The organism is Paraburkholderia sp. RL18-085-BIA-A, from assembly GCF_046027075.1.
Taxonomy (GTDB): Bacteria; Pseudomonadota; Gammaproteobacteria; order Burkholderiales; family Burkholderiaceae; genus Paraburkholderia.
This window is the reverse complement of the sequence record NZ_JARESU010000019.1, coordinates 1-55390: the sequence shown is the minus strand read 5'-3', so window position 1 is coordinate 55390 and position 55390 is coordinate 1. Positions and strand designations below refer to the sequence as shown.

The window sequence follows — 55390 nt, the reverse complement described above, 5'->3', positions numbered from 1 at the left end:
GTCAGCCCATTCGCTGCCACGGGCGCGGTCCCGCGAGAATGTGCGCGTGCAGGTGATACACCTCCTGACCGCCGCCCGGACCGGTATTGATTACCGTGCGAAAGCCCGTTTCACCGCCCGCGTAGGCCACGCCCAACTGATCGGCCAGACGCGCCACCAAAACCAACATTCTACCAAGCAGCGGCGTATCGCTTTCGGTGCAGTTCGACAACGTGGCGATGTGTTGGCGCGGAATCACCAGCACATGCGTTTCGGCCGCCGGACGGATGTCGCGGAAGGCAACAAACTCTTCGTCTTCGTGGACTTTTGTCGACGGGATCTCGCCGGCGGCGATTTTGCAGAAAAGGCAATTCGGGTCGTGACTCATCGTATTCCTGACGCGGTATGACTGGAGCGAAAAGCGTGGCACGGCGACCTTCAAGCCGGACCCGATGAACGGGCCAGCATGACTCAGACCCAGCCACGCGGATTCGCAAGCGGCTTGTTATCGTACAGATACAGCCAGCCTTTGATAATACGGTACAACATCCAGATGCTGACGGCCCAAAGCACCGGAATGCCGATCACCACGAGCAGCAGCGCGGCGCCGATCGCATAGCCGAGCAAACACAGCCAGAAAGAACGGATCTGCCACTCGAAGTGGGCTTCATACGGCGTGCCCGCCACATCGGGCCGCTTCACATAGTTGATGATGATCGCGATCAGGATCGTCAGGCCGCCCGTCAGCCAGTGGACCGCGTATAGCGCGTAGAGCACGTGGGTAAGCGTGCGCAGGCTGCGCTCGCGCTCCGGCTCCATGGCGTTGCGATATACCGGCGGCGGATAGCTGTCGTGCGACTGTTCCATGCTTGCGTCCTCCGAAGATGCGCTCAGATGCGCTCAGTGCAATGTGGGCGCCCATGCTCGCGACTTCAAGCAGGGCCGCTCAATCGCCGTTCTGCTCGCGCTCGCGGCTCTTGCGCAGCGCTTTCTCCTCGATGCCCGACAGGCCTTCGCGGCGCTCGAGTTCGGCGAGCACGTCGGCCGGGCTCAGATCGAAGTGCGACAACATTACGAGGCAATGAAACCACAGGTCCGCGACCTCGCCGACCAGCGCCTTCGGCGCGCCGCCGTGGCGCGCATCTTTAGCAGCCAGCACGACTTCGGTGGCTTCTTCGCCGATCTTCTTCAGCACCGCGTCGTCGCCCTTGTGAAAGAGGCGCGACACGTAGGAGACGTCGGGATCGCCACCCTTGCGGCTGTCGATGATCGCCGCGAGGCGCAGCAGGGTGTCGGCAGTGGACGCGGGGTTGGACGACGTGGTTTGCGTGGATTGCGTCATTTGTAGATGTGTTCGGGGTCTTTCAGCACGGGATCGACGGCGAGCCAGTCGCCGTCGTCCACCGAGCCTTCGAATTTCTGGAAAAAGCACGAGTGACGGCCGGTGTGGCACGCGATGCCCGACACCTGCTCCACTTTCAGCAGCACGACGTCTTCGTCGCAATCGAGCCGCACTTCATGCACATGCTGCACGTGGCCGGACTCTTCGCCCTTGAACCACAGGCGCTGGCGCGAGCGCGAGAAATACACCGCGCGACCGGTTTCGATGGTCTTCGCCAATGCTTCGCGGTTCATCCACGCGAACATCAGCACGTCGTTGGTCGACGCTTCCTGCGCGATCACCGGCACGAGACCGTTCGCGTCCCACTTGACCTTGTCGAGCCAATTCACTGCCGAGGGATTCACCACGTCACAACCTCACCGAAATGCCTTGATCGGCCATGAAGCGCTTGGCCTCGCCCACCGTGTGCTCACCGTAGTGGAAGATGCTCGCGGCCAGCACCGCATCGGCGTGGCCGGTCTTGATGCCGTCGGCCAGATGCTGCAGGTTGCCCACGCCCCCCGACGCGATCACCGGAATCGGCACCGCGTCCGACACCGCGCGCGTGAGCGCGAGGTCGAAGCCGCTCTTGGTGCCGTCGCGGTCCATGCTGGTCAGCAGGATTTCGCCGGCGCCGAGTTCGGCCATCTTGCGCGCCCATTCGACCGCTTCCAGACCGGTGGCCTTGCGGCCGCCGTGCGTGAACACTTCCCAGCGCGGCGGCTCGCCGTCCGCGGACACGCGTTTGGCGTCGATCGCGACGACGATGCATTGCGAGCCGTATTTGTCGGTGGCGTCCTTCACGAGCTGCGGATTCGCGACCGCCGACGAGTTCATGCTGATCTTGTCCGCGCCCGCATTCAGCAGGCGCCGCACATCTTCGACGGCGCGCACGCCGCCGCCGACCGTCAGCGGAATGAACACTTGCGAGGCGACCGCTTCGATGATCGGCAGGATCAGATCGCGCTGATCGGAGGTGGCGGTGATGTCGAGAAAAGTGAGTTCGTCGGCGCCCTGGTCGTCGTAGCGGCGGGCGATTTCGACCGGGTCGCCCGCATCGCGCAGTTCGACGAAGTTGACGCCCTTGACCACGCGTCCAGCCGTGACGTCGAGACAGGGGATGATGCGTTTAGCTAGAGCCATGATCTTGCAATTCTGCCAATACCGCTGATGAGGCCGCTTGCGCGAGGCTTGCGGCACAGTGCCGGCGCGATGTCGCGTCGCGCCACGGGTGAGTCGCGGCCCTGCGGCTCGGCGCGCTGTCGGGGCGAAGCGTCCGCTTTGGACACCGGACGTTCCAGCCATCACGGCGCCCGAGGTGCGAGTCCGAAATAACTTAGGCGTCGTCCGATTCGCGCAACCGGTCCGCGAGCGTCTGCGCTGCCGCGAAGTCCAGATCGCCCGAGTAGATCGCCCGGCCGCAAATCACGCCTTCAATGCCTTCGTCTTCGACTTCGCACAGCGACTCGATGTCGGTGAGGTTCGACAGACCGCCGCTCGCGATCACCGGAATCTTCACCGCGCGCGCGAGGCGTACCGTCGCTTCGATGTTGATGCCTTGCAGCATGCCATCGCGGCCGATATCGGTGTAGATGATCGACTCGCAGCCGTAATCCTCGAACTTGCGTGCGAGATCGGCCACTTCGTGACCGGTCAGCTTGCTCCAGCCGTCGGTGGCGACCTTGCCGTCTTTCGCGTCCAGTCCGACGATGATGTGGCCGCCGAACGCCGTGCACGCATCCTGCAAAAAGCCCGGATTCTTCACCGCCGCCGTGCCGATGATCACGTAGGACAAGCCGTCGTCCAGATAGCGCTCGATCGTGTTCAGGTCGCGGATACCGCCGCCCAGTTGCACGGGAATCTCGCCGCCCACTTCCTCGATGATCGCCCGGATCGCGTCTTCGTTCTTCGGCTTGCCGGCAAACGCGCCATTCAGATCGACGAGGTGCAGGCGGCGGGCGCCACGGTCGACCCAATGTCGGGCCATCGTCGCCGGTTCCTCGGAGAATATCGTCGCCTGGTCCATATCGCCTTGTTTGAGGCGTACACACTGACCGTCTTTCAGGTCGATGGCGGGAATCAGCAGCATAGCAATCGGGTGTTGTCTGGGAAGGGGTTGAAGGTCGGCGGCAGCGGCTTGCGAGCCAGTCCACCGAAACGCCGTTTCGCTAGTTTAGTACAACTCTTTCGACGCCCTTGCGGAGCGCCCTGTGGGAGCGAAATCGTGGTGCTGCGTTTGCGGCGCGCGGCAATCGCTCCGCTCATGGCGGAATGGCGCGCGACAACGGGATGAAGAAAAGCGCTCACGGGTTCCAGTGCACGAAGTTGCGATACACGCGCAGCCCGGCTTCGGCGCTCTTTTCCGGGTGGAATTGGGTGGCAAAGATGTTATCCCGCGCCACCGCCGAGGTAAAGGGCACACCGTACACCGTTTCGCCCGAGGTGTGGGCGGCATTGTCCGGCTGCACGTAATAGCTGTGCACGAAGTAGAAGAACGCGTTGTCGGCAACACCGTCCCACACCGGATGCGGCTGCGCCTGGCGCACGCGGTTCCAGCCCATTTGCGGCACCTTGAAGCGCGAGCCGTCATCCTGCACCTGGCCTTCCAGGTTAAAGCGCAGCACCTTGCCGGGCAGCAGGCCCAAACCCGGCGTATCGCCCTCGGCGCTCCAGTCGAACAGCATCTGCTCGCCGACGCACACGCCCATCAACGGCTTGCTGCGCGACGCCTCGATCACCGCTTCCTGCAGGCCGGACTCGCCGAGACTGCGCATGCAGTCGGGCATCGCACCCTGGCCGGGCAGCACCACGCGGTCGGCCGCGCGGATCGCCTCCGGTCGGTCGACGATCGCCACGTCCGCTTCCGGCGCGGCCTTGCGCAATGCCTGGGCAACCGAGCGCAGGTTGCCCATTCCGTAATCCACAATCGCTATCGAAGTTTTCATTTCAAGTCTGGCGGCGACGCCGTCAATGCATCGACGGTGGTGTCCAGCGCCGAACGACGGTTGGCCGGCGCGCGGTCCTGGTCGATGAGTCGTCTAAAGGTGAACGGCTTGATTCGGCTTAAAGGCTACCCTTGGTCGACGGAATCTGCCCGGCCGCGCGTTCGTCCATTTCAGTGGCCATGCGCAACGCACGCCCGAACGCCTTGAACACGGTTTCCATCTGATGGTGAGCGTTCAGGCCGCGCAGGTTGTCGACGTGCAGCGTGACGCCGGCGTGATTGACGAAGCCGCGGAAAAACTCGATCGACAGATCGACGTCGAACGTGCCGATGCGCGCGCGCGTGAACGGCACGTGGAATTCAAGACCCGGACGGCCGGAAAAATCGATCACGACGCGCGACAGCGCTTCGTCGAGCGGCACGTAGGAATGGCCGTACCGGCGGATGCCCTTGCGGTCGCCGATCGCCTTCGCGACGGCCTGGCCGAGCGTGATGCCGGTGTCTTCGACCGTGTGGTGGTCGTCGATATGCAGGTCGCCATGCGCTTCGATTTCGAGGTCGAACAGGCCATGCCGTGCGATCTGATCGAGCATGTGGTCCAGAAACGGCACGCCGGTGGCCAGCTTCTGCTGACCCGTGCCGTCCAGATTGATCTTCACACGGATCTGCGTTTCGCTGGTGTTGCGAACGACTTCCGCAAGGCGCATGGTAATTCCTCGAATCTAGCTAGAAAGCGATAGTAGTGTAGGGATGGGAGACGGCAGGCCGCTCAGTGCAGCACGAGTTTCAGTCCGGCGAGCAACTGCGCGTTTTCTTCCGGCGAACCGACGGTCAAACGCACGCAATTGGCCAGCAATGGATGCATTTTACTCACGTTTTTGATCAGAACCCGCGCAGTCAGCAGGGTTTCGAACAGGACGGAGGCGTCGGGGACACGCACCAGCAGGAAGTTGCCGGCGCTCGGGAACACCTCTGTGCCCGGCAGCGCGGCCACCGCTTGCGCGAGTTTCGTGCGTTCCTCGCGCAGTTGCGCGGCTTGCGCGTCGAGCACGTCGACGTGGTCGAGCAGGAAATCGGCGGCGGCCTGCGTGAGCACATTGGTGTTATACGGCGGCCGCACTTTGTCGAACTGGGTCAGCCACGCCGGTTTGCCGACCAGATAACCGAGGCGGATGCCGGCCAGACCGAGCTTGGACACCGTGCGCATCACGACCACGTTGTCGAACGCATCGGCGCGCGGCAGCCAGCTTTGCTGCGCGAACGGTTGATACGCCTCGTCGATCACCACGAGGCTCTTGTTGGCCGCCGCGATGATGCGTTCCATGTCGGCGTTGTCGAACAGCGTGCCGGTCGGGTTGTTCGGATACGCGAGGTAAATGATCGCCGGTTCATGCTCGGCAATCGCGGCAAGCATCGCTTCGGTGTCGAGCGTGAAATCCGCGTTCAACGGCACGCCGACGAATTCGAGATTCGCCAGCTTCGCAGACATCTGATACATCACGAAACCCGGCACCGGCGCGAGCACCTTGGCGCCCGGCTTCGCGCACGCGATCGACACCAGGCTGATGATTTCATCCGAGCCGTTGCCGAGCAGCACCTCGCAGCCGGTCGGCACGCCCATCACGCGCTTGATCTTTTCGATCAGCGCGTCCGGGCGCGGCGCCGGATAGCGGTTCAGCGCGACACCGGCCAGATGCTCGCCGAGATGCGCGGCCAGCTCCAGCGGCAGCGGAAACGGGTTTTCCATCGCGTCGAGCTTGATGAAGCCCGTGGCGTCCGGAACCGGATAGCTCGTCATCGCGAGCACGTCGCGGCGGATGATGTCTTGAGGTGTCGTCATAGCTTTGTGGACCGGGCCGCGAGGAAGATGCCGGCCGGGCATCGGCGGCGCATGGGCCGCCCTGGTTGGTCTCTATTGTCTTTACGAACGCGAACGTGAACGCTTGCGCGTGCAATCCGTCGCGAGAAGTTTGCAGGCGACGGGTCGCTGCCCGCCTGCTTCCTTTCCGCGCCGGGTGCGTCGCGCCCCGCTGCTTCTAGCCGCGATCGTTGTTGTTTTGCCGCATCCGGTATTCCGCGCTGCGGGCATGCGCCTGCAGGCCTTCTCCATACGCGAGTTCGGCGGCGATCTCGCCGAGCGTCTGTGCACCTTCCGCGCTGACTTCGATCACGCTGGAGCGCTTGAAGAAATCGTAGACTCCGAGCGGTGACGAGAACCGTGCGGTACGAGACGTTGGCAGCACGTGATTCGGTCCCGCGCAGTAGTCGCCGAGACTCTCGCTGGTATAGCGACCGAGGAAGATCGCGCCGGCGTGGCGAATCAGCCGGCCCCACTGATGCGGCTCCAGCGCGGAGATTTCGAGGTGTTCTGGCGCGATGTCATTGGCGATCGCGCAGGCTTCCGCCATGTCGCGCACCTTGATGAGCGCGCCGCGGCCTTCGAGCGACGCGCGGATCACGTCCTGACGCGGCAAGGTCGGCAGCAATTCGTTGATCGCGTCGTGTACACGGGCGATGAACGCGTCGTCCGGACACAGCAGGATGGATTGCGCGAGTTCGTCGTGCTCGGCTTGCGAGAACAGGTCCATCGCGACCCAGCGCGGGTCGGTGGTGCCGTCGCACAGCACGAGGATTTCCGACGGCCCGGCGATCATGTCGATCCCTACCGTGCCGAACACACGGCGCTTGGCCGACGCGACATACGCGTTGCCGGGACCGCAGATCTTGTCGACCGCGGGCACGGTCTGCGTGCCGTAGGCCAGTGCGCCCACCGCCTGCGCGCCGCCGATCGTGAACACGCGATCCACTCCGCCCAGCAGCGCGGCCGCCAGCACCAGCGGATTCTTCACGCCGTCCGGCGTGGGCACGACCATGACGATTTCACGCACACCGGCGACGCGCGCCGGAATCGAGTTCATCAGCACCGACGACGGATACGCGGCCTTGCCGCCCGGCACGTAGATCCCCGCGCGATCGAGCGGCGTGACCTTCTGGCCGAGCACGGTGCCGTCGGCTTCCGTGTACTGCCAGCTATGGCTGCCGCACTCGATCTTCTGCTTTTCGTGGTAGCCGCGCACGCGCGCCGCCGCCGCCTCGAGCGAGGCCCGGCGCTTCGGCTCCAGGCTTTCGAGCGCCGCTTCCAGCTCGGTCATCGGCAGTTCGAGCGCCGCGACGCTCGTCGCGTCGAGACGGTCGAAGCGGTTGGTGTACTCGAGCACCGCCGCGTCGCCGCGCACCTTCACGTCGTTCAGAATCTGCGCGACCGAGCGCTCGATTGCTTCGTCTTCGCTCGCCTCGAACGCGAGCACCGCATGCAGCGACTTATGGAAGTCGGGAGCGGTGGAATCGAGTTTGCGAATCTTGATAGACATACAGTATCCGTTTCGGTAAGACGCGCTTTACAGCGTGGTCACACTAACACTATCAGGCCGCGGCGGAGTCTGCTTTCGACGCGCGTTCGAACGCGTCGAGAATCGGCCGCAACGCGGCGCGCTTGAGCTTGAGCGCCGCCTGGTTCACAACGAGGCGCGACGAAATCTGCATGATCTCCTCCACCTCGACAAGATTGTTGGCGAGCAAGGTATTGCCCGAACTCACCAGGTCGACGATCGCATCGGCCAGACCAACCAGCGGCGCCAGTTCCATCGAACCGTACAGTTTGATCAGGTCGACATGCACGCCCTTGGCGGCAAAATGCTCACGCGCGGTTTCAACGTACTTGGTCGCCACGCGCAAGCGGGCGCCCTGGCGCACCGCGTTCGCATAATCGAAACCTGCCGCGACCGCGACCGACATCCGGCAACGCGCAATATCCAGGTCGACTGGCTGATACAGCCCGCTACCGCCATGCTCCAGCAGCACGTCCTTGCCCGCCACGCCGAAGTCGGCCGCGCCGTATTCGACATAGGTCGGCACGTCGGTGGCGCGCACGATGATCACGCGCAGGTTCGCGTCGGTGGTCGGCAGGATAAGCTTGCGCGAAGTTTCCGGATCTTCCGCGACTTCGATGCCGGCTGCGGCGAGCAGCGGCAGCGTTTCTTCGAAGATACGCCCTTTCGACAAAGCCAGCGTGAGCGGCGCGCTCACCGCCGGCGACGCCGACGTTTGCGGCATCGAACTCATGCCTGGCTCCCGGACACGCGGCGCACCTTCGCGCCGATCGCGTTGAGCTTGGTCTCCATCCGGTCGTAGCCGCGATCCAGGTGATAGATGCGATCGATCAACGTCTCGCCTTCGGCGCGCAGCGCGGCGATCACGAGACTCGCGGACGCGCGCAGATCGGTGGCCATCACCATCGCGCCGGACAGCTTGTCGACGCCGTTCACGAGTGCGGTGTTGCCGTCGATCGTGATGCTCGCGCCCAGGCGGTTCAGTTCCTGCACGTGCATGAAGCGGTTCTCGAAGATCGTTTCGACGACCTGCGAAGTGCCGTCCGCGATCGTGTTCAGCGCCATGAACTGCGCCTGCATGTCGGTCGGGAACGCGGGGTATTCGGACGTGCGGAACGTGACGGCGCTCGGACGCTTGTCCATGCGCACGCGCATCCAGTCGTCGCCCTCTTCGATCGTGACGCCGGCTTCGCGCAGTTTTTCGGTCACGGCTTCGAGAATCAGCGGACGCACGCGGCGCAACGTGACGTCGCCGCCGGCGGCCGCCACCGCGCACAGGAACGTGCCGGCTTCGATGCGGTCCGGAATCACCGTGTGCTTCGCGCCATGCAGCTTGTCGACGCCCTGGATCACCAGGCGGTCCGTGCCGATGCCTTCGATCTGCGCGCCCATCGCGACCAGCAGATGCGCGAGGTCGCCGACTTCAGGCTCACGCGCCGCGTTCTCGATGACCGTTTCGCCTTCGGCCAGCACCGCCGCCATCAGCAGGTTTTCGGTGCCGGTCACGGTGATCATGTCGGTGACGATGCGCGCGCCCTTCAGTCGCTTCGCGCGCGCTTCGATGAAGCCGTGCTCGATCGTGATCTCGGCGCCCATCGCCTGCAGGCCCTTGATGTGCTGATCGACCGGACGCGCGCCGATCGCGCAGCCGCCCGGCAGCGACACCCGCGCATGACCGAAGCGCGCGACCAGCGGGCCGAGCACGAGGATCGACGCGCGCATGGTCTTGACCATTTCGTACGGCGCGACGACGTTGTCGACCTTCGACGCGTCCAGCGCCACGCGCCCTTCGCCGCTCTCGATACGCACGCCCATCTGACCGAGCAGCTTGAGCATCGTGCGCACGTCCTGCAGGTCGGGCACGTTCTCCAGATGCACCGGCTCCGCGCTGAGCAGACCCGCGCACAGGATCGGCAACGCCGCGTTCTTCGCACCCGAGACGACAACTTCACCCGACAGCGGGTAGCCACCTTCAATGATGAGTTTATCCATGCCTGTCAGTTCCTGATTGACCCGGACTTCGGCCGGGGCTGCATTGACCGTGCTCGACGCGCCGCTACCGGCGTCGCGTCCTTCTTGAGTAATTCGCACTAAATTTCCAGATTACGCGTTCTGCCATTCGGCGGGCGTCAGCGTCTTCATGCTGAGCGCGTGGATTTCTTCACGCATGCGGTCGCCGAGCGCCGCATACACGAGTTGATGGCGCTGGATCAGACGCTTGCCTTCGAAGCTCGGCGAAACGATGGTCGCAAAGAAATGCTGGCCGTCGCCTTCGACTTCGAGATGCTGGCAAGCGAGCCCAGCCGCAATGTATTGCTTGACCTGTTCGGGAGTCGGCAACATGAGAGAAGCTCCTGATCAGTGGCGCAGTTTGTAGCCGGAAGCGAGCATGCGCATCGCCACCACGGCCAGCACCACGAAGAAACCGGCGACGATCGCGAGGCTCACGAGCGGATTGATATCCGACATCCCGAAGAAGCCGTAGCGAAAGCCGTCGATCATGTAGAAAAAAGGATTCAGCCGCGACACTTCGCGCCACACCGGCGGCAGCGTGTGCGTCGAGTAGAACACGCCCGAGAGGAACGTGAGCGGCATGATCAGAAAGTTTTGAAACGCGGCCAGCTGGTCGAACTTTTCGGCCCAGATGCCGGCGATCAAGCCGAGTGTGCCGAGAATCGCCGCGCCGAAAATCGCGAAGAGAATGATGTAGAGCGGCGCGGTGAAGCTGACCGGCACGAACCAGATCGTCACGATGAATACGCCGAAGCCGACCGCCAACCCGCGCGCGACGGCAGCGAGTACATAAGCGCCGAACATCTCGTAGTGCGACAGCGGCGGCAGCAGCACGAACACCAGGTTGCCGGTAATCTTCGACTGGATCAGCGACGACGAGCTGTTCGCGAACGCGTTCTGCAACACGCTCATCATCACGAGACCCGGAATCAGGAAGCTCGTGTATTCGACACCCGGATAGACCTGCACGTGACCGCGCAACGCGTGGCCGAAGATGGTCAGATAAAGCAGCGCGGTGATGACCGGCGCGAGCACGGTCTGGAACGACACCTTCCAGAAACGCAGCAGTTCCTTGTAAAACAGCGTAGTAAACCCACCGTAACCGCTCATGCAAGCCCCTCGATCACTTCCGGACCGTTCATCACCTGAACGAACACATCTTCGAGGTCAGCCTTGCGAACCTCGATTTCTTCGAATGTACAGCCCGCCGCACGGCACTGCGCGAGAATCCGCTCGACTTCGTCGTAGCTCGACAGGCGCAGCAGATGCTGGCGGCCGTTACCGTTGCCGGCGCCGCTCTCCGCTTCGAGCGGGCGCAACTCGACGGGCAGCACGCCCTGCGCGAACCGCACGAACAGTTGCATGCCGGCAAAGCGTTGCAACAGCGTGCTGGTGCGATCCAGCGCGACTACTTCGCCACGCCGCAGCATCGCGATGCGGTCGCACAGCGACTCGGCTTCTTCCAGGTAGTGCGTGGTCAGCACGATGGTGTGCCCTTCGCGGTTCAGGCGCGAGATGAACTTCCACAGTGTTTGACGCAGCTCGACGTCGACGCCCGCGGTCGGCTCGTCGAGCACGATCACCGGCGGCCGGTGCACCAGCGCCTGCGCAACCAGCACGCGGCGCTTCATGCCGCCCGACAGCGCGCGCATGTTGGCGTCGGCTTTGTCGGTGAGGTCGAGATTGGCCATGATCTCGTCGATCCACGCGTCGTTGTTGCGCAGCCCGTAGTAGCCGGACTGGATGCGCAAGGTTTCGCGCACGGTGAAGAACGGATCGAATACGAGTTCCTGCGGCACCACGCCGAGCGCCCGGCGCGCATCGCGGAAATGGTCCACGACGTCATGGCCGCGCACCGCGATGCTGCCTTCATCGGCGCGAGCGAGGCCCGCGAGAATGCTGATAAGCGTCGTCTTGCCCGCGCCGTTCGGACCGAGCAGTCCGAAGAACTCGCCTTCTTCGACCGTGAGGCTGACGCCCTTGAGCGCCTGCAAGTCCTTGTAGCGCTTCTTGACGTTACGAATTTCTATGGCTGACATGACTATGGGCCGCGTGCGTCGCGGCGCCTAAAGGAGCCCTGAGAGGGCGCGCAATTGCTGGAAAGAAACGGAATTGGGGCCGGTTATCCGCCCCAAAAAACGTTTGATTATAGGGCAAAAACCAGTGGCCCCTGCCTGACCGGGGATTGGACGTGACGCGCTTAGCAGGTCAACGCAGCGTCAATGTCGCGCCGACGCAGCCATGTTGCGTGGGACCGGAGTAAGACCTGAAGCGCTAACTCCGGTCGACCGCTGTTGCATGGGACCGGAGTAAGCGCTAAAGCGCTAACTCCGGTCGACCGCCGTTGCATGGGACCGGAGTAAGCGCTAAAGCGCTAACTCCGGTCGACACAAGAGGGTGTCGACGCCGTAGGCTTGCGCGAGGCTGGCGAGACCAGCCGGCAGATTGACAATCACGAACTCGACGCCGCGAGTCTGGGCGGCACGCTTCCACGCGAGCAACACAGCCAGCGCGGACGAGTCGAATTGCACGAGCGACGCGCAGTCCACGCTGCTCGCGCCCGCCTCGATGCGTTGCAAACCCGCCGCGAGCGCGGCTTTCGCGCTCGCGTGGGTCAGTGTCGCACCGCTTTCGAAGCGGTTGGCGACGGGAGCCAGCACTTCGCTCACGACTGCTTGCCCGCGGCGAGTTGCTGGTTGCGCTGCGTGAGGAACTGGATCAGTCCGTCCACGCCCTTCTGCTGGATCTGCTCGCTGAACTGCTGCTGATACGCCTGGATCAGCCATGCGCCGAGCACGTTGATGTCATACACACGCCAGCCTTGCGGCGTCTTGTACAAACGGTAGTCGAGCTCGATCGGCGAGCCGTTGTTCATTACGACCGAGCGCACGACCGTATCGGTGTCGTCGGGGTTCATGCGAAACGGCTTGTACTGGATCTCCTGATCGCGCACCTGCGCCAGCGCGCCCGAGTACGTGCGGATCAGCAGCATCTTGAACTGCTCGACCACCTGGTTCTGCTGCTCGGGCGTGGCCGTGCGCCAGTTGCGGCCCATCGCCAGTTGCGTGGTGCGGCGGAAATCCGTGTAGGGCAGGATCTTCTCGTTGACCAGACGCGTGATGTGCGAGATGTCGCCTTGCTGAATCGACTTGTCGGCGCGGATCGAGTCGATCACCTGCTGGGTGACGGTCTTGACCATGCCGTCCGGCGAATTGGTGTCGACGGTTTGCGCCGATGCACCGGCGCTGGCGAACGAGAACAACGCGGCAAACAGCGGAATCAGGAAGAATTTTTTCATATCGAACCTAGCCTCAAAAATAGTGCAAGCGTTTGAGCGGACCTTAACACGCGAGTTCGACGGCAATCCATGCGCAAACTGCGAGAGTCGTATCGATCTGTTACGGCTTCACGCTCAATGTAATTTGAAGGACGGAAAATTGAAGCGCGTGGGCGGCACCAGTTGGCCGGCCGGAATCTGCGTCGTTTCGGGACCGCCATTCAGGTCAAGAGGCGGCGTTTCGGTAGTGCCCGACGCGGCTTCCGGCGCGGTGGCCGACTCACCCTGCGGCGGCGTCGCCACAGCGGTGCCGGAGGCGGCGGCCGGCTTCGCGCCAGCACTCTGCGAGCCCGCGGCGCCTGCACCACCGGTGACGGCGCCGGCCGGCGCGGCAGCCGCGCCGGAGTCGACGTCGTCGTACTTCGGCAGCGGCGCTTCCTCGCCATAATTCGGCAGCGCCGCCGAACGCCGGCCGTCCGACAGCAGATACTGGCGGCGTTGCAGATACGCGTTACGCACGAACGAGTATTTGTCGAGCGCGGCGCCTTCCAGCACGTCGCTCGCGCCCAGCAGATTGGCGCGCACGTTGACGATGTTCAGGCCATACAGTGCCCAGCTCAGGCCCGGTGGATCGATGTAGCTCAGCGGGTTCACATAGTAGTTGCCGACCGAGCCGACTGCGTCGCGCACGGTGCTCGGCCCGAACAGCGGCAGCACCAGATACGGCCCCGACGGCACGCCGTAGTGGCCGAGCGTCAGGCCGAGGTCGTTCTCGTGCTTGGGCAGCTTCGCGAGCGTCGCGACGTCGAACAGCCCGCCGACGCCGAACACCGTGTTGATCACGATCCGCATGATGTCTTGCACGCCGTCGGTGATCTTCAATTGCAGCAAGTTGTTCGCCGCGATGTAGACGTCGCCGATGTTCGAGAAGAAGTTCGTCACGCTGTCGCGCACCGGCTGCGGGGTGGCCCACACGTAGCCTTTGGCGACCGGCTTCAGCGCATATTGGTCGATCTTGTCGTTGACCGTGAAGATCGTGCGGTTGAAGCCTTCGAACGGGTCGCCTTTGGTTGGCGTCTGCACGGTCGTGCAGCCGGCCAGCAGCGCGGCCGCCACCGTCACCTTGCCTAGCTGGAAGGCGCGTGCGCCCCCGATGCGTGAGGTGTGCATCCTTGTTCTCCTTATTGGCCCGTGGCGCCCGAGGCGGGCAAACCCGGTGCCGGAGCCGCCGGCGCGGGCGCTGCCGCAGCGGGCTTCGACGCCCCGGAATCCGCGGCCTTGCTATAGAGGAACTGACCGATGAGGTTTTCCAGCACGATCGCCGATTGCGTCATCGCAATCGTGTCGCCGGCCTTCAGCATTTCGGTGTCGCCACCGGGTTCGAGTCCAATGTACTGTTCGCCGAGCAGACCCGAGGTCAGGATCTTCGCCGAGGTGTCCTTCGGAAACTGGTACTGCTTGTCCAGATCGATCGTGACGACCGCTTGATACGCGTTGCTGTCGAAGCCGATCGACGCGACCCGGCCGACCGTCACGCCCGCGCTCTTCACCGGCGCGCGCGCCTTGAGCCCGCCGATATTGTCGAACTTGAGCTTGACCGGGTAAGTTGCCTGGAAAGACAACGAGCTCATGTTGCCGGCCTTCAGCGCGAGAAACAGCAGCGCCACGAAACCCAACACCACGAACAGGCCGACCCAGAAGTCGAGAACAGTCTTTTTCATCGTCATCCCAAAGTGAATCCGCCACGCCGTCGACATTCGCCGCCGCGCGTCCAGTGTCACGCCGCCGGCGGCAAAGGTGCGGCGCAGTCTTAGCTGAACATCAATGCGGTCAGCAGAAAATCGAGCCCAAGCACCGCCAGCGACGCGTACACGACGGTCTTTGTCGTCGCGCGCGACACGCCTTCCGGTGTCGGCTTGGCTTCGTAGCCTTGAAACAGCGCGACGAAGGTCACCGCGAGGCCGAACACCACACTCTTGACGACCCCGGCGCCGACATCGCGCCACACATCCACCCCGCCTTGCATCTGCGACCAGAACGCGCCGGCGTCGACGCCGATCAGCAGCACGCCCACCACGTAGCCGCCCAGCACGCCGACCGCGCTGAAGATCGCAGCGAGCACCGGCATCGCGATAATGCCGGCCCACAGGCGCGGCGCGACCACGACCTTGACCGGGTCGACGGCCATCATTTCCATGGCGGTCAATTGCTCGCCCGCCTTCATCAGGCCGATCTCGGCCGTCAACGACGTGCCGGCCCGGCCAGCGAACAGCAGCGCCGTGACCACCGGCCCGAGTTCGCGCACGAGCGACAACGCGACCAGGAGCCCCAGCGCCTGTTCGGAGCCGTAGCGGTTCAGCGTGTAATAGCCCTGCAAACCGAGCACGAAGCCGACGAACAGCCCCGACACGGCGATGATCACCAGCGAATAATTACCCACGAAGTGGATCTGCTTCGTGACAAGGCGCGGACGGCGCAGCAATGGGAAAAACTCGAGCAGCAGCCGGAAGAAAAAGCGCGTGGCGTAGCCGGCCGTACCCAGCCCGCCGATCACCGAGCGACCGATCGCACTGATCATGCTTGGCCTCCGCCGATGCCGAAGTCCGCCGCCAGCGGCGCGTTGCTCGGATAGTGGAATTTGAACGGGCCGTCCGGCGCGCCGTCGATAAACTGCCGCACGGTCGGATCGGTCGATGCGCGCAGCTCGGCCGGCGTGCCCTCGGCGTGCAGTCCGCCGTTGGCGAGAAAGTAGACGTAGTCTGCGATAGCGAACGATTCCGGCACGTCGTGCGTGACGAGAATCGAGGTGGCGCCGAGTGCCTGATTCAACGTGCGAATCAGGTTCGCGGTAATGCCGAGCGAAATGGGATCGAGACCGGCGAACGGCTCGTCGTACATCATCAGCCCGGGGTCGAGGGCGATCGCGCGCGCCAACGCCACACGCCGCGCCATGCCGCCCGAGATCTCCGACGGCATCAGGTCGCGCGCACCGCGCAAACCGACCGCGTTGAGCTTCATCAACACGAGATTGCGCAGCAATTCTTCGGGAAGGTCGGTGTGCTCGCGCAGCGTGAAGGCGACGTTTTCGAACACCGACATGTCGGTGAACAGCGCGCCGAACTGGAACAGCATGCCCATCTTACGGCGCAGCGCGTAAAGTCCGTCACGCGTCTGCTGGCCGACATCCTGGCCCTCGAAAAGGATCTGGCCGCGCTGCGCGCGCACCAGGCCGCCGATCAGACGCAGCACCGTGGTCTTGCCGCAACCCGAGCCGCCCATGACCGCGACGACCTGGCCGCGCTTGAAGCGCAGATTCAGGTTCGACAGGACGAGCCGGTCGCCGTAACCGAAGTCGACGTCGCGCAGCTCGAGTAAGGTCTCGGGGGAGGAAGACACGAAACTGACAGTCCTTTTACACGGAAGGCCGAATTATAGGGCCATCATGCAAAAGTTGCCGTGAAGCGCCCAGTCCCTTAACGATGCCTGACCATTATGGCGTAAACCCTTGTTGCAGCGCAGAAACGGCGGCCGCCGGATCAGCCGCTTCCGTGACGGCACGCACCACCGCCGCGCAGCCGACGCCGGTCGCCAGCACGTCAGGCAGCACCTGCAGGTCGATCCCGCCGATCGCCACCAGCGGCACGACGCCGTCGAGCAATCGCACGTAGCGGGCCAGACGCTTGAGGCCCTGCGGCGCGGTCGGCATGATCTTGGTCGTGGTCGGGAACACTGCGCCCAATGCAATGTAGCTCGGCCGGAAATGCAGCGCCTTCAGAATCTCGTAGAAACCGTGCGTTGACAGGCCGAGCCGGACGCCGGCTGCGGCCAGCGCGGACAGGTCGGCGGTATGCACGTCTTCCTGGCCGAGGTGCACGCCGTACGCGCCCGCTTCGAGGGCGGCCTGCCAGTGGTCGTTGATGAACACCTGGGCCTCGTGCGCGCGGCCGGCGGCCACGCAGCGGGCGATTTCGCGCTTCAGTTCGTCGGCGGGTTCAGCCGATTTGCGGCGCAGTTGCACCGTCTTCACGCCGAAGCCCACTACCCGTTCGACCCATTCCGCGGTCGGCAGCACCGGATACAGGCCAAGCCGCTCCGGGCAGCGCGCGAACGCCTGCGCCGGCGCGGCCGGCAAACCGGCGAGATGCGGAAAACGGGCGAGATCGGCCGGAAAGGCGTCGTCGGCGCGGGTTTCGTCGCCGTCGCGCCACGCGAGCGCCAGCACCAGCGCGTCATGCGGATCGAACCCGCAGTCGAGGAAAGCGGCCAGCGCGGCGATCCAGTCTTCCGCCAGATGGCCTTCGAGTCGGTACTTCTCGCCGCCCAGATGCAACGTGGCCTTGTTCTCCGCCGCCTCGATCACGCCAGCGCCCCGCACCAGCCAGCGGGCGACCTGCTCGCCATGCTGCTGCGCCTCCGCGATCACGATCAGGTCGCCGCCGTTGGGCTCGTCCGGCGCGGTCAGGCAGAGGCGCCACGGCGCATGCGTCGGGGGCCAGTCGCCGAGGCGCGCGCGGATCCGCTCGGTGGCTTCGGTGAGTTCGTCGGCGGGCGGCCAGAACAGGTCGCGATCCTTCAATGCCAGTGTTTGCGTCATGCGGCGCTCCCGTCTTGATGCCAGAACGGCATGCCGACCACCGGCGTGCTCGCGTGCGCGCTTTCGCGCTCGGCCATCGGCCCCGCCAGATAGGCCTCGCGCCCCGCCTCGACGCCCAGCGCGAAGGCGCGCGCCATCGCGTCGGGGTGCGTCGCCTGCGACACCGCGGTGTTCAGCAACACGCCGTCGAAGCCCCACTCCATGACCTGCGCCGCATGCGACGGCACGCCGAGCCCGGCGTCGACGATCAAGGGCACGTCCGGCAGCCGCTCGCGCAGCACGCGCAGCCCGTACGGATTGATCACGCCCTTGCCCGTGCCGATCGGCGCGCCCCACGGCATCAGCGCTTCACAGCCCGCGTCCAGCAGACGGCGGCCGATCACCAGATCCTCGGTGCAATACGGCAGCACCTTGAAGCCGTCCTGGACGAGCCGCGCGGCCGCTTCGATCAGCCCGACCGGATCGGGCTGCAGCGTGTAGTCGTCGCCGATCAGTTCCAGCTTGATCCAGTCGGTTTCGAAGATCTCGCGTGCCATGTGCGCGGTGTTCACCGCCTCGCCGACGGTCAGGCAACCCGCCGTGTTCGGCAGCAGCGGCACGCCATGGCGCTTGAGCAGATCGAAGAAGCCGGCTTCGGCGCCGCCTTCGTTCATCTGCCGGCGCAGTGCCACCGTCACCATGCCGGGCCGCGCCGCGTCGATCGAGTCCGACAGCGACTGCAGGGATGGATAGCGCGAGGTGCCGAGCAGCACGCGGCTCGCGAAGGTCTGGCCGTACAGCGTGAGCGCGTCGGCGGTCTGGGGGGAAGTCATTTGCATCATCTGGTCTCCGGCAATGCGTGGCGGGGCGGCGCTTAGCCGCCGGCCACGGGTTGCACGACATCGAGCCGGTCGCCCGGCTGCAGCGCGCGCGCGGCATGCTGGGTGCGCGCGACGAAATCGCCGTTCAGCGCGACCGCGAACGGCGGCCGCGCGCCGTACGCGGCGAGCGCATCGGCGACGGTCGCGCCTTCGGGCAGCGACAACGGCTTCTGATTGATATGAATGTCCATGGCGTTCGAATACGGTTCAATCGACGGCGAAAGTGGCATGGCGCGCAACGCTCATGCCGGCTCCCGCGTGCAATCCAGTTGGAAAAGCTCGCTCCAGCGCGCGTCGTGGCGCCAGTCGGCGAACGCGTCGGCATCGGCGATGCGGCCGTCGAGCAGCGCCGACGCGAAGCGCACGGCTTCGTCGGCGACCTCGGGCACGATCATGTAGCCGTGTCGATACAAGCCGTTCACGCGCAGCGTCTGCGCGCCGTCCCACATGAGCGCCGGACGGTGGTCCGGCAAGGTTGGGCGGCACTGCGAATTCAGTTCGAGGATGCGCGCCTCGCCGAAGCCGGGATGCACGGAAAACGCCGCGCTCAGCAGTTCGAGCGCCGAGCGCACGCTGACCGGTGACATGTCCTCGCCTTCGACTTCGGTTGCGCCGATCACGTAGAGGTCGTTCTGCTTCGGCGCGATATAGAGCGGATAGCGCGGATGCAGCAGCCGCACCGGGCGCGTCAGGTTGATACCGGGCGCATGCACGCGCGCGACTTCGCCGCGAATGCCGCGCAGCGTGGGCAGCACGGGTTTCGCGCCGAGGCCCCGGCAGTCGATCGTGACGCGCGCGGACGGCAGCGCGTGATCGTCGACAGGCGTGTTCCAGTGGGTTTCGACGCCGCGCTGCGCAAGGCCCGCGGCGAGCGCGGCCAGCACCTGGCGGTTGTCCAGCTGGCCCTCACGCGGCAGCAGCCAGCCATGATTGAAGCGGCCTGCCAACGCAGGCTCAGCTGCGCCGATCTGCGCGCCCGCCAGCGTCACGAAACCGCCGTCGAGCAATTCGGCCGGCGCGTTCGAGCGCACCCGGCGCTCGAACAGCGGCGCTTCGGTGCGGTCGGCGTGATGCCAGACGACCAGCGTGCCATTGCGTTGGAAGAACACCGGCTCGGGCAGCTCGGCCAGCACTTGCGGCCAGCTATCGAGCGAACTCGCGCCGAGCCGTGTAATCAGCAACTCGGCGCTGGCGGCTTCGGCCAGCGGCGCCAGCATCGCCGCGGCCACCCACGCGGCGGCCTGCGAACCGGCGGCGTCGCCGCGCTCGTAAAGCGCCACGCGATGCCCTTGCCCCGCCAGCCGCCACGCGACCAGCCGGCCGCAGAGTCCGCCACCGAGGACGGCGAAATCAGGTTGTGCGGGACGGTTCATCGCGCGCGCTCCCATTCCGATTCGGGGCGGCAAGCAAGGCTAAAGCACGACGCGCCGACGGCGCCGTGGCGAAGAGCAAAACACATATCTGAAGAATAGGCGGTCATCGAGTCCTTTCCGTACGGCCAAAAAAAGGCACGTACCCAGGACGAAACCGGCGGGTAAAGCCGGCCGGACAATACGCACGTACCGATGTACGGACGCCGCCCGGCGGGGAATGGAAGACTGACTGCTTCCGGAAACTTCCCGCGCCGGTATTACCCGGATCGGGTGCAAAGGGTCTCTCTCAGCCTCGCCGCCGCGGCGTGAAAATCATGCCGCCTGTGGGCGAAGCACCCCTGTTTCGTCGCAGGTCATTAGACCATAAAAGGCGCGGCGCCCGCAAACCAGGCACTTCCCCGCCGGGCCGGAGTTTGATCCGGCACCTTGTTTCTGCGCACCGATGCGAGTCGACTCGGCGCTCTGGCACAATGCCAACACCGGATGCCGCAACAAGCGTGACGTGGACGGCTCGCAAGGCCGCACTCGCGAGGAGCGGCATCGACGCGGGGGCCGGCGGCGAAAATTAATTTTCGCTTAAGGGCCTCACGCCAGAATCGGGCGCTCGCCCGGACGCACATTCGCCGAATACGACGTCCGGCAAGTACCGCACCCCCGTCGCAGGGCGGCCCGAGGATGGGCCAGTTCTCGGCGGGACAGCCCGACATGGGCCGGCCCGCATGGGCGGCCCGAGATGGGCCAACGCTTCGGATCAGCACTTCGGGCCAGCACTTCATCAGGACGCTCATGACACCAAACACCTCTGCCAGCCCCGCGCTGCCGGCCGACGAAAAAGTCTCCGCCTGGAGCCTCATCAAACCTTATTGGGTCTCCGAAGAACGCAAGACGGCGTGGGGTCTGCTCATCGCGATCATCGTGATGAACCTGCTCGTCGTGTGGATCAACGTGCGGCTGAACCGCTGGAGCGCCGACTTCTACAACGCGCTGCAAACCAAGAACGTGCGCGATTTCCCGCACCTGCTGATGGTGTTCTCGGGGCTTGCGTTCGGCTTCATCATCCTCGCGGTGTATGGGCGGTATTTACGCCAGATGCTCGGCTTCCGCTGGCGCCAGTGGCTGACCACGCGCTATCTGAACGAGTGGCTGCACGACAGCGCCTTCTACCGCATCGAACGCGACCGCCTCGCCGATAACCCCGACCAGCGGATCAGCGACGACCTGCAATCGTTCGCTACCACCACACTGTCGCTGACGCTGGACCTGCTGTCGACGGTCGTCACGCTGGTGTCGTTCATCACCATCCTGTGGTCGCTGGCCGGCGCGCTGTCCATCTCGCTCGGCGGCATGCCGCTGCAGATTCCCGGCTACATGGTGTGGGCCGCGGCGCTGTACGCCGTGGTCGGATCGCTCGTGATCCAGAAGGTCGGCCATCCGCTCGTTTCGATCAACTATCAGGCGCAGAAAGTCGAGGCGGATTTCCGTTTCGGTCTGATCCGTCTGCGTGAGAACGCCGAGCAGATCGCGTTCTACAACGGCATGGACACCGAGAAGACGAACGCCCACTCGCTGTTCGGCCGCATCCGCGACAACTGGTGGCAGGTCATGAAGTACACCAAGCGGCTCACCTTCGTGCTGAGCTTCTACGGCCAGATCGCGATCATCTTTCCGCTGGTGGTCGCCGCGCCGCGATACTTTGCCGGCGCGTTCACGTTCGGTGTGCTGATGCAGATCTCGAGTGCGTTCGGCACCGTCAGCGATTCGTTCTCGTGGTTCATCAATAGTTACGCGAGCCTCGTCGAATGGCGTGCCACCGTGAACCGGTTGCGCGAATTCCGGCGCGTCGTCCATGCGCCGCGCCTGAAGGAATCGGTCTCGCCGGCCACCGAGCATGGCGGCATCAATCTGCATTTTGTCGACTCCGATCAGTTGTCCACCGACAGCCTCAAACTCGCGTTGCCGAACGGCAACCCGCTGTCCCGGATCCGCGATATCGCGATTCAGCCGGGCTCGCGCTGGCTGGTGCGCGGTCCGTCCGGCTCGGGCAAGAGCACGTTGATGCGCGCGCTCGCCGGGCTGTGGCCGTTCGGCGACGGCTCGATCGACGCGCCGGTCAACGCGCGCATGATGTTCATCCCGCAGGTCAGCTACATGCCGATCGGCACGCTCAAGGCGGCGCTCGCCTATCCGTCCGCGGCCAACGCGTACACCGACGACGAGTGCCGCGAAGCGCTCATTACCTGCCACCTGTCGGAGTACGCCGACCGTCTGCAGGAATCGGGACACTGGACACGCATTCTGTCGCCGGGCGAACAGCAGCGCCTCGCTGCCGCGCGCGTGCTGCTGCACAAGCCCGACTATCTGTTCCTCGATGAGGCCACCAGCGCGCTCGATGCGGAAAACGAAGCGCGTCTTTATCGCATGTTCACGGAGCGGCTGCCGAAGGCGGCGATTGTCAGCGTCGCGCATCGTGAATCGCTGGCTGCGTTCCACGACGAAACGCTCGAGGTCGAACGCTCGGGCGAAGCGGTCGCGGCCTGAGCGCCCTGAGGATGAGCGTGGGCGATTCAAGTAACGCAAGCGGCGCCGGCTCCGAGCGCGTCGTGCTGATCACCGGCGCGGGCTCCGGGATCGGCGCGGCGCTCGCCCGGCGCGTCGCCGCGCCGGACACAGCACTGATGCTGCACGCACGTGGCGCCGACGACGCCGCTCGCCAACGTCTCTCCCAGGTCGCCGCCGAGTGCGATGCAAAAGGCGCAAGCTGCGCGACGGTATTCGGCGATCTCGCCGAACGCGGCGCCGCCGAACATGTTGTTCACCAGACCCTCGCGAGCTTCGGCGCGCTCGATCAACTGGTCGCCAACGCCGGGCATGCGCAGCGTCAGACGTTCGCCGCGCTCGACCCCGACACGCTCGGCGCAGCGTTCGCCGCGATGCCGGCCGCGTTCGCCGCGCTCGTCAAACGCGCCACACCTGCATTGGAAACGTCGAAACGCGGCCGCGTGATCGCACTGAGTTCGTTCGTCGCGCACCGCTATCGCGCGGACGCGCCGTTTGCCGCAACGGCGGCGGCGAAAGCCGCGCTCGAATCGCTGGCGAAAGCCGCCGCCGCCGAACTCGCGCCGCACGGCGTGACCGTCAATTGCGTGGCGCCTGGCTACACCCGTAAAGATCGCGGCCCGAGTGCCGACAACGCGTTGGTGTGGACACGCGCCGCCGAAGCGACGCCGCTCGGCCACGTCGCCGAGCCTGCGGATGTTGCCGCGCTGATCGCATTCCTGCTTTCCGACGAAGCGCGCCACATCACCGGCCAGGTGATTCACGTCGACGGCGGGCTGACGCTCGGCTGAGCGGAGCCCGGGCTCGCAGCGAGCCATCCCGCGCGACGTCGCGGCGAGCCTCACGCGCGCCGATACAATGCGCGAAACGCCGAAACGACAATCGTCGCAAGGCGCCCCGACGCGCGACACACCCGCGCACTCATCACCCGCCACACGACAACACAACGCAAGCTCCTGAAACACGCGAGAAGAATTCGCAAGCATTTGCGAAGCGGCCAAGCTGTTCCGCCCTTTGAAAATGCCTGCCGGCAGCGACGATAGTCGTGCGGGCCGTACCACGTGTTGGCCCCAATGTCATTCACCGCTACTGGACTCTCCGCCCATGTCATTCGATCGCCGCTCCCATCCTTTGACCCAGCGCGCTGCGCTCACTCTCGGCGCAGTCTTGCTGCTCGCGAGCGCCGCGCACGCAGCGCAAGCCACCTCGCCGGCCGAACCTGCGGACGTTTGCCCCGCGCTCACGCACATCGTCGGCGCCGCCGATTTCAAGCAGTTGCGCACGCAACCCGCCGCGCAATTGCCGGGCCTCTCGAACGCCGACGACTGCCGCGCCAACACGCACGCATACGATTGCCACTGGCGCGCGCACTGGCAAGCCGACGGCGTGGTCAACGATCCGCTCGAAGAGTTCGGCGCCGACATCGCGGCGTGCTTCCCGAACATCGTGCACGACGTCAACACGCCGACGCGTCAGCATTTCATCGTGACCACCGCCGACCGGCGCATCAGCGTCACGGCAAGCGTGCAAGGGCAAAACGAATTGCGCCTGCGCATCACGCGCTGAGCGTGGGATTCACCGCCGCTGCCCGTTACGAGCCGCCGCATCCCCTGACCGCCACCAGGCACCGTCTCATGACCTTCACGCCGAGCATGCACGGTTACGCTTTCACGCGAGCCCCTCGGGCCGCGTGGGTCAGATTGCGGCGGCCCTGCGCGTGGCTGGCCGTCGCCGCATCACTGGCGTTCGGCCTGAGCGGCTGTGCGTGGACGCTGATTCAGGCGGCCGACGCCACCGGTTCGGTGATTCAGGCCGGCTACGCGATCGCGGCGAACTATTCGTCGCCGACCTTCGTCAACGGCCGGCCAGTTGACCTGCACCACGTCTGCATCGAAGTGAACCAGATGGTGTCGGTCGGCGATTTCGTGCCCGCGCTGCAACTCGCGCTCGACCGGCGCGGCATTCGTTCGGACGTCTACAATCCGGGCACCTCGCCCGCCGGCTGCGAGGCGCGGCTCGTGTACAACGCCGCGATCGACTACGGCCGCCGTTCGTTCAGCGACGAATCGATCCAGTACCTGTCGATCATCGATCTGACGCTGATCCAAAACGGCCGGATTCTCGTCACGGCCCGCTATCAGACCGGCGGCCTCAACACCGACCGCTTCTCTTCCGCGTCGACCAAGCTCAGCGGTCTGATCGACCGGATGGTGGTCGATCAGACCGACTTCGGGCGGCAGCCGATGCAGACGATTCAAACGTCGCAGGCGAATTGAGCGCGCGCTACTTGCGCCGTTGCTTGCGCCGTCTTACACGGGAAAGAATTCGAAAGCCTCCCGCGCTTTTCGGCGCCCGCGCGGATCACTAAGATGACCTGAATGAACCAAACCATTCTTGTCGTCGACGACGACCCCGTCGTCCGTGAGCTCGTCAGCGAATATCTGCAGGGGCGTGGCTTCAAAGTCGCCACGCTCGAACACGGCATGGCGCTGCAGCGCAAATTGCAGGAAGAGCGTCCCGCGCTGATCGTGCTCGACATCATGATGCCGGAGCTCGACGGCATCAGCGCGCTGCGCGCGTTGCGCGTCGCCGGCGACGATATTCCCGTGATCCTGCTGACCGCGCGCGCCGATCCGATCGACCGTGTGATTGGCCTCGAACTCGGCGCCGACGATTATCTCGGCAAGCCGTTCGAACCGAGCGAGCTGGTCGCGCGGATTCGCACGGTTCTGCGCCGGCGCGGCGCGATTGCGCCGGGCGCGCCGGAGCAGCGCGCGCCGTACCACTTCGGGCGTTTCGAAGTGAATTTCCCGGCGCGCGAATTGCGCCGCGACGGCGAGCGCATCCCGCTGCGTTCGAGCGAATTCGCCATGCTCAAGGTGTTCGTCACCCACGCGATGACCGTGCTCACGCGCGCGCAGTTGCTGGAGAAATTGCACGGCAATAGCGAGGCGCATCGCAATCGCAGTCTGGACGTGTCGATCTGGCGCCTGCGCCGGCTGATTGAAGTAGACCCGTCCGAGCCGCGCTATGTGCAAACGGTATGGGGACGCGGCTATGTGTTCGTGCCTGACGGCGAGATCGGCGCGGCCGAGCGCAGCGCGTCGCTGAGCTAACGCGGCGTGTGCGACGAGCGACGAGCGATGCAGGCGGTACGTTGCATCGCGCGCCGCCCGGCCTCAGAACGTCAGCACGCTGAGGAACATTCTCTGCAGCCAGCCCATGGTGGTGGAGTCGGACACCATGCCCACGCCGGCCTGCTCGATGCGCGCGTTCGCGACCTTGCTCGACGCCACGAAGTTGCCCGCTTCGATATCCTTAGGATTGACGATACCCGACAACCGCAAGCGGTCGCGGTTGCCGCTCATCGCGATCACCTTCTCGCCCGACACCACCAGGTTGCCAGTCGACATCGTGCCGATCACGGTTACGGCCAGCGTGCCGCTCATGCCGCTGACGTCGGTGAGACTGCCCTGCCCTTTGTATTCCGTGCTCGCCGAGCCGATGTTGAACAGCCTCGCGAGGCGCGCGGCGGCGTTGCTCGAGTGATCGGCGGCGTCGGCGGTGATGCTGCTCGCGCGGCTCGCCGCGGCGGTCGAGCTGTTGTTGCCGCTATACGACTCCGCGAGGCGAATCGTCAGCACATCGCCGATATGCTGGGCGCGCGGCGTTTCGTAAAGCAGCAGCGGCGTGCCCGCCTGATAGATCGCGCCTTGCGTGTTGACGTTCAGCGGCGCCGAGGCGAGCGGCGGCGCCATCGGCGTATCGACGATCGAATTCTGCTGATAGCTCGCGCAAGCCGCGAGGCAAACCGTGGCGACTAGCGCGACAGTCGGACGTAGCGCGCTCATGCGTGCTCCTTGGCGGGATAGACCTGATCGGCCGGGTTCGAAATGGGCTTTGCGGGCGTCGTGCGCCAATCATCAGGTTTGCTCATCACCCCGCCTCCGCGCCGCTCGCCTGCCATTGCCGCACGACCGACTTCACCCACGCGTCCGAGCCCTTCAGCAGATAGGTGAGCGTGCCGTTGCGGCTGCCCGGCAGAAAACACAACGTGATCGAACTGACCGCGTTTTCCCACACATACATCGGCAACGCGCCCGGCGACGACACGTTCCGCGTCGCGAGGCGCGGCGGTCCGTACCGGTCCGCGAGCGCGTCGCGCAAGTCCTCGGCGGTGATCTCGTCGATCACGAACGAAATCTCGTACAGATGCAGCGCGCTCTGCGCGTCGGTGCGCGCGAAACGCAGCACGTGCTCCAGCGCGGGCGCGCCGTCGACCACCGCTTGCGAGATCGCCCAGCGGTCGTCCTCGCGATGCGCCCAGCGGCAGGCGACTGTCAGGCTGTCGCGCGATTTCAGCCGCATGCCGAGCGCGCCCGCCTGCACGTCGGTCTCGCAAACCGGCACGCTGCCGAGCGGCGTCGCGCGCACGGTCGAGCCGGCGCGGAATTCGTCGAGCGTGATGCCGAGTGTGATACCGCGGAAAGCGAACGGCGCGTCCGGCGAGCGCCGGTGCGCGTCGCCGGACGCGTTGTTCGACACGGCGCTGGACGCCTTCGCGTCGCGCGCGACGGGCTGCGCGTGAGCGGCCACCGGAACGACGCCGCCCAGCAGCGCCAACACGCAGACAATCCGTATGAGAGTCATGATTCAGTCGATGGCGGAGGCACACATATCGAATGGCATGGACGCGGCATGGCCGACGACCGGGATGATTTTCAGCGTCGCCGAGGTCAGCCGGCACGGCAGCGCGGCGACGGCACAGCCGCCGAGCGGCAGCAGCGCCGCGCCGAGCGTCAACCACGCAGCGACACGGATGAAGCGGTCAGGATTTCTCGAGGTTGACACACGGGCCTCGCCGGATCAGGCGGTCGTATTGACGTGATGGCCGACGAGCCCGGTCGGCAGCGACGGCCGCTCTGCAGTGGCGCCCTCCTGCGGCTGAGCGATGCCGCCCGGCTTGCTGGCGGTCGCGGGTCTTTCCGCTGCCGGTGTGGACGCGAGCGAAGAGAATGGAGTGGAGCTGAGGTTGCCTGAAATGGTCATGATGAGCCTCGTGTGGCGGTGGGTTTCGGTTTCACGCCGCCGGCCGTGGCCCGACGCATCGAGGCGGTCTCCGGCATGCGGCGCAACGTACTGCACGACGAATCATCCCGCCGCACCCGGGCCAGTAATGCACGAAGCAAAGCGCGCTTTCCGGCGGTGCTTACGACCCGTTCCGAGCGGTTGCCACCGCTTTCCATTGCGCGCCAAATATTTTTCCGAAAAGCACTCCGGCGATGCGGCACGAATTCCGCGCGGTGGAGCGCGTGGCCCAAGGTGGCCGTGCTGAAATATGCCGTGAGCCTTCAATGGCGGGCCTGAGCCGGGAGTCGGCCGAAGCGGCTCGGCGCATCGTAAGCATTGGTAAGAAAAGACTCGGCCGCGCGTCACGCGTGCCAGTCTAGAATTTCGCCATGAATCCACAGGTCCTTATCGTCGACGACGATCCGGTCGTACGCGATCTGCTATGCAAGTTTCTGCAATCGAACGGCTTCGACGCGTCCGTGCTGCACGACGGCACCCATCTCCAGCGTCGGCTAGAGCGTGAACGGCCGTCGGTCGTCGTGCTCGACATCATGATGCCGAACACCGATGGCCTGCGCGCGCTCACCGCGCTGCGCGCCGCTGGCGACGACATCCCCGTGATTTTCGTGACCGCGCGCGGCACGGTGGCCGATCGCATCGTCGGCCTGTCGCTCGGCGCGGACGACTATCTGACCAAGCCGTTCGACCCGCGCGAACTGCTCGCGCGCATCCACACCGTGTTGCGCCGTCGCGGCCCGTGCACCACCAGTGCGCCGGAAGCCCGCAAGCGTTATCGGTTCGGCCCGTTCGAGCTCGACTTCGCGACCCGTTCGTTGTCGCGCGACGACGCGAAGCTGCCGTTGCGCGACAGTGAATTCGCGCTCCTGAAGATATTCGTCAACAACCCGTACAAGGTGTTGTCGCGCGTGCTGATTCACGACCTCGTGCATCGCGACAATCTCGCCTTCCGTGACCGCAGTCTCGACGTGCCGATCTGGCGCCTGCGCCGCGTGATCGAAGACGATCCGTCCAATCCCTGCTACGTGCAGACGGTGCGCGGCAAGGGCTACGTGTTCGTGCCCGACGCCGACGGCACCCCCTTCTCCGGCGAGGCCACGCCAGGAGCATGAAAAATCCGCTGAACACGCTGTTCGGCAGAATGGCGTTGCTGTCGGCGGCGGTGCTGTTCGCGATTCAGGCCAGCTGGTTCGTGCTGGTGGTGATGCAGCCGCCGCGCCATGAGATCGACGGCTTCGCACGCGGCCTGCTGCTGGTGCTGCAAGCCATCAACGGCGAGCCGATGAAGGGCGCCGCGCTCGCGCCCGCGATGCGCGTGCATCTCGTCCCCACCTGGAACATGCCGGCGAGCGTGCATCTGCGCACGCCCACGGCGCGGCCGCTGGTCGAACTGAGCCGGCATTTGCGCGAGAACCTGCCGCCCGGCACGCAGATCGCCGTCGACGACCTGCACCCGCCACAGCTTTGGGTGCTGTTCCCCGGCAAGTCGAATTGGGTGGTCGTGCCGGTCGACGTGCCGCCGCGTCCGCGTTTTGTCGTCGAAGGCGCATCGATGCTGCTCGCCGCGCTGATCCTGTCGCTGTTCGCGGTGTGGCAGATGCAGCGCCCGCTGTCGCGCGTCGCCGACGCCGCGCGCGCGTTCGGCTCGGGCGGGCGGCCGGACCCGGTGACCGTGCAGGGCCCGCGCGAACTGCGCGATCTGATCGGTTCGTTCAACGACATGATGCGGCGCCTGAACGAAGCCGGCGATGACCAGGCGGTGATGCTGGCCGGCGTCGCGCACGATCTGAAAGCGCCGCTCACGCGCCTGAAGTTGCGCGCGAGCGTCCTGGTGGCGGAGAACGAGCGCGCGGGTCTGATCCGCGATGTCGATTCGCTGACCAACATCGTCCAGCAGTTCCTCGAATTTGCTGGACAGTCCGCCGATGCCGGGTCGCCGGTCGAAGTCGACGCGTTTTTGCAGGAGCAGTTTTCCTCGGGCGACAGCGCCGAAACGCCGCTGTTCACGCTCGATCTGCGCGCTGGGCCAACGTTCGCGCTGCCGCGCACGCTGCTCGACCGGCTCGTGACGAACCTCGTCGACAACGCGCTCGAACACGGCACGCCGCCGGTGGACATCGGCACCGCGCGCACCGACCGGCATTGGATCATCAGCGTGCGCGATCACGGCAACGGCATTCCCGACGACCGCATTGCGGCCGCGATGAAGCCGTTCGTGCGGCTCGACGCCGCGCGCGGCGGCGAAGGCCATTGCGGCCTCGGCCTCGCGATCGTCGCGCGACTCGCACACGATCGCGGCGGACGTTGTCAGGTGCGCAATCACGCGCAAGGTGGACTGGAAGTGCGGATCGAATTGCCAGTCGACGCGACGCCGGCGTAGTGGAAAGCGGATCGGCCAACGAGGGGCGCTTACCTGCCCTTACGGGATGGACTAGCGCAATGTCTGCGGACTTATAGTCACGCCCGGCAACCTCGATGCCACCCTTCTCCGTCCGCCCGGTTACTTGGGGCGGACTTTTTTTTGCCTTGGGCTTGGGCTTGGGCTTGGGCTTGGGCTTGGGCTTGGGCTTGGGCTTGGGCTTGGGCTTGGGCTGCGGCGCGCTTCAGCTCACGAGCCGGCTGCGCAACGTGTCGATCGTCGTTTGAGACATGCCGAGGCCGCGCGTCAGATAGTTCGCCATCGTGCCGTAGCTCGACTGCACCTGGTCGAAGCCGGCTTGCAGATAAGTCTCCTGAACTTCCAGCAAAGGCATCTGGATCGTCGCGGCGGCTTCGCCGTCCTGCGTACGCAGCGTCTCGGCTTGCGCGTTGATCGACGCCACCAGATAAGTGTTGCTGAGCAGATAGTCCTGCGTGATCACGTCGAGCGGCACGTTGGCGATGCTGAGCAGCAACGCCGCGACCCAGCCCGCGCGATCCTTGCCCGCGTTCGAATGAAACAGCTGTGCGCCGGCGCCCTCGGCCAGATGCGTGAGCAGCGTGCCGTACGCGGCGCGCTGCGCGGCGCCGGTCACGTACGCGCGCGCCTGCGATTCCATGAACGCGACGGCGGCGTCGGCCGTGTCCAGCATGGGCGTCACGAAGTCGCTGGTGCCGAGCACGTTGAGCGTCTGCGCGGTCGCGCCGCCCGGCAGCACGTCGTCGGTTCGCGCGATTTCGCCCGGCGTGCGCAAATCGTAGACCGATGCGATGCCGAGTTTGTCGATCGACGCTTCGTCGGCGCTGCTCAGTGTCAGCACATTCGCGCGATAGAAGGCGCCACGGCGCACCCGTTTGCCGTCGACAGTCAGGTAGCCTGGGCCGACGCCCGCCAGATCGCGGAAGTTGCTGACCGACACGAGGTGCGGCGTTTCAGGCAGATCGGCGTCGAGGTCACCGCCGCCGCATGCGGAAAGCACCGCGCCACCGAGACCGGACGCCAGCACCACGCTGGCGGAGCCCTTGAGGAAGCCCCGGCGCGACGCGCAAACCCCGTCGAGCGTGTGGTGGCTTGCCCTCACGATCGGGCTCGCAAAGCGGCGGAATAGCGAGCTGGTTTTCGCGGTTGCGGACATGAGGCGTGGCTGGCGCGGACGTGTGAAGGTTGTTCGCAGCATCGACGCTGCGGTCGCAGTTTAACCGTGGCCAGTATGTTTTGCGTTACGTAGTAGTAGTTGGTAAGGAAACGCGCGCGCCGCGCTGGCCCGCAGGCGACGGGACGAGCGGCCGACCGGTCGTGCAGGCATCTTTCCAGCCCGGTTTCCACACGCTTTCGTCTCTTATCGGCGCTTATCGCCTCTTATCGGCTCTTACCGCCGTTCGCCATTTTTGACCACACCTGGCCGCACGACGCCGCATCCCCGTAGAATACGGACACCCTTCCAACAAGCCCCGCAGGCAGAAAGACCTGGAGACCACAACACAACATGGCTTCTGTCCAATGGTTCGCCGAACTGTCCACGCGCGAGCGCCGCACGCTTTACGCCGGCTTCGGCGGCTACGCAGTCGATGCCTTCGACTTCATGATCTACTCGTTCCTCATTCCAACGCTGATCGCGACGTGGGGGATGACCAAAAGCGAAGCGGGCCTGATCGCCACCAGTTCGCTAATCTCGTCGGCACTAGGCGGTTGGCTTGCAGGCATTCTCGCCGACCGCCACGGCCGCATCCGTGTGCTGCAATGGACCATCGCCACCTTCGCGATCTTCACTTTCCTGTCGGGCTTCACGCAGTCGTTCTGGCAACTGCTCGCTACGCGGACGCTGCAAGGCATCGGCTTCGGCGGTGAATGGTCGGTCGTGACGATCATGATGGCCGAGACCATCCGCTCGCCGCAGCATCGCGCCAAAGCCGTTGGCACCGTGCAGAGCAGCTGGTCGTTCGGCTGGGCGGCGGCGGCCATCGTCTACTGGGCGGCCTTCGCGTTGTTGCCGGAACAATACGCATGGCGTGCGTGCTTCTGGGTCGGCCTGCTGCCCGCGGCGTGGATCATCTATATCCGCCGCAACGTGAGCGATCCTGAGATCTACCTCGAAACGCGCCGCGCGCGGGAAGGCGGCTTCGACACCTCGCACTTCATGCAGATCTTCTCGGCCGCGCACGTGAAGACCACGCTGCTCGGCAGCGTGCTGTGCAGCGGCATGCTCGGCGGCTATTACGCGATCACCACGTGGCTGCCGACCTATCTGAAGACCGTGCGCCATCTGTCGGTGTTCAACACCAGCGGCTATCTGATCGTGCTGATTGTGGGGTCGTTCACTGGCTATATCGTCGGCGCGATTCTGTGCGACAGAATCGGCCGGCGCGCGTCGTTCGTGCTGTTCGCGATCGGCTCCTTCGTGCTGGGCATCGTCTACACGATGCTGCCGGTCACCGACATGATGATGCTCGCGCTCGGCTTTCCGCTCGGGATCGTCGTGCAAGGGATTTTTGCCGGCGTGGGCGCATATCTGTCGGAGCTTTATCCGAACGAGATACGCGGATCAGGCCAAGGCTTCTGCTACAACCTGGGGCGCGGGGTCGGTTCGTTCTTTCCGATTCTGGTCGGCACACTGTCGCAGTCCATGACGCTCGTGAAGGCGATGGGCATCGTGGCCGGCTCCGGTTATCTGCTCGTGATCGTCGCCGCGCTGTGTCTGCCGGAGACCAAGGGCAAGGTGCTCGGCACGACCCGCTCCGCAGCCTGAATTCGCCGTACATACACATGAAAACAATCGTTCTCGGCGGCGGCGTGATCGGCGTCGCCAGCGCTTTTTACCTGTGCCAGCACGGCTGCGATGTCACGGTGATCGAGCGCGAACCCGACGTCGCGCTCTCCACCAGTTTCGGCAACGCCGGAGTGATCGCGCCGGGCTACGTGACGCCGTGGGCCGCGCCGGGCATGCCGGCAAAAATTATCAAATACCTGTTCAAACCGGCCTCGCCGCTGATCTTCCGCCTCACGTTCGATCCCGCTCAATGGCGCTGGATCGTGCTCTGGCTGCGCGAATGCGAGCTCGAACGCTTTCGCGTCAACAAGCAGCGGATGCAGCGCATCGCTTACTACAGCCGCGAATGCCTGCACGAGTTTCGCGGCCATCATCCGTTCGACTACGGCCGCAGCCAGGGTTATCTGCAACTGTTCCGCAGCGAGTACGACGTCGAACTCGCGCAACCGGCGCTCGCGGTGCTGCGCGATGCGGGCATCGTGCATCGGGAAGTCAGCGCCGCGCAGTGTGTCGATATCGAACCGGGCTTGCGCTGGGCGCGTCAGGCGCCACTTTCCGGCCTCTATCTGCCGAACGACGAAGCCGGCGATTGCGCCCGCTTCACTCGCGAACTGCGGGCGATCTGCGAGCGCAACGGCGTGCGTTTTCGCTTCGATACCCGCGTCGCGTCGCTCGATGTGCAAGGTGGTGCGGTGCGCGGCGTGCGTATCGAAAGTGAGCGCGGTCACGAGACTCTGCCGGCCGATGCGGTGGTGGTGGCGCTGGGCGTCGATAGCGCGCCGCTGCTTGCAGCGCTCGGCGTCAAAGTGCCGCTCTATCCGGTAAAGGGCTATTCGGCAACGCTGCCCATCACTGATGAAGAGAAAGCGCCGCGCGCCGCGCTGATGGACGAGTCGCTGAAGACGGCGATCACCCGCTTCGGCAACAACTTGCGGGTCGCCGGCACGGCGGAACTGGGTAATCGCCAGACCACTTTGCGCGAGCAGGCGCTGCAAACGTTGATGAAAGTACTTGGCGACTGGTTCCCACACGCGGCCAATCCCACGTCCGCGCATTTCTGGGTCGGCCGCCGTCCGATGACACCCGACGGCGCGCCGCTGCTCGGTCCGTCGGGCGTCGACAAGCTGTGGCTGAACCTTGGGCACGGCTCGACGGGTTGGGCGATGTCGATGGGCTCGGGGCGAGTGGTCGCGGATCTGATCGCGCAGCGCGAGCCGGAGATTGATCTCGACGGGCTGACCTTGGCGCGGTATCGGAGGTAACGGCGCGCTTGCGGCACGCACGCAACCCGCCGGACGTTAAAAAGCCGGGTCCACCTTCTCGGTGGCCCGGCTTTGTTTTTCACCGCTTTGATGTACCGCTTATGTGCCGATGTTCAGCACATTGTCGTCTCCACCTCTTCCTGCAAGCAGTGGCCGGTTTCCGTGCGTCACGCCAAGCCACAGCGCAAACTAACGGGGGCAACCGGCCGGAGACGTTTTAGCGCGGCAGTTCCGAATGACCCATCAGGAACGAATCGACCGAACGTGCGCACTGACGGCCTTCACGGATTGCCCACACCACCAGCGACTGGCCGCGACGCATGTCGCCCGCGGTGAACACCTTGTCCACCGACGTGTAATACGCCTTGTCGCCTTCGGTCGACGAGCGCACATTGCCGCGCGCATCCTTGTCGACGCCGAATGCTTCGAGCACCGGCGAGACCGGCTGCGTGAAGCCCATGGCGAGCAGCACCAGATCGGCCTTCATTTCGAATTCCGAGTTCGGCACTTCCTGCATCTTGCCGTCCTTCCATTCGACGCGCGCGGCGATCAGCTTCTCGACCTTGCCGTTCTTGCCTTCGAGGCGCTTGGTCGCAACCGACCAGTCGCGCTCGCAACCTTCGTCATGCGACGACGACGTGCGCAGCTTGATCGGCCAGTACGGCCACACGAGCGGCTTGTTCTCTTCTTCCGGCGGTTGCGGCAGCAGCTCGAATTGCGTTACGCTCTTCGCGCCGTGACGATTCGACGTGCCCACGCAGTCCGAACCCGTATCGCCGCCACCGATCACGACCACGTGCTTGCCCTTCGCGAGCAACTGGTTCGCGACCTTGTCGCCAGCATTGACCTTGTTCTGCTGCGGCAGAAATTCCATCGCGTAGTAGATGCCTTCCAGCTCGCGGCCCGGCACCGGCAGATCGCGCGGCATTTCCGAACCGCCGGCGATCACGACCGCGTCGAACTGTTCCTTCAGCTCGGCCGGCGTGATGGTTTCCTTCGCCGTGTTGCCGATGTGCTCCGGCAGCGAACCTTCCTTACCGATGAACACGTTGGCACGGAACGTCACGCCTTCGGCTTCCATCTGGCGCATGCGGCGGTCGATCAGCCACTTTTCCAGCTTGAAGTCGGGAATGCCGTAACGCAGCAGGCCGCCGATACGGTCGTTCTTCTCGAACACCGTGACATCGTGCCCCGCGCGCGCGAGTTGCTGCGCGGCGGCCAGACCAGCGGGGCCGGAACCGACCACGGCGACCTTCTTGCCAGTCTTGTGCTTCGGCGGTTGCGGCGCCACCCAGCCTTCGGTCCAGGCTTTGTCGATGATCGCGTGCTCGATCGACTTGATGCCGACCGGGTCGTCGTTGATGCCAAGCGTGCATGCCGCTTCGCACGGAGCCGGGCAGATGCGGCCCGTGAACTCCGGGAAGTTGTTTGTGGAGTGCAGCACTTCGATCGCGTTCTTCCAGTCCTGATGGAACACCAGGTCGTTGAAGTCCGGGATGATGTTGTTGACCGGGCAGCCGCTGTTGCAGAACGGAATGCCACAGTCCATGCAACGCGCGCCTTGAATCTTCGCTTCGTCGTCGGTCAATGCCGCGACGAATTCCTTGTAGTGCTTCACACGCGTGAGCGGAGCTTCGTACGCCTCGTGGCGGCGTTCGAACTCGAGAAAACCGGTTGCCTTGCCCATGTGGTTCTCTTCTCTATCTGTATCAGGTGGGGTGATCTACACCCACCGCGCGTCGAATCGTCGAGCGGCGGCGGGTACGGCTAAATGTGACGTCTGCGGTTCGCGCAGCAGTCTGGCCCGCGTCGGGTCCGTTAAGCGGCGAGTACTTCCTTGTTCGCCTTCTTCGCGGCCAGCTCGCCCAGCGCGCGCCTGTATTCGGTCGGGAACACCTTCACGAATTGACGGCGCGACGCATCCCAGTTTTCGAGCAGCGCCTTGGCACGCGGCGAACCGGTGAACTGGAAGTGACGCTCGATGAGGCCCTTGAGCAGCGCTTCGTCGGTTGTCGCGCGGTGCCACAGGCCCTTGTCGACCGTGCGTTCCTGTTCGGCCTGTTGCAAGACCGGATCGAGCGCGACCATCGACTTGTTGCACTTGCTCGCGAACGTGCCGTCTGGATCGAACAGATACGCGACGCCGCCCGACATGCCGGCCGCGAAGTTACGGCCCGTTTCGCCGAGCACGACCACCGTGCCGCCCGTCATGTATTCGCAACCGTGGTCGCCCGTGCCTTCGACAACCGCCGTCGCGCCCGAGTTACGCACGCAGAAACGCTCGCCCGCGACGCCGCGGAAGAATGCTTCGCCTTCGATCGCGCCATACATCACCGTGTTGCCGCAGATGATGTTCTCTTCCGACTTGCCGCGGAAATCGTTGGTCGGACGGATGATGATGCGGCCGCCCGACAGGCCCTTGCCCACGTAGTCGTTGCCGTCGCCAACCAGATCCAGCGTGACGCCCTTCGCGAGGAACGCGCCGAAGCTCTGACCCGCGGTGCCCTTCAACTGGATGTGAATCGAGTCGTCGGCCAGGCCGTCGTGGCCATACTTCTTCGCGATCGCGCCGGACAGCATCGCGCCGACCGTGCGGTTCACGTTGCGCACCGGCTGGATGAACGAGACGTGCTCGCCCTTCTCGATCGCCGCCTTCGCCTTCTCGATCAGCGTGTGGTCGAGTGCCTTGTCGAGGCCATGGTCCTGCACCTCGACATGCTTGCGCGCCACTTCAGCCGGCACTTGCGGCAGATAGAACACGCGCGAGAAGTCGAGACCCTTCGCCTTCCAGTGCTCGATGCCCTTCTTCGTATCCAGCAGTTCGGCGCGGCCGATCAGGTCGTCGAACTTGCGAATACCGAGTTGCGCCATGATTTCGCGCGCTTCTTCAGCAACGAAGAAGAAGAAGTTCACGACGTGCTCCGGCTGGCCCTGGAACTTCGCACGCAGCACCGGATCTTGCGTCGCGACGCCGACCGGGCAGGTGTTCAGATGGCACTTGCGCATCATGATGCAGCCTTCGACGACGAGCGGCGCCGTCGCGAAGCCGAACTCGTCCGCGCCGAGCAGCGCGCCGATCACGACATCGCGGCCGGTCTTCATCTGACCGTCGGCCTGCACGCGGATACGGCCGCGCAACTGGTTCAGCACCAGCGTCTGCTGCGTTTCGGCGAGACCCAGTTCCCACGGCGTGCCGGCGTGCTTGACCGACGACAGCGGCGAAGCGCCGGTGCCGCCGTCATGGCCGGCGATCACGACGTGATCGGCCTTAGCCTTCGCGACACCCGCGGCAACCGTGCCGACGCCCGATTCCGACACCAGCTTCACCGACACGCTGGAAACCGGGTTGACGTTCTTGAGGTCGTGAATCAGCTGCGCCAGATCTTCGATCGAGTAGATGTCATGGTGCGGCGGCGGCGAAATCAGGCCGACGCCCGGCACCGAGTAACGCAGCTTGCCGATGTACTCCGACACCTTGTGGCCCGGCAGCTGACCGCCTTCGCCCGGCTTCGCGCCCTGCGCCATCTTGATCTGGATCTGATCCGACGACGCGAGGTATTCCGCCGTCACGCCGAAACGGCCCGACGCCACCTGCTTGATCCGCGAGCGCAGCGAATCGCCGTCCTTCAACGGAATGTCGACGATCACTTCGTCGCCGATCACGGACTTCATCGTGTCGCCGTTCTTGATTGGAATGCCGCGCAGTTCGTTGCGATAACGGTTCGGATCCTCGCCGCCTTCGCCGGTGTTCGACTTGCCGCCGATGCGGTTCATTGCGACCGCCAGCGTGGCGTGCGCTTCGGTGCTGATCGAGCCCATCGACATCGCGCCGGTCGCGAAGCGCTTGACGATTTCCTTCGCCGATTCGACTTCGTCGAGCGGGATCGCCTTGGTCGGGTCGAACTTGAATTCGAACAGACCGCGGAACGTCATGTGACGCTTGGTCTGATCGTTGATCAGATGCGCGTATTCCTTGTACGTCTGGTACGAGTTGCTGCGCGCCGAGTGTTGCAGCTTGGCGATCGCATCTGGCGTCCACATGTGTTCTTCGCCGCGCACGCGGTATGCGTACTCGCCGCCCGCGTCGAGCATGTTCGCGAGGATCGGATTGTCGCCGAACGCTTCGCGGTGCAGACGGATCGCTTCTTCCGCGACGTCGAACAGACCAATGCCGCCGACCTTCGACGACGTGCCCTTGAAGTACTTCTGCACGAGGTCTTCAGCCAGGCCAACCGCTTCGAAAATCTGCGCGCCGGTGTAGGACATGTAGGTCGAAATGCCCATCTTCGACATGACCTTCTGCAGGCCCTTGCCGACTGCCTTGGTGAAGTTGTAGACCGCCTTCTCCGCCGACAGGTCGCCCTTCAGGCCGGCCGCGAGCTGGCCGAGCGTTTCCATCGCGAGGTACGGGTGCACGGCTTCGGCGCCGTAGCCCGCGAGCAGCGCGAAGTGGTGCGTTTCACGCGCCGAGCCGGTTTCGACGACCAGACCCGTACTCGTGCGCAGACCTTGCTGCACGAGGTGCGTATGGATTGCGGCGGTGGCCAGCAGCGCCGGAATCGCGACATTGTCGCGGTCCGTCTTGCGGTCCGACACGATCAACATGTTGTAGCCGGACTTGACCGCATCGACGGCTTCGGCGCACAGCGACGCAAGACGCGCTTCGATGCCTTCCTTGCCCCAAGCCACCGGATAGCAGATGTTCAGTTCATACGAGCTGAACTTGCCGCCCGTGTACTGATCGATCGCGCGGATCTTCGCGATGTCCTTGAAGTCGAGCACCGGCTGCGACACTTCGAGACGCATCGGCGGGTTGATGTTGTTCGTGTCCAGCAGGTTCGGCTTCGGACCGACGAACGACACCAGCGACATCACCATGTTTTCGCGGATCGGGTCGATCGGCGGGTTCGTCACCTGCGCGAACAGCTGCTTGAAGTAATGGTAGAGCGTCTTGTTCTTGTTGGACATGACGGCCAGCGGCGAGTCGTTGCCCATCGAGCCGACGGCTTCCTCGCCGGCTTGCGCCATCGGCGCCATCAGGAACTTGAGGTCTTCCTGGGTGTAGCCGAACGCCTGCTGGCGATCCAGCAAAGCAGCAGCTTCGCGGCGTTCCGTCGCGACGTCTTCGGCCTTCGGCTCGATTTCGTCGAGCTTGATCCGGACCGCGTCGATCCAGCTCTTGTACGGCTTGGCGTTCGCGAGGTTGTCCTTGAGTTCCTTGTCGTCGATGATGCGACCGTGCTCCATGTCGATCAGGAACATCTTGCCCGGCTGCAGACGCCACTTCTTGACGATCTTCGACTCGGGAATAGGCAGCGTGCCCGCTTCCGACGCCATGATGACCAGGTCGTCGTCCGTGACGATGTAGCGCGCCGGACGTAGACCGTTGCGGTCGAGCGTCGCGCCGATCTGGCGGCCGTCGGTGAAGGCGATCGCGGCGGGGCCGTCCCACGGCTCCATCATCGCGGCGTGGTATTCGTAGAACGCGCGGCGGTTGTCGTCCATCAGCGTGTGCTGCTCCCAGGCTTCCGGGATCATCATCATCATTGCGTGGACGAGCGGGTAGCCGGCCATCACGAGCAGTTCGAGACAGTTGTCGAACGACGCGGTGTCCGATTGGCCCGGATAGATCAGCGGCCACAGCTTCGGCAGGTCGTCGCCGAGCACGTGGCTCGCGATCGCGCCGGTGCGGGCGTTCAGCCAGTTGACATTGCCCTTCACCGTGTTGATTTCGCCGTTGTGGGCGATCATCCGGTACGGGTGAGCCAGTTCCCACGCCGGGAACGTGTTGGTCGAGAAGCGCTGGTGCACCAGCGCCAGCGCCGAGACAGTGCGCTCGTCCTGCAGGTCGCGGTAGTACACGCCGACCTGGCCCGCCAGCAGCAGGCCCTTGTAGACCACCGTGCGCGCCGACATCGACGGCACGAAGTATTCCTTGCCGTGCTTGAGCTTGAGCGCCTGGATGCGGTGGCTCGCGGTCTTGCGGATCACGTACAGCTTCCGTTCGAGCGCGTCGGTCACCATGATGTCCTTGCCGCGGCCGATGAAGATCTGGCGGATCAGCGGCTCGCTCGCCTTCACGGTCGGCGAAATCGGCATAGTGTGGTCGACCGGCACGTCGCGCCAGCCCAGCACCACCTGGCCTTCTGCCTTCACCGTGCGCTCCAGTTCCTGCTCGCAGGCGAGGCGCGACGCGTGTTCCTTCGGCAGAAACACCATGCCGACGCCATATTCGCCGTTCGGCGGCAGCGTCACGCCCTGCTTGGCCATTTCATCGCGATAGAAGCCGTCCGGGATCTGAATCAGGATGCCCGCGCCGTCGCCCATCAGCGGATCGGCGCCGACAGCGCCCCGGTGGTCGAGGTTCTCGAGAATCTTCAGACCTTGCTGGACGATCTCGTGGCTTTTCTTGCCCTTGATGTGAGCGACAAAGCCGACGCCGCAGGCGTCATGTTCGTTTTGCGGGTCGTACAGACCTTGCGCGGCGGGAACCGGGTGAATCGGTTGCTGGTGGTCGTTCATGGGGACACCGTCTGTGAGGGGGCCGGACAGGCCGTTAAACCGTTTTTCTATTGCCGCAGTTTGCGTTGCAACCGCGACGGCGTTTCCGAACGGCGCGCTGCGCGTATCAAAAATGCCGGAATTCGGAATATACGCGACGAATCAATGGAATAGCAAATAAAACGTAATGATAAGACCCCGATTATCAAATTGGTGCATTGCGGCTTGTTTTTATTGGTGCCATATCAAAATGGGGCAAAAGAAAACGGCATCTGACGTGCCGTTTCCATATAGCCCTTTGATGTGAAACGCTTTATGACGTGTGCGGCGTCTCGCGCACCTTGCGCGGCCGGCCGCGCGGCAGCGGCGAAACGCGCCGGTTTGCGGCCCGCGCCGCCCATTCCCGATAAGTGTCGCTGCCCAGAACCCAGCCTTTCAGCGTGGCCTGCTGGAGCTGACTGGCTTCGCGCTCGTCGAGCGGCTGCTCGCACAACTCGCGATACGCGCGCTGCCGCTCGAACGGCGTGTTGCCCAGCGACCAGTACAACGGATGGTCGGTGATCAGGCTGTCGAGCGTGAGGCCGATGTGGTGCCGGTAGCTCGACCAGCGATAGTCCTCCGGCGCGCTGACGAGTTGGGCGCGCACCGGACACATCTCGACGACACGGCTCGCCAGCAGGAAGTAGCGCTCGCCCTCGATCACCGTGGCCCGGTAGCGCCCCTCCCACAGCGTGCCGCGCCGCGCGTAGCGTCGATTGAAGTGCGCGACGTAGCGACGCCCGACGGCCTGCATCGCTTTCGGCAGGCTCGACTCCTCGGTGGGCGTGACGAGCAACTGCACGGCGCCCGGCATCAATGCATACGCGTGGATCGATAAGTGATGGTCGCGCGAAGCCGCTTTCAGACAGTCAATGAAGAGTTCGTAGTCCTGGTCGTCGACGAATGCGGGCTGCTGATCGAGCCCGCGGAGGATGACGTGCTGCGGCTGGTCAGGGACATAAAGACGTGCAAGCCGTGCCATGCTGGAGTATCCGATAGTCGCGTTGGTACATACCCGAAGGTCCGAAGAACCGCATGCGCCCGAGGTTCGGCGCACAGCGGCGAAGCCAGAAACCGCGCGCCGCTTAGGGAGAAAGCTCTAACCGCCGCGTATGGTTTGTTTCAAACGTTCTCGTCATAATGAGCGGGCCTTTTTTGGAGGAGCACATATGAAATTAAAACAGGCCGCAACGGGGATGGCAGTGCTAGCCTGCATGACAACGGCGGCACACGCACAATCGGCCGGTAGCTTTTACGTCACGACGGGCTGGCTCCATCTGGCGCCTCAATCGAGCAGCGACCCGTTGAAAGTAACAAGCATTGGCGGCAGCCCGACCAACATCACAGAAGCCAACACTGGTGCCTCACTCAGTTCAGCCGACACCATCGGCCTGGCTGCTGGTTACTTCATCACCGATCACATCGCAACCGAATTCGTGATCGGTTACCCGCCTACTTTCGACCTGGAAGGCACGGGCAGCCTCGAACAATTCGGCAAGCTGGGCCAGGCCAAACAGTGGAGCCCGACTCTGCTGTTCAAGTACTACTTCAATGCCCCGACTGCCGCGTTCCGCCCGTATCTTGGTGTTGGCGTGAGCCACATCTGGTTCACCGACGAAAAGATCACCAACAGCGCATTCGAAGCTAACGTTCTGCATGGTCCGACCAGCGTCTCGACGGATAGTTCGTGGGAGCCGGTGTTTAATGCCGGCTTCACGTACGCGTTCAATCAACACTGGTTCGCGGGCCTGTCGATCTCCTACCTGCCGCTCAGCACGACCGCCAAGCTGAACACCGCGGCCGCCACGCCGGTCGGTACGTTGACCGTGCAATCGCAAACCAAGATCAAGCTGAACCCGATCGTTAGCTACGTCAATATCGGTTACCGTTTCTAACGCTTCCAGAAAATGGGGGCCGTAGAGTTAGGGTAGTCGAATTTTCGTCGCTTGGACAACGCCGTTATCTATCCGATGACGGCGCTTTCGTTCGAGCGCGCGTAGTGAAGTCGGGCGCGGCGGACAGACGTGAGCATTTGTAAATTTGACCCGGACCGGCGTCGGCTCGTGCAATATCTGCTGAGGATCCTTGACCTGCGCCCCATGTGCGCAGAGGTTTGCGTGTTTGGCACCGAAGTTGCGTCCACAAGGTGTTTACCGCGTTGCACCGCGCCGCCGTGTATTCATGGCAAGGTGACGACTGACGTGACAACGCGTTGGACCCTTTTCACCTCACTGACGGAGCGACCATGACAGCACTTCCGAATACGAGAGACGCTCTCGGCGAATCCTGGACCAGTACCAGCCGCCGTGCGCGGCGCATCGCTCGCCACAGCCGTCACGCGGCCGAAGATATTGCGGGCGAGTTGCGCACCCTGTTGTCGGAACTCGAAGCCACGCTCACCGACGGCACGCAAGCCGACGCCGTGGCATTGCGCGGCAAGATTCGCAAACAGCTCGACGCGGCGCGCACGCGCCTGAACGATACCCGCGAGGCCGTGCGCGAACGTGCGGAAGTCGCGATCTCCGACGCCGACCATTACGTGCATGAAAATCCGTGGCAGACGATCGCGATCGTCGGTGGCGTTGCGCTGATTGCGGGCGCGCTATTCGCGTCGCGGTTGCGCTGAGTTGCGCTGAGTTGCACAGGACTAACTGATCGCGACGGCGGGCCGCCATCGTTCGGCGGCCTTGTTCGTGCCTTGGTTGATCGTGATTGCGAAGTGTGCGACAGCACCGCGCAGCGGTGCCATCCGCTGCCCGCGTGGGGGGGAGGCCGACGCGCGCTCGCGCCGCCTAGTTGTCGTCGATCACGAATAGCCGCTGGTATTCCTTCACCGCATAGCGATCCGTCATACCCGCGATGTAGTGGGCGATGAGACGCGGTTGCTGCGCCTCGTCCACGGATTGATAGCCGGGCGGCAACAGCCGCGGATCTTCCGTGAACGCGTCGAACAGGCCGACCACGACGCGACGCGCCTTGTTGGCCATGCGCATCACGCGGTAATGGCGGTACAGGTTCTTGAAGAGGAAACGCTTGAGCGTCGCGGCCTGCGCGGCAATGACATCGCTGTGCGCGACGAGCGGGGGCGCTGCGCGCACGCCGTCCAGCGAAGCCGGTGCATAGCGGACCAGATTCAGCTTGGTCGTATCGATCAGATCGACGATCAGCGTATTGATGATGCGGCGCACGGTCTCATGGATCAGCCTGCGTCCTTCGATCTGCGGAAAGTCGCGGCGCGCGGCGTCGTAGTGCGTCTGCCATAACTCCACTTCGGCAAGCTGCTCGATCGTGAGCAAACCCGAGCGCAAACCGTCGTCGACATCGTGATTGTTGTACGCGATCTCGTCGGCGACATTGGCGATCTGCGCTTCGATCGACGGCTGCCGTCCTTCGATAAAGCGCTCGCCCAGCGCGCCGAGCCGCCGTGCGTTTTCCCGCGAGCAATGCTTGAGGATGCCCTCGCGCGTCTCGAAGCACAGGTTCAGACCGTTGAATGCACCGTAGTGCTCCTCCAGGTCGTCGACGACCGCGAGACTTTGCAGGTTGTGCTCGAAACCGCCATGCTCGCGCATGCACTCGTTCAGCGCATCCTGCCCGGCATGGCCGAACGGCGTATGACCGAGATCGTGGGCAAGTGAGATGGCTTCGACGAGGTCTTCGTTGACGCGCAGATTACGAGCAACCGAGCGCGCGATCTGTGCGACTTCGAGACTGTGGGTCAGGCGCGTGCGGAACAGGTCGCCCTCGTGATTCACGAACACCTGGGTTTTGTACTCGAGCCGGCGGAACGCCGTCGAGTGGACGATGCGGTCACGATCCCGCTGGAATTCAGTGCGCGCGCTGGGCACCGCTTCGGGATAGCGGCGGCCGCGCGACTGGGCGGAATGAGCCGCGTAGGGCGCGAGGTGCGCTTCGAGTGCCTCCTGCGTCGGCACGGCGATCTCCGCCATGCCTGCCGCCGGGTCATGCTGTACATCGCCGCTGCGCCTGTCAGTCACCGGGTTCTCCGAAACATGGCGCCTCGTGACGCTGGCGCGTGATGCGTGGCTTGAATGGCTTCGTCGTTTTCTAGACAGCGGCGGCCAGCGTGGCGTGCACCTCGGCGTCGGGCGCCCGGGTGATCAGCGTCTCACCGAAACGCTTCAGCAGAATGAATTTGATCGCGCCGGCTTCCGCCTTCTTGTCGACCTGCATGAGTTCGATATAACGCGCTTCGCCGAGCGCGGGCGCGCGGGTCGGCAAATGCGCGGCGACGATCACGTCGACCAGACGCCGGCGCGCCGCTTCGTCGAGATAGCCCATGCGCACGGAGAGATCCGCCGCCATTGCCATCCCGCAGCCGACCGCCTCGCCGTGCAGCCACTCGCCGTAGCCGAGGCCGGCCTCGATCGCGTGGCCGAACGTGTGGCCGAAGTTGAGGATCGCGCGCAGTCCGCCTTCGCGTTCGTCGCGCGCCACCACCGACGCCTTGATTTCGCACGAGCGCTTGACCGCCTCGGTCAGCGCAGCGGGTTCGCAGCGATTCAGCGCCCCGATGTTGGCTTCGATCCAGTTGAAGAAATCAGCGTCGGCAATCGCGCCGGTCTTGATCACTTCCGCGACGCCCGCAGCCAGTTCACGCGCGGGCAGCGTGCGCAGCGCGCCGATGTCGGCGATCACCGCCTGCGGCTGGTAGAACGCGCCGATCATGTTCTTGCCGAGCGGATGATTGATGCCGGTCTTGCCGCCCACCGACGAATCCACCTGCGACAGCAACGTAGTGGGCACCTGAATGAACGGCACGCCGCGCATATAGCAGGCCGCGGCAAAACCCGTCATGTCGCCGATCACGCCACCGCCCAGTGCAATCAGCGTGGTCTTGCGGTCGGCGCGCGAGCCGAGCAGCGCGTCGAAAATCAGGTTCAGGGTTTCGAGGTTCTTGTGCGCCTCGCCGTCCGGCAACACGACCGTCGACACCTGTTTGCCGAGCGGCGCCAGCGCGGCGCGCAGCGCGTCGCCGCAGAGCGGGTCGACCGTGGTGTTCGTGACGATGGTGACCGAGCTGCCCGCGATGTGCGGCGCGAACAGCGCGGTCTGGCCGATCAGGTCGGCACCGATATGGATGGGGTAGGCGCGTTCGCCCAGTTCGACGTTGACGGTAATCATACGGTCCATTATGACGCAGGATGTTTGGCGACGCCGGCCATCTCGAGCTGCATCAGAACCATATTGACGAGTCCGTTGACCGAAGGCCGGCCGGTTTCAATCACGAAATGCGCGCATTCGCGGTAAAGCGGATCGCGCACTTCGTAGAGCGCTTCGAGACGCGCCTTGGGGTCTTCCGTCTGCAAAAGCGGGCGATTCTTGTCGCGCCGCGTGCGCAGCCACAGATCGTGAGGATTGGCGCGCAGATAGATCACGACGCCGCGATTTTGCAGCGCCGCGCGGTTTTCCGGCCGCAGCACCGCGCCGCCGCCGGTTGCCAGCACAATATTGTCGCGCCCGGTCAACTCGGCGATCACACTCGCCTCGCGCTCGCGAAAACCGGCTTCGCCTTCCAGCTCGAAGATCACCGGGATGCGCGCACCCGTGCGCGCCTCGATCTCGTGGTCGGAATCGAAGAACGGGCGATCGAGACGGCGCGCAATGGCCCGGCCCACGGTGGTTTTCCCGGCCCCCATGAGCCCTACAAAAAATACGTTGGCGTGTGCGTCCCGCGCTTGCAACGGTGTCCTCTGGCTAATCCGGTATGGTTCGTGCCGCAGCTTACTGGCAAAGCGGCTGCCTTGTCGAGCCTGCGCGCCGCCGCTGGCGAGCGGCGGCAGCCTGCCCCTAATTTATCGCAACAACGCGCGGCGTGATGAAAACAGCCAGTTCACTGCGCGCGTCGCGATGCGCCCGATTGCGAAAAAGCGCGCCCAAAATCGGTATTTTGCCCAGGACAGGGACCCTGGTCACATCGTCCCGCTCGTCGGTTGCGTAAATTCCGCCGATCGACACCGTACCACCATCCTCGACTTCGACGCGCGTTTGCACGTGTTTGGTGTTGATCGCGGGCCCGGCGTCGGTCTGCTCGCCGACGCTGTCCTTGGCGACATCGAGGTCCAGCACCACGCGGCCGTCCGGCATGATTTGCGGCTCGACCTCCAGTTTGAGCGTGGCCCGGCGAAACTGCACGCCCGACACACCCTGCCCCACCTTGGCCTGATACGGTAACTCGGTGCCCTGTTCGACCACCGCTTTCATCCGATCCGCGGTGACGACCCGCGGACTCGAAACGATTTTCCCCTGCCCTTCGGCTTCGAGCGCGCTCAACTCCAGGTTCAGCAGCCGCGTCGCGCCGGCTGCGAACAGCGTCAAGCCGGCGGTGGCGGCGTCGAAGCCGGAAATCGGCCGGGCGGCCAGATCGTAGACCGTGCCGTCCGTGCCGCCGCGCAAGCCCTTTGCCGTACCGTCCGTGCTAGTGGCCGCCAGCGCGAGCCGCACGCCGAGATTGCGCGAAAAGCCGTAATCGCCCTCGACGATCTGCGCTTCGATCAGCACCTGACGGGTCGGACGGTCGACGGACCCGAGCAGCGCCGCAATCTGCTCCAGCCGTCCAGCGAGATCGGTCACGAACAGCAGATTGGTGCGCGGGTCGGCGGTCACGGCGCCGCGCTTGGACAGCACGCGTTGGGCGCCAGAGCCGGTCAAGAGGCGCCGCACGTCCTCGGCGTGCGCGTAGTGCAGCTCGAACGTGCGGCTTGCGAGCGGTTCGAGATCGGCGGCCCGCGCATGCGCTTCGAAGCGTTGCCGCTCGCGCGCGGCCAGATCCGCCATCGGCGCGACCCAGATCACGTTGCCGTGGCGCTCCATCGCCAGGTTGTTGACGTCGAGCAGGGTATCGAACGCGGTGCGCCACGGCACCTTGTCGAGCCGCAGCGAAACGGCCCCGCGCACCCGTTCGCTCGCGACGAAGTTCAACCCCGTGAACTGCGCGAACGCCTTGAGCACGGCGCCGAGTTCGGCTCGCTGGAAGTTCAGCGAGATCGGTTTGTCGTCGGCGGCGAGCGCGGCGTCGGCGGCGTTTTTCGGCGTGTCGCTCAGACGCATGCGCGGCGGCAGCGGCACCGGCGGACCTTCGAGCGCCGTGGAGCCGCCGGCATCGTCACGAGCCGGAGCGGCCGATTGCTTGCCAAGCGGCACCGAACCTTCGACGGCGGCGGCGAAGTCGTCCGCATTGATATTGCCTGATGGCGCGGCCAGTCGCGGCGCGCCCGAGTCGTCAACTGCATCGTCGCGAAACGGGTTCGGCACTTCGCTGGACTGAGCGCGCGGCAGCGGGGCTGCGCCGTACGCGGTGTCGGCTGGCGCGACGGCGTCGTCGAGCGGCATATAGCTCGGCAGCGGCGGCAGCGCAGCCCGCGCAATACCGGCGCTTAGCGCAGCGCTGACATACAGGCCGACACACACTCGAACGCAGAGGTACACGCCCACGCCAGGAGAAGCGCGACTGCGAACGCGTGAGAACATGGTCGGCAACGGCGTTGCGAGGCTCATCACGAAGCCTCCGCCAGCGCGAGCGTGCGCGTCGTGCCAGCTTTAACGAGCGTAATGCCGAGCGTGTCGAGCTTCGTCACGCGCTCCGCGCCCAGCTGCTGTCCCTTCTCGACGGTGGCAACGCCGTCTGGCGTATCAAGCAAGGCCAACCCGCGCGTGCGATCGCGCAGCACGCCGACCAGACGCACTTGCGAAACATCGGGCGGCTCGCCGGCTGCGCGCATCTGCGGCTGCAAGAACGGATCGAAGAACACGACGTCCTCGTCGTCGTCCGAATCGAGGCTCGTGTCGTCAAGCACGAGCGCGGCATCATTCGCGGAAACCGGCCGCAGCGCGCTAAACACGCGCAGGGTCGCGCTCACCGATAACGCGGCCGTGTCCTGTTTGACGGTGATGTCGACGGGAACGATCAGCACTGGCAGGTCCGACAGCGCATGCAGAAACGCCATCAGGTGGACGAAGTCCGTGTGCGCGGTGAACTGCAAAGGACGCATGCTTTCGACACCCTCGCCGCTGGCGGCGCCGGGTTCGACTGCAAGCAACGCGACGCCATTCTGTGCGGCCAGCTCGGAGACGATGCGTACGTCGTCCGCGGAACTCCACGGCGCGCCCGACGGGACAACCGGCGCGACCGGCGTGGCCGCCGCGGCACGACGTAGCAAGGGCAATTGCGTCAGCGCGCGCCTCGCATCCGCGAGACGCTGAACGCTCACCGCCAACGCCGCGCGGCTCGTCTCGACTCTGCCGAGATCGGCGACGATCCAGCCATGCGCGCCAAGGCCAAACACCAACGCAAAGATCAGCAGCGCGACCGCCCAGCGGCGGCGCCGGCTCCATGCATCGAGCGGCACCCGCAGCCGCGTCAGCCATTGGGAAAGGGAGAGTTGGGCGCTTGCCGCGCCGCCCGATTCGAAAAAAATCGTACTCATTTTGCACCTCCTGATGGTTCGGACTTAACGGGACCCGCAGCCGGAGATCCGGCTCTCTTAGTGGCTTTCGGCGCCGGGTCATCCCAATGCAAGCGCGCGCCGAACTCGACCAGACCGCTCACGCTGTCATCTCCTCGCGCGCTGCCGCGTGTCGCCGGACGATGCAAGTCGTTCATTTGCGCCCCCTTCACGCCGCGAATCGCACTCAAACGCTTGAGCCACTCGGCCGACGCGAGATGGCTGCGCGACGTCGCCAGCAACTCCGTCTCGTGCTCGCGCTGGCGCAACTGGCGCAACACCACGCCGTCGCCCGGTTCGAAACTCAGTGCTTCGAGCAGGTCGAGCAGATGTTGGAGCGGCTCGGACAAGCTCGCCGCACGTGCCGCGTTGTTGCGCTGCTCGTCTTGTGTGCGGAGCAATTTCGCGTGCTCCGCGAGCGGCGCGCTCAATTGCATAAGGGACTGTTCGAACGACGCGCGATAGGCATCGAGCCGCGCTTTGTCGAACGCCTGCCACGCGGCCAACGCGAGAATGGCCGCACATCCGGCGAGCGCTGCGGCGATCCATTCGCGCACGCGAGCCTGCCGCGCGAGCCGCGCATTGCGTTGCCGGTAGGGCAGCAGATTGAAGCCGCCGAGCCACGGCTGAACCAAACGCGCACCGCGCGACGCAGCCGACGCGTTCGGACCGGCTGCGCGCAAAAGCAAAAGGCCGTGCATCATTCGAGCACCCCGCGCAACGCAAGCCCGAACGCCACCGCGCTGGCGGGCTCATGCAGCAACTCATCGTCGAGCGGCCGCACGAGACCGCCCAGCGCGGCGCATTCGAACGGCAGCACCGTGCAGCCCAATACGTCCGCGATATCCGCCAGCGAGAAGCCCACGCCTTCGAGCAGATCGATTTCGCCGCTCACCAACGCGCAGTCGAGCACGGGTCCGTGGACGAGATCGCGCAACGCGTCGGCCAGGTCGGCATGCTCCGGCGCCGGGTAGCGCATTTCGCCGGCGATGCTGTCGTCGACAATTCGCCACCCGTACACGCCGTCCGTACCGATCCACAACGCCGCATACGGCTCGTGCTGATCGAGTTCGCGGCTTGCCGCGTAGCGCATTGCGCGCAACGCCGCATGCGGTTCGCCGTCGACGGCTGTGAGCGAGATGCCCGCGGTCGCCGCGCATTCCATGCGTGCTTCGAGATGCTGACGCGCAGTGGCGGCGATCTTCACCGAGCGGACCGGGGAAGGTGTTTCTTCGACAAACCAGTCGACCGCCAGCGCGTGCCTTTCGAGACCGGCGATGCGCTCCGCCTCGCCCATCACCGCGGGCTCCAGTTCAGCCAGCGCCGGTCCGCCGTCTTCCGCGCAATGGCTTTGCGCCGCGAGCCGCGCGAGCGGCACCGTGGTAGTCAAGGTGGCCGACGCAGGCACCGCCATCGCGCAACGCAACGCGTGCGTCGCACACGCGCGCGGCAGTCCGGCAAACACGTCGCGCAACGCGCGCGCCACCGCCTGGCGGTCGGCGATTTCGGCGCCGGCCATCGCGCCGGCGTGCAGCGGCACGGTCCTGAGGTACTCGAGATACAAAGCGCCGCGTGCGCGCGAGCGCTGGCTCACCACCACCAGACGCACGTTTTGCGAACCCACATCGATCCCGGCGGCAAACCGCTGCCGGCCTGAATGCACTGTCTGAAGCCACGAACTTTTGAACACCATCACGCCCTCCCTCTGACTCACGCGACGAACCATTCGAACGCGAGTGACGAAGGAGAATTGTGCGTAGCCGCGCCGCCGCGCGACACTCAGCCGAATGGCTAACGTTGAGCAACCGGCGCCCTGCATGCGATCAAAGCGACTACAGTGAAGTCATTCCCGCACCGCGCACGCGAACGTGTCGAGCCCTGTCTGTAAGCACGCCGAAAGCTCAAAAGCGAGGCGGCTATAATCGCGGGACTGTTTTTTGGTGCACATATGCAATCAACGTCTCCCACGTCCCCGCCGCCCGCGCCTCAGAAGCGCAAACGTCCGCTATGGATCAAGCTCATCATTGGCTTTTTCGGACTGATCGTCGCTGGCATTCTGTGCGTGCTACTGGTGCTCGGTTATGCGCTCGTCGTCGCCACGCCGAACCTGCCCTCGCTCGACGCACTGACCGACTATCGTCCGAAAGTGCCGCTGCGCATCTACACGGCCGACCATGTGCTGATCGGTGAATTCGGCGAGGAGCGGCGCGACATCGTGCATATCCAGGACGTGCCCGATAGTCTGAAGAAGGCAATCCTCGCGATCGAAGACGCGCGCTTCTACGATCACGGCGGCGTCGACCTCACCGGCATCGCGCGCGCCGGCTTCGTCGCGCTGACCAACGGCCACGCCACCCAGGGCGCCAGCACGATCACGATGCAGGTGGCGCGCAACTTCTTCCTGTCGAGCGAGAAGACCTACACGCGCAAGATCTACGAGATGCTGCTCGCGTACAAGATCGAGTCGAAGCTGACGAAAGATCAGATTCTCGAGGTGTACATGAATCAGATCTATCTCGGTCAGCGTGCGTATGGTTTCGCGAGCGCGGCGCGGGTGTACTTCGGCAAGGACCTGAAAGATCTGACGCTGGCCGAGTCGGCCATGCTGGCCGGTCTGCCGAAGGCGCCTTCCGCGTATAACCCGGTCGTCAATCCGAAGCGCGCGAAGGTGCGGCAGGAGTACATCCTGCAGCGCATGTACGAACTGCACTACATCACCCAGGAACAATACGACGAGGCAAGCAAACAGCCGCTCGTCGTCAAGGGCGCCGGCAAGGAATTCAGCGTGCACGCGGAGTACATCGCGGAGATGGTGCGGCAGATGATGTACGCGCAGTATCGCGAAGAGGCGTACACGCGCGGCCTGAACGTCGTGACCACGATCGACTCCGCCGATCAGGACGTCGCTTACCGGGCGCTGCGCAAAGGTCTGATGGACTATGAACGCCGTCATGGCTATCGCGGCCCGGAGGCGTTCATCGATCTGCCGTCCGATACGCAGGACCGCGAACAGGCGATCGACGACGCGTTGCTCGAACATCCGGACAACGGCGAGATCATCGCCGCCGTCGTCACCGCGGCGAGCCCGAAGCAGGTGCAGGCCACGTTCATCGACGGCAATGTCGCGACCATCCAGGGCGACGGCCTGCGCTTCGCGCAATCCGCGCTCAATGCGCGCGCGCAGCCGAATCAACGTGTGCGGCCCGGCGCGATCATCCGGCTCGTGAAGAACGACGACGGCGACTGGTCGATCACGCAATTGCCGCAAGTGGAAGGCGCATTCATTTCGATCATTCCGCAAGACGGCGCGATCCGCGCGCTGGTCGGCGGCTTCGACTTCAACAAGAACAAGTTCAATCACGTGACCCAGGCGTGGCGCCAGCCGGGTTCGAGCTTCAAGCCGTTCATCTATTCGGCGTCGCTCGAAAAGGGACTCGGGCCGGCCACCATCATCAACGACGCGCCGCTCTTTTTTACCGCCGCCGAAACCGGCGGCCAGGCGTGGGAGCCGAAGAACTACGGCGGCGGTTTCGATGGTCCGATGACGATGCGCACCGCGCTACAGAAGTCGAAGAACCTGGTGTCGATCCGCATCCTGAACCAGATCGGCACGAAATACGCGCAGCAGTACATCACGCGTTTCGGCTTCGACGCGGATCGTCACCCCGCTTATCTGCCTATGGCGCTCGGCGCGGGTCTCGTCACGCCGTTGCAGATGGCGGGCGCGTTCTCGGTGTTCGCGAACGGCGGCTACCGGATCAATCCGTATCTGATCGCCGAAGTCACCGATCAGCGCGGCATCGTGGTCGCGCACGCGCAGCCGCTGGTGGCCGCGCAAAGCGCGCCGCACGCGATCGAGCCGCGCAACGCGTACGTGATGAACAGCTTGCTGCAGAGCGTCGCGCAACGCGGCACGGGCGCGAAAACCAACGTGCTCAAGCGCACCGATCTGGCCGGCAAGACGGGCACGACCAACGATTCGCGTGACGCGTGGTTTGCCGGTTTTCAGCACACGCTCACGGCGATCGCGTGGATCGGCTACGACAATCCGCGCAGTCTCGGTGACAAGGAAACCGGCGGCGGCCTCGCGTTGCCGGTGTGGATCGAGTACATGGGCCGCGCGCTCAAAGGCGTGCCGGAGTACAAGATGGCTCGTCCCGACGACGTGACCGAAATCGGCTCGGAACTGTATTTCGACGACTTCACGCCGGGGCATGGTTTCGTCGCGACGGTCGGCGTCAGTCAGGCGACGCTGGACGCGGAGGCGAGCGCGGCCGCGGCTGCGCCCCAGCAGGTCGGCGAACAGGAAAAGCAGGACATCATGAATCTGTTCCGCGGACACTGACGCTTTTGTCTGCTGCCGTTTGAAAAAACAAAACCGCCGCGCTCGAGAGAAGCGCGGCGGTATTGCTTTGAGCGTTTGATCTGGGCTACACGGCGGTGCTCGCCTTCGAGCACTCGAGCTCGCGAGCGAGCGTGCTGCTATTACGCCGTAAAGCGAACCGGCTCGCCAGCCTGCTGCGTCGCATACTCCGACAGCGCCGCAAAAAACTCGGTGCCGCTGCGCGTGTCGCGCCACTCGCCATCGACGAACCGGAAGTGAAACCCCCCCGCCTTCGCGGCAATCCAGATCTCGCTCATCGGCGGCTGAAGGTTGACGATGATCTTCGAGCGATTCTCGAATTCGAGCGTCAGTACGTTGCCGCTGCGTTCGAGTTCGATGTCGGCATCGGTGTCGTCGAGCGCGCGTTCGATGGCGGCTAGCGCGGCCTCCGCGCGGGTCAGGTAATCACTATCGGACATGCTAAACTCCATCGATTATTTATTCAGGGACAGTCATGCGAGTTGTATCTCGGATGCGCACGGCGGCGCCCGGCCGCGCGATTGTAGCGGTTTTAACCATTCTCGCAGGTTGTGCACTCGGTGGTTTGCTGGCTGGTTGTGGACAACGCGGCGCGCTCTACTTGCCGACCGTGCCGCCGCTGCCTGCCCCGCCCGCTCATCGCACGCAAACGCCGCCGCCGAACGAAGCGCAACCCGCGTCGGACACCGCCACCGACATGAGCACCATGCCGGATACCTCGGGCACGCCGCTCTCGCTGGCGCCGGAAACCGAACTCGCCACGCCGCCCGCTTCCGCTGCATCCGGTACCGCGGCCCCGCTGCCCGCATCCGCCGTCACCCCCGTTCAATAAGACTTTCGCATGACTCGATCCGCATTTGACTACGTCGACGGCGTATTACACGCTGAAGGCGTGTCCGCCGTCTCTCTCGCCGAACAGTTCGGCACGCCGCTGTACGTCTACTCGCGCGCCGCGCTCACCGAAGCATGGAACGCGTACGCCGGCGCCTGCGCGGGCCGTCGCGCGAGCGTGCATGTGGCCGTCAAGGCCAACAGCAATCTCGCGGTGCTCAACGTGTTCGCGCGTCTCGGCGCCGGCTTCGACATTGTGTCGGGCGGCGAACTGGCGCGCGTGCTGGCCGCCGGCGGCAAAGCGGAAAACACCGTGTTTTCCGGTGTCGGCAAGCACGCGGACGAGATGCGCGATGCGCTCGCGGCAGGCGTCAAATGCTTCAACGTCGAATCGATTCCCGAACTCGATCGCCTGAATGCGGTTGCGGCCGAAATGGGCAGGAAGGCGCCGGTGTCGTTGCGCGTGAATCCCGACGTCGATGCGAAAACGCATCCGTATATTTCCACGGGCCTGAAGTCGAACAAGTTCGGTGTCGCCTTCGAAGACGCGCGCGCCACGTATCAGGCCGCCGCCGCGATGACGAATCTCGAGGTGGTCGGCATCGACTGTCATATCGGTTCGCAAATCACAGAAGTCGCGCCTTATCTCGATGCAGTCGACAAGGTGTTGGACCTCGTCGAGCAAATCGAGCAGGACGGCGTGAAGATTCGCCACATCGATGTGGGCGGCGGTCTGGGCATCACCTACGACGACGAAACCCCGCCGGAGATCGGCGCGTTCGTGCGCACCGTGCTGGATCGCATCGAAGCGCGCGGTCACGGCCATCGCGAAGTGTATTTCGAACCGGGCCGCTCGCTCGTCGGCAACGCGGGCGTGCTGCTCACGCGCGTCGAGTTTCTGAAGCCGGGCGCAGAAAAGAATTTCGTGATCGTCGACGCGGCGATGACCGATCTCGCGCGCCCCGCGATGTACGACGCTTATCACGCGATCGACGCGGTGGCTAAGCGCGACGTGCCGGCTCATGTGTACGACGTGGTCGGCCCGGTTTGCGAAAGTGGCGACTGGCTCGGCCGCGAACGCCTGTTGGCGGTCGAACCCGGCGATCTGCTGGCGATCCGCTCGGCCGGCGCATACGGCTTCGTGATGAGTTCCAACTACAACACGCGTCCGCGTGCGGCCGAGGTGATGGTCGATGGTACACAGGCGCATGTGGTTCGCGCACGCGAAGAGGTCAAGCAACTGTTTGCGGGCGAAACAATTTTGCCGGCGTAAACGTTAATGCCTAAGC

55 protein-coding genes and 1 riboswitch are annotated in these 55390 nt (G+C 64.6%); of the genes, 14 read left to right on the top strand and 41 right to left on the bottom strand.

Annotation, left to right across the window (positions count from 1 at the left end; genetic code table 11):
* Position 1: 1 nt before the first annotated feature.
* The 25 genes from P0D89_RS15740 to P0D89_RS15620 all read right to left on the bottom strand — a co-directional run bounded on the left by P0D89_RS15740 (position 2) and on the right by P0D89_RS15620 (position 19810).
* Positions 2-367, bottom strand: a complete 366-nt coding sequence (locus P0D89_RS15740) for a histidine triad nucleotide-binding protein (protein WP_408358035.1) — start codon at positions 365-367, stop codon at positions 2-4.
* Positions 368-450: 83 nt separating this feature from the next.
* Positions 451-846 carry a DUF4870 family protein gene (locus P0D89_RS15735; RefSeq protein ID WP_408358034.1) on the bottom strand — a complete coding sequence of 132 codons (396 nt, stop codon included), beginning with the start codon at positions 844-846 and terminating at the stop codon, positions 451-453.
* 79 nt (positions 847-925) lie between these two features.
* Positions 926-1321, bottom strand: coding sequence for a phosphoribosyl-ATP diphosphatase (locus tag P0D89_RS15730; RefSeq protein ID WP_408236727.1), 396 nt, complete (start codon positions 1319-1321; stop codon positions 926-928).
* Positions 1318-1728 carry a phosphoribosyl-AMP cyclohydrolase gene (gene hisI, locus P0D89_RS15725; RefSeq protein WP_408358033.1) on the bottom strand — a complete coding sequence of 137 codons (411 nt, stop codon included), beginning with the start codon at positions 1726-1728 and terminating at the stop codon, positions 1318-1320. Before hisI ends, P0D89_RS15730 begins: the two co-directional genes overlap by 4 nt.
* A 1-nt stretch (position 1729) precedes the next feature.
* Positions 1730-2503 (bottom strand): imidazole glycerol phosphate synthase subunit HisF, encoded by a 774-nt coding sequence (gene hisF, locus P0D89_RS15720; protein WP_175151164.1) that lies wholly within the window; start codon positions 2501-2503, stop codon positions 1730-1732.
* Positions 2504-2696: 193 nt separating this feature from the next.
* Positions 2697-3449, bottom strand: coding sequence for a 1-(5-phosphoribosyl)-5-[(5-phosphoribosylamino)methylideneamino]imidazole-4-carboxamide isomerase (gene hisA / locus P0D89_RS15715; protein ID WP_408358032.1), 753 nt, complete (start codon positions 3447-3449; stop codon positions 2697-2699).
* 214 nt (positions 3450-3663) lie between these two features.
* Positions 3664-4305, bottom strand: coding sequence for an imidazole glycerol phosphate synthase subunit HisH (gene hisH, locus P0D89_RS15710; protein WP_408358031.1), 642 nt, complete (start codon positions 4303-4305; stop codon positions 3664-3666).
* Between the two features lie 118 nt (positions 4306-4423).
* The gene (hisB, locus tag P0D89_RS15705; RefSeq protein ID WP_094778339.1) at positions 4424-5011 is read right to left on the bottom strand and encodes an imidazoleglycerol-phosphate dehydratase HisB; all 588 of its coding nucleotides are present in this window, start codon (positions 5009-5011) and stop codon (positions 4424-4426) included.
* A gap of 62 nt (positions 5012-5073) precedes the next feature.
* Entirely contained in the window at positions 5074-6144 is a 1071-nt protein-coding gene (gene hisC, locus P0D89_RS15700; RefSeq protein WP_408358030.1) for a histidinol-phosphate transaminase, read from the bottom strand.
* Between the two features lie 196 nt (positions 6145-6340).
* The gene (gene hisD, locus P0D89_RS15695) at positions 6341-7675 is read right to left on the bottom strand and encodes a histidinol dehydrogenase (protein WP_408358029.1); all 1335 of its coding nucleotides are present in this window, start codon (positions 7673-7675) and stop codon (positions 6341-6343) included.
* A gap of 52 nt (positions 7676-7727) precedes the next feature.
* Entirely contained in the window at positions 7728-8426 is a 699-nt protein-coding gene (gene hisG / locus P0D89_RS15690; RefSeq protein WP_408358028.1) for an ATP phosphoribosyltransferase, read from the bottom strand.
* A complete protein-coding gene (gene murA, locus P0D89_RS15685) occupies positions 8423-9685 on the bottom strand; it encodes a UDP-N-acetylglucosamine 1-carboxyvinyltransferase (protein WP_494478158.1) in 1263 nt (420 codons plus the stop codon). Before murA ends, hisG begins: the two co-directional genes overlap by 4 nt.
* A 111-nt stretch (positions 9686-9796) precedes the next feature.
* On the bottom strand, positions 9797-10036 hold the full coding sequence (locus P0D89_RS15680) for a BolA family protein (RefSeq protein WP_006052280.1): 240 nt from the start codon (positions 10034-10036) through the stop codon (positions 9797-9799).
* A gap of 15 nt (positions 10037-10051) precedes the next feature.
* On the bottom strand, positions 10052-10816 hold the full coding sequence (locus P0D89_RS15675; RefSeq protein WP_408358027.1) for an ABC transporter permease: 765 nt from the start codon (positions 10814-10816) through the stop codon (positions 10052-10054).
* A complete protein-coding gene (locus P0D89_RS15670) occupies positions 10813-11745 on the bottom strand; it encodes an ABC transporter ATP-binding protein (RefSeq protein ID WP_408358026.1) in 933 nt (310 codons plus the stop codon). The genes P0D89_RS15675 and P0D89_RS15670 overlap by 4 nt, the downstream gene beginning before the upstream one ends.
* Positions 11746-12072: 327 nt before the next feature.
* Complete coding sequence (locus P0D89_RS15665; protein WP_408358025.1) at positions 12073-12375, bottom strand: STAS domain-containing protein; 303 nt, start codon at positions 12373-12375, stop codon at positions 12073-12075.
* On the bottom strand, positions 12372-13004 hold the full coding sequence (locus P0D89_RS15660) for an MlaC/ttg2D family ABC transporter substrate-binding protein (RefSeq protein WP_408358024.1): 633 nt from the start codon (positions 13002-13004) through the stop codon (positions 12372-12374). Before P0D89_RS15660 ends, P0D89_RS15665 begins: the two co-directional genes overlap by 4 nt.
* A 114-nt stretch (positions 13005-13118) precedes the next feature.
* Positions 13119-14153: an MlaA family lipoprotein gene (locus tag P0D89_RS15655; protein ID WP_408358023.1), complete on the bottom strand. Its 1035-nt coding sequence runs from the start codon at positions 14151-14153 to the stop codon at positions 13119-13121.
* An 11-nt stretch (positions 14154-14164) separates the two neighbouring features.
* Positions 14165-14704, bottom strand: coding sequence for an outer membrane lipid asymmetry maintenance protein MlaD (gene mlaD, locus P0D89_RS15650; RefSeq protein ID WP_408358022.1), 540 nt, complete (start codon positions 14702-14704; stop codon positions 14165-14167).
* Between the two features lie 89 nt (positions 14705-14793).
* A complete protein-coding gene (mlaE, locus tag P0D89_RS15645) occupies positions 14794-15561 on the bottom strand; it encodes a lipid asymmetry maintenance ABC transporter permease subunit MlaE (RefSeq protein ID WP_408358021.1) in 768 nt (255 codons plus the stop codon).
* Entirely contained in the window at positions 15558-16379 is an 822-nt protein-coding gene (locus P0D89_RS15640) for an ABC transporter ATP-binding protein (RefSeq protein WP_408358020.1), read from the bottom strand. The genes mlaE and P0D89_RS15640 overlap by 4 nt, the downstream gene beginning before the upstream one ends.
* A 94-nt stretch (positions 16380-16473) precedes the next feature.
* Positions 16474-17577: a thiamine phosphate synthase gene (thiE, locus tag P0D89_RS15635; protein WP_408358019.1), complete on the bottom strand. Its 1104-nt coding sequence runs from the start codon at positions 17575-17577 to the stop codon at positions 16474-16476.
* On the bottom strand, positions 17574-18389 hold the full coding sequence (locus P0D89_RS15630; protein WP_408358084.1) for a thiazole synthase: 816 nt from the start codon (positions 18387-18389) through the stop codon (positions 17574-17576). The genes thiE and P0D89_RS15630 overlap by 4 nt, the downstream gene beginning before the upstream one ends.
* Before the next feature lie 41 nt (positions 18390-18430).
* Positions 18431-18628, bottom strand: coding sequence for a sulfur carrier protein ThiS (thiS, locus tag P0D89_RS15625; RefSeq protein WP_121315856.1), 198 nt, complete (start codon positions 18626-18628; stop codon positions 18431-18433).
* Between the two features lie 51 nt (positions 18629-18679).
* On the bottom strand, positions 18680-19810 hold the full coding sequence (locus P0D89_RS15620) for an FAD-dependent oxidoreductase (protein WP_408358018.1): 1131 nt from the start codon (positions 19808-19810) through the stop codon (positions 18680-18682).
* Positions 19811-20036: 226 nt separating this feature from the next.
* Positions 20037-20160, bottom strand: a riboswitch (TPP riboswitch).
* 436 nt (positions 20161-20596) lie between these two features.
* Here P0D89_RS15620 and P0D89_RS15615 point away from each other — a divergent pair.
* The 5 genes from P0D89_RS15615 (at position 20597) to P0D89_RS15595 (ending at position 25482) form a co-directional block, all read left to right on the top strand.
* A complete protein-coding gene (locus P0D89_RS15615) occupies positions 20597-22348 on the top strand; it encodes an ABC transporter ATP-binding protein/permease (protein WP_408358017.1) in 1752 nt (583 codons plus the stop codon).
* A gap of 17 nt (positions 22349-22365) precedes the next feature.
* Positions 22366-23157 carry an SDR family NAD(P)-dependent oxidoreductase gene (locus P0D89_RS15610; protein WP_408358016.1) on the top strand — a complete coding sequence of 264 codons (792 nt, stop codon included), beginning with the start codon at positions 22366-22368 and terminating at the stop codon, positions 23155-23157.
* A gap of 313 nt (positions 23158-23470) precedes the next feature.
* A complete protein-coding gene (locus P0D89_RS15605; RefSeq protein WP_408358015.1) occupies positions 23471-23932 on the top strand; it encodes a hypothetical protein in 462 nt (153 codons plus the stop codon).
* Between the two features lie 86 nt (positions 23933-24018).
* The gene (locus P0D89_RS15600) at positions 24019-24642 is read left to right on the top strand and encodes a hypothetical protein (protein ID WP_408358083.1); all 624 of its coding nucleotides are present in this window, start codon (positions 24019-24021) and stop codon (positions 24640-24642) included.
* A 102-nt stretch (positions 24643-24744) separates the two neighbouring features.
* Positions 24745-25482 (top strand): response regulator, encoded by a 738-nt coding sequence (locus P0D89_RS15595; RefSeq protein WP_408358014.1) that lies wholly within the window; start codon positions 24745-24747, stop codon positions 25480-25482.
* 63 nt (positions 25483-25545) lie between these two features.
* Here the strand turns inward: P0D89_RS15595 and P0D89_RS15590 are convergent, their stop codons facing one another.
* From P0D89_RS15590 to P0D89_RS15575, 4 genes are all read right to left on the bottom strand, one after another.
* A complete protein-coding gene (locus P0D89_RS15590) occupies positions 25546-26217 on the bottom strand; it encodes a flagellar basal body L-ring protein FlgH (RefSeq protein ID WP_408358013.1) in 672 nt (223 codons plus the stop codon).
* Positions 26218-26302: 85 nt separating this feature from the next.
* Positions 26303-27016, bottom strand: coding sequence for a hypothetical protein (locus P0D89_RS15585; protein WP_408358012.1), 714 nt, complete (start codon positions 27014-27016; stop codon positions 26303-26305).
* A 3-nt stretch (positions 27017-27019) separates the two neighbouring features.
* Complete coding sequence (locus tag P0D89_RS15580; RefSeq protein WP_408358082.1) at positions 27020-27187, bottom strand: DUF6726 family protein; 168 nt, start codon at positions 27185-27187, stop codon at positions 27020-27022.
* A gap of 45 nt (positions 27188-27232) precedes the next feature.
* Entirely contained in the window at positions 27233-27415 is a 183-nt protein-coding gene (locus P0D89_RS15575) for a hypothetical protein (RefSeq protein ID WP_408358011.1), read from the bottom strand.
* Between the two features lie 410 nt (positions 27416-27825).
* Between P0D89_RS15575 and P0D89_RS15570 the strand changes: the two genes are divergently transcribed.
* Positions 27826-28566 (top strand): response regulator, encoded by a 741-nt coding sequence (locus tag P0D89_RS15570; protein WP_408358010.1) that lies wholly within the window; start codon positions 27826-27828, stop codon positions 28564-28566.
* Complete coding sequence (locus P0D89_RS15565) at positions 28563-29834, top strand: ATP-binding protein (RefSeq protein ID WP_408358009.1); 1272 nt, start codon at positions 28563-28565, stop codon at positions 29832-29834. The genes P0D89_RS15570 and P0D89_RS15565 overlap by 4 nt, the downstream gene beginning before the upstream one ends.
* A gap of 223 nt (positions 29835-30057) precedes the next feature.
* Here P0D89_RS15565 and P0D89_RS15560 read toward each other — a convergent pair whose 3' ends face one another.
* Positions 30058-31008 carry a tyrosine-protein phosphatase gene (locus P0D89_RS15560; RefSeq protein ID WP_408358008.1) on the bottom strand — a complete coding sequence of 317 codons (951 nt, stop codon included), beginning with the start codon at positions 31006-31008 and terminating at the stop codon, positions 30058-30060.
* A 351-nt stretch (positions 31009-31359) separates the two neighbouring features.
* Between P0D89_RS15560 and P0D89_RS15555 the strand changes: the two genes are divergently transcribed.
* Together P0D89_RS15555 and P0D89_RS15550 are read left to right on the top strand one after the other, a co-directional pair.
* Positions 31360-32619, top strand: a complete 1260-nt coding sequence (locus P0D89_RS15555) for an MFS transporter (protein ID WP_408358007.1) — start codon at positions 31360-31362, stop codon at positions 32617-32619.
* A gap of 17 nt (positions 32620-32636) precedes the next feature.
* Complete coding sequence (locus P0D89_RS15550; RefSeq protein WP_408358006.1) at positions 32637-33902, top strand: D-amino acid dehydrogenase; 1266 nt, start codon at positions 32637-32639, stop codon at positions 33900-33902.
* Between the two features lie 217 nt (positions 33903-34119).
* Here P0D89_RS15550 and P0D89_RS15545 read toward each other — a convergent pair whose 3' ends face one another.
* The 3 genes from P0D89_RS15545 to P0D89_RS15535 form a co-directional block, all read right to left on the bottom strand.
* A complete protein-coding gene (locus P0D89_RS15545; RefSeq protein WP_408358005.1) occupies positions 34120-35589 on the bottom strand; it encodes a glutamate synthase subunit beta in 1470 nt (489 codons plus the stop codon).
* 131 nt (positions 35590-35720) lie between these two features.
* Positions 35721-40424 (bottom strand): glutamate synthase-related protein, encoded by a 4704-nt coding sequence (locus P0D89_RS15540; protein ID WP_408358004.1) that lies wholly within the window; start codon positions 40422-40424, stop codon positions 35721-35723.
* Between the two features lie 292 nt (positions 40425-40716).
* Complete coding sequence (locus tag P0D89_RS15535) at positions 40717-41424, bottom strand: transposase (protein ID WP_408239860.1); 708 nt, start codon at positions 41422-41424, stop codon at positions 40717-40719.
* Between the two features lie 187 nt (positions 41425-41611).
* On the opposite strand from P0D89_RS15535, the gene P0D89_RS15530 reads away from it, so the two are divergent.
* Positions 41612-42337: an OmpW/AlkL family protein gene (locus P0D89_RS15530; RefSeq protein WP_408358003.1), complete on the top strand. Its 726-nt coding sequence runs from the start codon at positions 41612-41614 to the stop codon at positions 42335-42337.
* Between the two features lie 350 nt (positions 42338-42687).
* A complete protein-coding gene (locus P0D89_RS15525; protein ID WP_408358002.1) occupies positions 42688-43068 on the top strand; it encodes an ElaB/YgaM/YqjD family protein in 381 nt (126 codons plus the stop codon).
* A gap of 166 nt (positions 43069-43234) precedes the next feature.
* Here the strand turns inward: P0D89_RS15525 and P0D89_RS15520 are convergent, their stop codons facing one another.
* The 7 genes from P0D89_RS15520 to pilM form a co-directional block, all read right to left on the bottom strand.
* Positions 43235-44392 carry a deoxyguanosinetriphosphate triphosphohydrolase gene (locus P0D89_RS15520; protein WP_408358081.1) on the bottom strand — a complete coding sequence of 386 codons (1158 nt, stop codon included), beginning with the start codon at positions 44390-44392 and terminating at the stop codon, positions 43235-43237.
* Positions 44393-44510: 118 nt separating this feature from the next.
* Positions 44511-45587 (bottom strand): 3-dehydroquinate synthase, encoded by a 1077-nt coding sequence (gene aroB, locus P0D89_RS15515; protein ID WP_459252673.1) that lies wholly within the window; start codon positions 45585-45587, stop codon positions 44511-44513.
* 8 nt (positions 45588-45595) lie between these two features.
* Positions 45596-46147 carry a shikimate kinase gene (locus P0D89_RS15510; RefSeq protein WP_408358000.1) on the bottom strand — a complete coding sequence of 184 codons (552 nt, stop codon included), beginning with the start codon at positions 46145-46147 and terminating at the stop codon, positions 45596-45598.
* Between the two features lie 106 nt (positions 46148-46253).
* Complete coding sequence (locus tag P0D89_RS15505) at positions 46254-47960, bottom strand: type IV pilus secretin PilQ (RefSeq protein WP_408357999.1); 1707 nt, start codon at positions 47958-47960, stop codon at positions 46254-46256.
* Entirely contained in the window at positions 47960-48889 is a 930-nt protein-coding gene (locus P0D89_RS15500) for a hypothetical protein (protein WP_408357998.1), read from the bottom strand. Before P0D89_RS15500 ends, P0D89_RS15505 begins: the two co-directional genes overlap by 1 nt.
* The gene (locus P0D89_RS15495) at positions 48886-49611 is read right to left on the bottom strand and encodes a fimbrial assembly protein (protein ID WP_408357997.1); all 726 of its coding nucleotides are present in this window, start codon (positions 49609-49611) and stop codon (positions 48886-48888) included. The genes P0D89_RS15500 and P0D89_RS15495 overlap by 4 nt, the downstream gene beginning before the upstream one ends.
* Positions 49608-50600 carry a type IV pilus biogenesis protein PilM gene (gene pilM / locus P0D89_RS15490; RefSeq protein ID WP_408357996.1) on the bottom strand — a complete coding sequence of 331 codons (993 nt, stop codon included), beginning with the start codon at positions 50598-50600 and terminating at the stop codon, positions 49608-49610. The genes P0D89_RS15495 and pilM overlap by 4 nt, the downstream gene beginning before the upstream one ends.
* A gap of 255 nt (positions 50601-50855) precedes the next feature.
* Here pilM and P0D89_RS15485 point away from each other — a divergent pair, with 255 nt between their 5' ends.
* Positions 50856-53252, top strand: a complete 2397-nt coding sequence (locus P0D89_RS15485) for a penicillin-binding protein 1A (protein WP_408357995.1) — start codon at positions 50856-50858, stop codon at positions 53250-53252.
* Positions 53253-53392: 140 nt separating this feature from the next.
* Here the strand turns inward: P0D89_RS15485 and cyaY are convergent, their stop codons facing one another.
* On the bottom strand, positions 53393-53710 hold the full coding sequence (gene cyaY / locus P0D89_RS15480; RefSeq protein WP_408357994.1) for an iron donor protein CyaY: 318 nt from the start codon (positions 53708-53710) through the stop codon (positions 53393-53395).
* A gap of 35 nt (positions 53711-53745) precedes the next feature.
* Between cyaY and P0D89_RS15475 the strand changes: the two genes are divergently transcribed.
* Together P0D89_RS15475 and lysA are read left to right on the top strand one after the other, a co-directional pair.
* The gene (locus tag P0D89_RS15475) at positions 53746-54102 is read left to right on the top strand and encodes a lipoprotein (protein WP_408357993.1); all 357 of its coding nucleotides are present in this window, start codon (positions 53746-53748) and stop codon (positions 54100-54102) included.
* A gap of 9 nt (positions 54103-54111) precedes the next feature.
* The gene (gene lysA, locus P0D89_RS15470) at positions 54112-55374 is read left to right on the top strand and encodes a diaminopimelate decarboxylase (protein WP_408357992.1); all 1263 of its coding nucleotides are present in this window, start codon (positions 54112-54114) and stop codon (positions 55372-55374) included.
* Positions 55375-55390 lie beyond the last annotated feature (16 nt).

Excerpts from the sequence above, each read along its gene's own strand:
- P0D89_RS15670 (WP_408358026.1), bottom strand. The coding sequence starts at position 11,745 with ATGTCAGCCATAGAAATTCGTAACGTCAAGAAGCGCTACAAGGACTTG.
- P0D89_RS15485 (WP_408357995.1), top strand. The coding sequence starts at position 50,856 with ATGCAATCAACGTCTCCCACGTCCCCGCCGCCCGCGCCTCAGAAGCGC.
- P0D89_RS15565 (WP_408358009.1), top strand. The coding sequence starts at position 28,563 with ATGAAAAATCCGCTGAACACGCTGTTCGGCAGAATGGCGTTGCTGTCG.
- hisA (WP_408358032.1), bottom strand. The coding sequence starts at position 3,449 with ATGCTGCTGATTCCCGCCATCGACCTGAAAGACGGTCAGTGTGTACGC.
- P0D89_RS15495 (WP_408357997.1), bottom strand. The coding sequence starts at position 49,611 with ATGATGCACGGCCTTTTGCTTTTGCGCGCAGCCGGTCCGAACGCGTCG.
- P0D89_RS15545 (WP_408358005.1), bottom strand. The coding sequence starts at position 35,589 with ATGGGCAAGGCAACCGGTTTTCTCGAGTTCGAACGCCGCCACGAGGCG.
- aroB (WP_459252673.1), bottom strand. The coding sequence starts at position 45,587 with ATGATTACCGTCAACGTCGAACTGGGCGAACGCGCCTACCCCATCCAT.
- P0D89_RS15540 (WP_408358004.1), bottom strand. The coding sequence starts at position 40,424 with ATGAACGACCACCAGCAACCGATTCACCCGGTTCCCGCCGCGCAAGGT.
- P0D89_RS15675 (WP_408358027.1), bottom strand. The coding sequence starts at position 10,816 with ATGAGCGGTTACGGTGGGTTTACTACGCTGTTTTACAAGGAACTGCTG.
- P0D89_RS15550 (WP_408358006.1), top strand. The coding sequence starts at position 32,637 with ATGAAAACAATCGTTCTCGGCGGCGGCGTGATCGGCGTCGCCAGCGCT.
- murA (WP_494478158.1), bottom strand. The coding sequence starts at position 9,685 with ATGGATAAACTCATCATTGAAGGTGGCTACCCGCTGTCGGGTGAAGTT.
- P0D89_RS15630 (WP_408358084.1), bottom strand. The coding sequence starts at position 18,389 with ATGACTTCCCCCCAGACCGCCGACGCGCTCACGCTGTACGGCCAGACC.
- hisB (WP_094778339.1), bottom strand. The coding sequence starts at position 5,011 with ATGCGCCTTGCGGAAGTCGTTCGCAACACCAGCGAAACGCAGATCCGT.
- hisC (WP_408358030.1), bottom strand. The coding sequence starts at position 6,144 with ATGACGACACCTCAAGACATCATCCGCCGCGACGTGCTCGCGATGACG.
- hisH (WP_408358031.1), bottom strand. The coding sequence starts at position 4,305 with ATGAAAACTTCGATAGCGATTGTGGATTACGGAATGGGCAACCTGCGC.
- P0D89_RS15655 (WP_408358023.1), bottom strand. The coding sequence starts at position 14,153 with ATGCACACCTCACGCATCGGGGGCGCACGCGCCTTCCAGCTAGGCAAG.
- P0D89_RS15680 (WP_006052280.1), bottom strand. The coding sequence starts at position 10,036 with ATGTTGCCGACTCCCGAACAGGTCAAGCAATACATTGCGGCTGGGCTC.
- P0D89_RS15535 (WP_408239860.1), bottom strand. The coding sequence starts at position 41,424 with ATGGCACGGCTTGCACGTCTTTATGTCCCTGACCAGCCGCAGCACGTC.
- P0D89_RS15600 (WP_408358083.1), top strand. The coding sequence starts at position 24,019 with ATGCACGGTTACGCTTTCACGCGAGCCCCTCGGGCCGCGTGGGTCAGA.
- P0D89_RS15590 (WP_408358013.1), bottom strand. The coding sequence starts at position 26,217 with ATGAGCGCGCTACGTCCGACTGTCGCGCTAGTCGCCACGGTTTGCCTC.
- P0D89_RS15740 (WP_408358035.1), bottom strand. The coding sequence starts at position 367 with ATGAGTCACGACCCGAATTGCCTTTTCTGCAAAATCGCCGCCGGCGAG.
- P0D89_RS15660 (WP_408358024.1), bottom strand. The coding sequence starts at position 13,004 with ATGAAAAAATTCTTCCTGATTCCGCTGTTTGCCGCGTTGTTCTCGTTC.
- thiE (WP_408358019.1), bottom strand. The coding sequence starts at position 17,577 with ATGACGCAAACACTGGCATTGAAGGATCGCGACCTGTTCTGGCCGCCC.
- P0D89_RS15605 (WP_408358015.1), top strand. The coding sequence starts at position 23,471 with ATGTCATTCGATCGCCGCTCCCATCCTTTGACCCAGCGCGCTGCGCTC.
- P0D89_RS15570 (WP_408358010.1), top strand. The coding sequence starts at position 27,826 with ATGAATCCACAGGTCCTTATCGTCGACGACGATCCGGTCGTACGCGAT.
- thiS (WP_121315856.1), bottom strand. The coding sequence starts at position 18,628 with ATGGACATTCATATCAATCAGAAGCCGTTGTCGCTGCCCGAAGGCGCG.
- hisD (WP_408358029.1), bottom strand. The coding sequence starts at position 7,675 with ATGTCTATCAAGATTCGCAAACTCGATTCCACCGCTCCCGACTTCCAT.
- mlaE (WP_408358021.1), bottom strand. The coding sequence starts at position 15,561 with ATGATCAGTGCGATCGGTCGCTCGGTGATCGGCGGGCTGGGTACGGCC.
- hisG (WP_408358028.1), bottom strand. The coding sequence starts at position 8,426 with ATGAGTTCGATGCCGCAAACGTCGGCGTCGCCGGCGGTGAGCGCGCCG.
- mlaD (WP_408358022.1), bottom strand. The coding sequence starts at position 14,704 with ATGAAAAAGACTGTTCTCGACTTCTGGGTCGGCCTGTTCGTGGTGTTG.
- P0D89_RS15525 (WP_408358002.1), top strand. The coding sequence starts at position 42,688 with ATGACAGCACTTCCGAATACGAGAGACGCTCTCGGCGAATCCTGGACC.
- P0D89_RS15530 (WP_408358003.1), top strand. The coding sequence starts at position 41,612 with ATGAAATTAAAACAGGCCGCAACGGGGATGGCAGTGCTAGCCTGCATG.
- P0D89_RS15575 (WP_408358011.1), bottom strand. The coding sequence starts at position 27,415 with ATGACCATTTCAGGCAACCTCAGCTCCACTCCATTCTCTTCGCTCGCG.
- P0D89_RS15615 (WP_408358017.1), top strand. The coding sequence starts at position 20,597 with ATGACACCAAACACCTCTGCCAGCCCCGCGCTGCCGGCCGACGAAAAA.
- P0D89_RS15595 (WP_408358014.1), top strand. The coding sequence starts at position 24,745 with ATGAACCAAACCATTCTTGTCGTCGACGACGACCCCGTCGTCCGTGAG.
- P0D89_RS15475 (WP_408357993.1), top strand. The coding sequence starts at position 53,746 with ATGCGAGTTGTATCTCGGATGCGCACGGCGGCGCCCGGCCGCGCGATT.
- P0D89_RS15555 (WP_408358007.1), top strand. The coding sequence starts at position 31,360 with ATGGCTTCTGTCCAATGGTTCGCCGAACTGTCCACGCGCGAGCGCCGC.
- P0D89_RS15560 (WP_408358008.1), bottom strand. The coding sequence starts at position 31,008 with ATGTCCGCAACCGCGAAAACCAGCTCGCTATTCCGCCGCTTTGCGAGC.
- P0D89_RS15520 (WP_408358081.1), bottom strand. The coding sequence starts at position 44,392 with ATGGCGGAGATCGCCGTGCCGACGCAGGAGGCACTCGAAGCGCACCTC.
- P0D89_RS15585 (WP_408358012.1), bottom strand. The coding sequence starts at position 27,016 with ATGACTCTCATACGGATTGTCTGCGTGTTGGCGCTGCTGGGCGGCGTC.
- lysA (WP_408357992.1), top strand. The coding sequence starts at position 54,112 with ATGACTCGATCCGCATTTGACTACGTCGACGGCGTATTACACGCTGAA.
- cyaY (WP_408357994.1), bottom strand. The coding sequence starts at position 53,710 with ATGTCCGATAGTGATTACCTGACCCGCGCGGAGGCCGCGCTAGCCGCC.
- P0D89_RS15500 (WP_408357998.1), bottom strand. The coding sequence starts at position 48,889 with ATGAGTACGATTTTTTTCGAATCGGGCGGCGCGGCAAGCGCCCAACTC.
- P0D89_RS15505 (WP_408357999.1), bottom strand. The coding sequence starts at position 47,960 with ATGAGCCTCGCAACGCCGTTGCCGACCATGTTCTCACGCGTTCGCAGT.
- hisF (WP_175151164.1), bottom strand. The coding sequence starts at position 2,503 with ATGGCTCTAGCTAAACGCATCATCCCCTGTCTCGACGTCACGGCTGGA.
- pilM (WP_408357996.1), bottom strand. The coding sequence starts at position 50,600 with ATGGTGTTCAAAAGTTCGTGGCTTCAGACAGTGCATTCAGGCCGGCAG.
- P0D89_RS15620 (WP_408358018.1), bottom strand. The coding sequence starts at position 19,810 with ATGAACCGTCCCGCACAACCTGATTTCGCCGTCCTCGGTGGCGGACTC.
- P0D89_RS15735 (WP_408358034.1), bottom strand. The coding sequence starts at position 846 with ATGGAACAGTCGCACGACAGCTATCCGCCGCCGGTATATCGCAACGCC.
- P0D89_RS15730 (WP_408236727.1), bottom strand. The coding sequence starts at position 1,321 with ATGACGCAATCCACGCAAACCACGTCGTCCAACCCCGCGTCCACTGCC.